General features: G+C 43.5%; 36 protein-coding genes. 25 read left to right on the forward strand and 11 right to left on the reverse strand.

Annotated features, from left to right (window positions below):
• Positions 1-126: 126 nt before the first annotated feature.
• The 3 genes from KKA81_06335 to rpmB form a co-directional block, all read right to left on the reverse strand.
• Entirely contained in the window at positions 127-2,691 is a 2,565-nt protein-coding gene (locus tag KKA81_06335; protein MBU2650533.1) for a TonB-dependent receptor, read from the reverse strand.
• Positions 2,666-3,310, reverse strand: a complete 645-nt coding sequence (locus tag KKA81_06340; GenBank protein ID MBU2650534.1) for a carboxypeptidase-like regulatory domain-containing protein — start codon at positions 3,308-3,310, stop codon at positions 2,666-2,668. Before KKA81_06340 ends, KKA81_06335 begins: the two co-directional genes overlap by 26 nt.
• Before the next feature lie 150 nt (positions 3,311-3,460).
• On the reverse strand, positions 3,461-3,700 hold the full coding sequence (gene rpmB / locus KKA81_06345) for a 50S ribosomal protein L28 (protein ID MBU2650535.1): 240 nt from the start codon (positions 3,698-3,700) through the stop codon (positions 3,461-3,463).
• 148 nt (positions 3,701-3,848) lie between these two features.
• On the opposite strand from rpmB, the gene KKA81_06350 reads away from it, so the two are divergent.
• Complete coding sequence (locus KKA81_06350; GenBank protein MBU2650536.1) at positions 3,849-5,768, forward strand: DUF362 domain-containing protein; 1,920 nt, start codon at positions 3,849-3,851, stop codon at positions 5,766-5,768.
• A 2-nt stretch (positions 5,769-5,770) separates the two neighbouring features.
• Here the strand turns inward: KKA81_06350 and KKA81_06355 are convergent, their stop codons facing one another.
• A complete protein-coding gene (locus KKA81_06355) occupies positions 5,771-7,015 on the reverse strand; it encodes a competence/damage-inducible protein A (protein MBU2650537.1) in 1,245 nt (414 codons plus the stop codon).
• Entirely contained in the window at positions 7,015-7,914 is a 900-nt protein-coding gene (locus tag KKA81_06360) for a universal stress protein (GenBank protein MBU2650538.1), read from the reverse strand. Before KKA81_06360 ends, KKA81_06355 begins: the two co-directional genes overlap by 1 nt.
• A gap of 37 nt (positions 7,915-7,951) precedes the next feature.
• Between KKA81_06360 and KKA81_06365 the strand changes: the two genes are divergently transcribed.
• Positions 7,952-8,818 carry a nucleoside phosphorylase gene (locus KKA81_06365; GenBank protein ID MBU2650539.1) on the forward strand — a complete coding sequence of 289 codons (867 nt, stop codon included), beginning with the start codon at positions 7,952-7,954 and terminating at the stop codon, positions 8,816-8,818.
• A gap of 5 nt (positions 8,819-8,823) precedes the next feature.
• Here KKA81_06365 and KKA81_06370 read toward each other — a convergent pair whose 3' ends face one another.
• Complete coding sequence (locus KKA81_06370; GenBank protein ID MBU2650540.1) at positions 8,824-9,603, reverse strand: glucosaminidase domain-containing protein; 780 nt, start codon at positions 9,601-9,603, stop codon at positions 8,824-8,826.
• A 149-nt stretch (positions 9,604-9,752) separates the two neighbouring features.
• Here KKA81_06370 and KKA81_06375 point away from each other — a divergent pair, with 149 nt between their 5' ends.
• The gene (locus KKA81_06375; GenBank protein MBU2650541.1) at positions 9,753-10,598 is read left to right on the forward strand and encodes a transglutaminase-like domain-containing protein; all 846 of its coding nucleotides are present in this window, start codon (positions 9,753-9,755) and stop codon (positions 10,596-10,598) included.
• Here KKA81_06375 and KKA81_06380 read toward each other — a convergent pair.
• The 4 genes from KKA81_06380 to KKA81_06395 are packed head-to-tail and all read right to left on the reverse strand — an operon-like array spanning position 10,595 to position 14,386.
• Positions 10,595-11,197: a sugar transferase gene (locus KKA81_06380; protein ID MBU2650542.1), complete on the reverse strand. Its 603-nt coding sequence runs from the start codon at positions 11,195-11,197 to the stop codon at positions 10,595-10,597. The two genes, KKA81_06375 and KKA81_06380, sit on opposite strands and share 4 nt — an antisense overlap.
• The gene (locus KKA81_06385) at positions 11,194-12,429 is read right to left on the reverse strand and encodes a DegT/DnrJ/EryC1/StrS family aminotransferase (protein MBU2650543.1); all 1,236 of its coding nucleotides are present in this window, start codon (positions 12,427-12,429) and stop codon (positions 11,194-11,196) included. Before KKA81_06385 ends, KKA81_06380 begins: the two co-directional genes overlap by 4 nt.
• Entirely contained in the window at positions 12,426-13,376 is a 951-nt protein-coding gene (locus KKA81_06390) for a phosphoribosylaminoimidazolesuccinocarboxamide synthase (GenBank protein MBU2650544.1), read from the reverse strand. The genes KKA81_06385 and KKA81_06390 overlap by 4 nt, the downstream gene beginning before the upstream one ends.
• Positions 13,377-13,414: 38 nt before the next feature.
• Positions 13,415-14,386: a PhoH family protein gene (locus tag KKA81_06395; protein MBU2650545.1), complete on the reverse strand. Its 972-nt coding sequence runs from the start codon at positions 14,384-14,386 to the stop codon at positions 13,415-13,417.
• Between the two features lie 449 nt (positions 14,387-14,835).
• Between KKA81_06395 and KKA81_06400 the strand changes: the two genes are divergently transcribed.
• The 14 genes from KKA81_06400 to KKA81_06465 all read left to right on the forward strand — a co-directional run bounded on the left by KKA81_06400 (position 14,836) and on the right by KKA81_06465 (position 30,140).
• On the forward strand, positions 14,836-15,576 hold the full coding sequence (locus KKA81_06400) for an SAM-dependent chlorinase/fluorinase (GenBank protein ID MBU2650546.1): 741 nt from the start codon (positions 14,836-14,838) through the stop codon (positions 15,574-15,576).
• A 25-nt stretch (positions 15,577-15,601) separates the two neighbouring features.
• Entirely contained in the window at positions 15,602-16,336 is a 735-nt protein-coding gene (gene gldF / locus KKA81_06405) for a gliding motility-associated ABC transporter permease subunit GldF (GenBank protein ID MBU2650547.1), read from the forward strand.
• Positions 16,337-16,363: 27 nt separating this feature from the next.
• The gene (gldG, locus tag KKA81_06410) at positions 16,364-18,100 is read left to right on the forward strand and encodes a gliding motility-associated ABC transporter substrate-binding protein GldG (GenBank protein MBU2650548.1); all 1,737 of its coding nucleotides are present in this window, start codon (positions 16,364-16,366) and stop codon (positions 18,098-18,100) included.
• Positions 18,101-18,212: 112 nt separating this feature from the next.
• Positions 18,213-19,298, forward strand: coding sequence for a DUF4340 domain-containing protein (locus KKA81_06415; GenBank protein MBU2650549.1), 1,086 nt, complete (start codon positions 18,213-18,215; stop codon positions 19,296-19,298).
• Positions 19,299-20,576 carry an oligosaccharide flippase family protein gene (locus KKA81_06420; GenBank protein ID MBU2650550.1) on the forward strand — a complete coding sequence of 426 codons (1,278 nt, stop codon included), beginning with the start codon at positions 19,299-19,301 and terminating at the stop codon, positions 20,574-20,576.
• A complete protein-coding gene (locus KKA81_06425; protein ID MBU2650551.1) occupies positions 20,569-21,111 on the forward strand; it encodes an acyltransferase in 543 nt (180 codons plus the stop codon). Before KKA81_06420 ends, KKA81_06425 begins: the two co-directional genes overlap by 8 nt.
• Positions 21,112-21,115: 4 nt before the next feature.
• A complete protein-coding gene (locus KKA81_06430) occupies positions 21,116-22,363 on the forward strand; it encodes a DegT/DnrJ/EryC1/StrS family aminotransferase (protein MBU2650552.1) in 1,248 nt (415 codons plus the stop codon).
• A gap of 2 nt (positions 22,364-22,365) precedes the next feature.
• A complete protein-coding gene (locus KKA81_06435; protein ID MBU2650553.1) occupies positions 22,366-23,703 on the forward strand; it encodes an O-antigen ligase family protein in 1,338 nt (445 codons plus the stop codon).
• Complete coding sequence (locus tag KKA81_06440) at positions 23,675-24,718, forward strand: glycosyltransferase family 4 protein (protein ID MBU2650554.1); 1,044 nt, start codon at positions 23,675-23,677, stop codon at positions 24,716-24,718. The genes KKA81_06435 and KKA81_06440 overlap by 29 nt, the downstream gene beginning before the upstream one ends.
• Positions 24,715-25,833, forward strand: a complete 1,119-nt coding sequence (locus KKA81_06445; GenBank protein ID MBU2650555.1) for a glycosyltransferase family 4 protein — start codon at positions 24,715-24,717, stop codon at positions 25,831-25,833. The genes KKA81_06440 and KKA81_06445 overlap by 4 nt, the downstream gene beginning before the upstream one ends.
• Positions 25,814-26,782: a GNAT family N-acetyltransferase gene (locus KKA81_06450; GenBank protein MBU2650556.1), complete on the forward strand. Its 969-nt coding sequence runs from the start codon at positions 25,814-25,816 to the stop codon at positions 26,780-26,782. Before KKA81_06445 ends, KKA81_06450 begins: the two co-directional genes overlap by 20 nt.
• Positions 26,782-27,597, forward strand: coding sequence for a hypothetical protein (locus KKA81_06455; GenBank protein MBU2650557.1), 816 nt, complete (start codon positions 26,782-26,784; stop codon positions 27,595-27,597). The genes KKA81_06450 and KKA81_06455 overlap by 1 nt, the downstream gene beginning before the upstream one ends.
• 4 nt (positions 27,598-27,601) lie before the next feature.
• Positions 27,602-28,837, forward strand: a complete 1,236-nt coding sequence (locus KKA81_06460) for a glycosyltransferase family 4 protein (protein ID MBU2650558.1) — start codon at positions 27,602-27,604, stop codon at positions 28,835-28,837.
• 49 nt (positions 28,838-28,886) lie between these two features.
• The gene (locus KKA81_06465) at positions 28,887-30,140 is read left to right on the forward strand and encodes an O-antigen ligase family protein (protein ID MBU2650559.1); all 1,254 of its coding nucleotides are present in this window, start codon (positions 28,887-28,889) and stop codon (positions 30,138-30,140) included.
• Between the two features lie 52 nt (positions 30,141-30,192).
• On the opposite strand, the gene gdhA is transcribed toward KKA81_06465, so the two are convergent.
• The gene (gene gdhA, locus KKA81_06470) at positions 30,193-31,545 is read right to left on the reverse strand and encodes an NADP-specific glutamate dehydrogenase (GenBank protein ID MBU2650560.1); all 1,353 of its coding nucleotides are present in this window, start codon (positions 31,543-31,545) and stop codon (positions 30,193-30,195) included.
• Positions 31,546-32,298: 753 nt separating this feature from the next.
• On the opposite strand from gdhA, the gene KKA81_06475 reads away from it, so the two are divergent.
• The 8 genes from KKA81_06475 to KKA81_06510 all read left to right on the forward strand — a co-directional run bounded on the left by KKA81_06475 (position 32,299) and on the right by KKA81_06510 (position 45,637).
• The gene (locus tag KKA81_06475) at positions 32,299-35,196 is read left to right on the forward strand and encodes a pyruvate, phosphate dikinase (GenBank protein ID MBU2650561.1); all 2,898 of its coding nucleotides are present in this window, start codon (positions 32,299-32,301) and stop codon (positions 35,194-35,196) included.
• Between the two features lie 175 nt (positions 35,197-35,371).
• The gene (locus tag KKA81_06480) at positions 35,372-36,235 is read left to right on the forward strand and encodes a hypothetical protein (GenBank protein ID MBU2650562.1); all 864 of its coding nucleotides are present in this window, start codon (positions 35,372-35,374) and stop codon (positions 36,233-36,235) included.
• A 16-nt stretch (positions 36,236-36,251) separates the two neighbouring features.
• On the forward strand, positions 36,252-37,076 hold the full coding sequence (locus KKA81_06485; protein ID MBU2650563.1) for a sulfide/dihydroorotate dehydrogenase-like FAD/NAD-binding protein: 825 nt from the start codon (positions 36,252-36,254) through the stop codon (positions 37,074-37,076).
• A 434-nt stretch (positions 37,077-37,510) separates the two neighbouring features.
• Positions 37,511-38,902 (forward strand): NADPH-dependent glutamate synthase, encoded by a 1,392-nt coding sequence (gltA, locus tag KKA81_06490; protein ID MBU2650564.1) that lies wholly within the window; start codon positions 37,511-37,513, stop codon positions 38,900-38,902.
• 264 nt (positions 38,903-39,166) lie between these two features.
• On the forward strand, positions 39,167-39,619 hold the full coding sequence (gene nuoE, locus KKA81_06495; GenBank protein MBU2650565.1) for an NADH-quinone oxidoreductase subunit NuoE: 453 nt from the start codon (positions 39,167-39,169) through the stop codon (positions 39,617-39,619).
• 41 nt (positions 39,620-39,660) lie between these two features.
• A complete protein-coding gene (locus KKA81_06500) occupies positions 39,661-41,439 on the forward strand; it encodes an NADH-quinone oxidoreductase subunit NuoF (protein MBU2650566.1) in 1,779 nt (592 codons plus the stop codon).
• A 25-nt stretch (positions 41,440-41,464) separates the two neighbouring features.
• A complete protein-coding gene (locus tag KKA81_06505; GenBank protein MBU2650567.1) occupies positions 41,465-45,169 on the forward strand; it encodes an FAD-dependent oxidoreductase in 3,705 nt (1,234 codons plus the stop codon).
• A gap of 12 nt (positions 45,170-45,181) precedes the next feature.
• Entirely contained in the window at positions 45,182-45,637 is a 456-nt protein-coding gene (locus tag KKA81_06510; protein ID MBU2650568.1) for a ferritin family protein, read from the forward strand.
• Positions 45,638-45,853: the final 216 nt, after the last annotated feature.

Here is a 45,853-nt window from a genome sequence, read left to right on the forward strand (position 1 = left end):
ATAATAATATCTTTTTTAATTAATCTGGTTTATAATTTAAATTCAATCTATTTAACAAGAGAGATTTTGTTTTGTTCAATGGATTTGATTTTTTCGATCCGAAGAAGGGGAGTTAGCAAAATTTCATTAGAAATCTGCTACAATTTTCAGATTTATCTGCCGTGGGGTTAGGTAATTCGGGACGGCATACTGTCTACCGCTCACATCTTTTACCCACAAATAGGATATAGTATTCCTGATCTGGAAGAGATTGAACACTTCCAGGCTAACCCATAAGGATTTGAAAAAGCGGAAAGGATTTTTGGGATTGAATTTGGTGTTTTCTCCGATGATTTGTTTGGCAAACCCAATATCTACTCTTTTGTAGGACGGGTATCTAAGCGTGTCGGAATATTTGTTATTGTTTGGAGGACCAAAGGGCAGGCCGGTTCCGAACAATAATTTGATATACATTGACCAGGAGGGATTTCTGGGCAGGTAATCCTGAAAAAACAATGCGAAATTCAGGCGTTGGTCTGTTGGTCTGGGAATATATCCTGGTTCGGTTCTCACGCTGTCGGTCACGACCTGGTCGGCAGTATAGCCCGGGATAATTTTAATTCCTTTCGCGTTGTAATATTCATAGTAGTAATCGTCTTCGATATCTTCCATAGTTTTCAGCAGGGAAAGGCTGGCCCAGGATTCCACTCCCTTGATGAATTCGCCGTTGATCTTGAAATCCAGACCATAGGCATAGCCATGGGCGTTATTTTTTGCGCTGTACCGTATTCTTACGTTATCCACTTCATAGGGGATAAGATCGTCGAGATATTTATAATATGCTTCGGCAGTGAACTTAAAAGGTCTCTGCCAGGCCAGGAAGTTTATATCCATACCTCCGACGAAGTGGATGGATTTTTGTGCTTTGATGTTGCGGTTTATATTCCCACCGGGATCGCGGAGTTCGCGATAAAAGGGCGGTTGATAGTAATAACCGCTAGCAAAGCGGAAAACGAAATCCCTTTTCCAGAATGGTTTATAAGCTATAGAGACCCTGGGGCTTGCAAGGAACTGGCGGTTCAAGTCCCAGTAATTAAAACGTAAACCTGCGGTGATAAAAAGGTTAGACTCATTGTTCAGGATGAAGTTCCAGGTATTTTGTGCAAAGCCCATATAGCGGTTTGAGGATAAGTTGATATCGTCTGACCGCAGGGCATAAAAGAGGTTAAGTTCCGGATTATAAGGATCAGGCGAGCCCACTGAAGGTGAGGGGGTAGGGATGGAGAACCCTGCCGAATCAACCATTTCCCATTCGTTAAGTTGATCGCTAACCATTTCACGCTGATATTTCAGCCCCCATTGCAGATATTTATTGTTGATTGTATAGTTCCCTTTATGTTCCAGATTAAAAACAGATGCTTCCAGATAATTTCTGGCATGATCAAGGTAGGAGCCTACTCCCTGGGCTTCAACAACATCTCCGAACTGTTCGCTCCCTGCATCGGTTTCAAGTCTTCCTATCCAGTATTGCCCTAGGATATCGTATGTTTCGCTTTCCCAGGTCTGGAAAAAGGATGTGATAAACTTTAGCTGCAGGTTTTCATTGGCTTGATAATCAGCGGCAAGGGCTCCCATCATGGTTTCAAAGCGGTCAATTTCCTGGCCCTCGAAATAGATATTCAGTCTGTAAGCTTCGTTAATAGTACCGAAGTTGGTTTCACGGTTACTGGGTACAACCTGGTAAGAGTTAATGGAATAGTTACCGAGGAGCGATAATTCCCATTTAGGGTTCAGTTTATAGCTGATCAGTGCCTGCACATCACCAAAGCGGGGTTTGTAATCGCCTTCTGTTTGCAGTCCTTTCAGGAAGTACTGGTTGGTTTGGTATCTGGCTCCGATAAGGAATCCGAGCTTTCCTCCGGCGGGAGCACCTTCGGCATGGACCTGGGCTCCCAGCATGCTTAATTGGACAGATCCGGCGTAGGACGTTGGTTTTTTATACTGTATATCTAGGACAGACGACATTTTGTCGCCATATTTAGCTTCAAAGCCACCGGCCGAAAAAAGTATGGAAGACACCAGGGCAGAATTGACAAAACTCAGGCCTTCCTGCTGTCCGGCCCGGATGAGGAATGGCCTGTAGATCTCAATGCCATTGACATAGACCAGGTTTTCATCGTAATTGCCTCCCCTCACAGAATACTGTGAGCTTAGTTCATTGGTGGAAGAAACACCGGGTAATGTTTTGATCATTTCTTCGATGCCTCCCGTCATGGTTGGGATCTTGGTGGCTATTCTCGGATCCAGCCGGATGAGGTTGGTATTCCGGATCTGCTTATCGACCACCTCCACATCGGGTAATTCCGTGGCTGTTTGTTGCATGATCACGTTGATTTCCTCGGTATGGCCTGAAGGCAGCTCAATATTGTATGAAACAGTTTTATAACCGATAAAAGAAATTACGAGGGTAAGTTTGGTGTTGGCCGGGACTGCCAGCTTAAACCTTCCTTTGGAGTCTGTTGTAGTTCCCCCTGGAAATCCCATCAGGGATATATTTGCGAATTCAACGGGATTACCCTTTTCATTGGAGATCCTGCCGGTAAGGATGGCATTTTCCTGGGAAAACAAGCTCAATCCTATTGTCATTAACAAAACCAGTGAAACAATGTATTTTCCCATCATCATCCTAATTCTTCCTTTTGAATTTCCCATCTTTCCAAGCCTTGATAAATTCCGCCCAAGCAAAGGGGTTCAGGATGGTAATGGGTTGGGTTTGACCGTTATAATAAAGCTTATCCACGTAATTGTTCAGTGTATATTTATAGGTAACACTGCCGTCGGTTCTCATATTATCCAGACGGATGTAAATATTATCTTTATCCAGGTTTTGCCTGGCTATTTCGAGGTCGTCATCCGGAATTTCGAGCGACAGGAAGGCCTCTTTGAATGCTTCCTTGGTTGGCCAGGGATAAATCACTGTTTCTGATAGGTATATAGTATCGGTGGCCATAACCTGGATAATAGAATAACGATGGTCGCTGATGGTATCCGGGATGACAAAGAACTCATCTTTAAATCCGATGGCTGAAAACTCGATGGTATCGTTTTTCCTGGCAACAAACGAGAAATATCCGTTATAATCGCTTACAGTACCCCGATAGCCACGGGTAACAATAACATGAGCAAAAGGAATGGGGTGAAGGCTGTCGGCAGTGAGGATGACCCCGGTAAATTGCACGAGATCGTGGTTTCGTTTGACTTCCTGTGAAAATGCTTCGGAAAACAAAAGGATAAAAAGTAGTAGCAAATTTATTTTTCTGATGTACGGCATCCGCAGGTAATGATTGAAACGGTAAAGTTATCCAAAGATTTTAAACGAACTCATCCCGTAATTATTTTTGGTTAATAACAGCGGTTTGCAGATAAAAAAAATGCTGTTACTTTTTGGGTAACAGCACTGAGATTATCATTAAGTACCTTATTATCTTGTAAGAAATCCTTTTTCCCTTGCTTCCTTAAGAGCGGAAGTAATCCCGACTTTATTGATGAAACGGATACCGGCAGCAGAAACTTTCAGGGTGATCCATCTGTCTTCTTCGGGGATATAAAACTTCTTTACCTGGAGATTAGGGTTGAACCTTCTCTTGGTTTTAATATTGGAATGTGAAACCTTGTTTCCTACAATGGCTTTCTTACCTGTTATTTCGCAAATCCGTGACATTTTCTTAGCTTTAAATAATTCGTCGTGAAAAATGGAGTGCAAAGAACGGTATTTTTTTTCAATTATTCAAGCACATTTCGTAATTAAATTATCATAAGACGGAGTATTATTCTTATTTTTACAAATCAACACATTTAACACAATGGCCATGTTCCCTAAATTAACTTTTCCCGGGGAACTACGATTTCAAAAAGAAAAATCATGGTTCCTTTCTAAAAAATGGCGTTACGGTTTTTTTCTGTTGGGTATTTTATCAACTATCTGGTATATTATCCGGGTAGTTCCCAAGCCCAGCCGTGCCTCCTATCCTTGTGTGCAGGCGGCTGCTCCATTTGCAGCGGCTTTCGTGACCTATGTCTCAGGGTTTCTGGCTTCCATAGGTTTGCTGGTTTCGTTCAGAAGGGGTATTCAGGAAGGGTATCCAGTGAGAAAGAACCTTTTGGTACTGGGTTTCATTTTTGCATCTTTTATATGGATTTTTCAACCATTTAACCAGATCAGTGCCGGAAAATCATATATCCGAGGGATTGAAAATCCTAATATTCCTATGGGCATTGCCCGTGGATATTATCCGGGCAGGGTAGTATGGGTATGGAATCCCATGGCTACGAATGAGAACTGCACCAATGGGCCAGGGGATTATTGGTGGCAGGACGAAAATACCAACCAGGAGGAAGTGGATATCATGCTTTCCGATGCCATACAAAAACTATCGGGAGCCCAGGATGATGGAGCGGCATTGGATTCGCTTTTCCGCTTTCACAACCGCCGGTTGGGCATCGGGGACCATGGATATACTGCCGGTGAGAAGATCATGGTAAAGGTAAATATATGCAGCGGAGGCTGGGGTTGTGTGAACACACAGTCCTATGAAAAGATAAGCGAGATCGGGATGATCGACACCTCTCCTCATTTGATCCTGAGTCTTTTGGATTTGTTGGTCAATGTAGCAGGTGTTGAGCAATCGGACATATATGTAGGAGATCCTATCCGGCTTTTCTTTGATCATTACTGGGATATGTGTCACACTGCCTTTCCTGATGTACACTATGTAGACTGGCAGGGGACGCTTGGGCGGGAGTTGATCCAGCCCACACCGGAACCGGCTATGTTTTACAGTGATGGCACTCAAACGGATATGTTGCCTCAATGCTATATTAATGCCTCATACATGATAAATATCGGTTGTTTGAAGCAGCACGATTGTGCAGGGGTGACTTTTTGTGCCAAGAACCATTTCGGATCGATTTGCCGCGACATGGCCATGCATCTGCATTACTCGTTACCCAGCCCGACTGTTAATGGTTTTGAAAACCTGGGGTACGGGAAATACAGGAACCTGGTGGACCTCATGCAGCATAAGGACTTGGGGGAGAAGACAATGTTGTTTGTGGTTGACGGTTTATGGGGTGGAGAATTTCCGGTGAGTGATCCTGCACCCTGGGAGATGGATCCTTTTCTGGGGGATTATCCCTCGTCACTGTTTGTTTCGCAGGATCATGTTGCCATAGAAAGTGTATGTCTTGATTTTGTGCAGGCGGAGTTTGATCTGTATGCCCACATGGAAGGAACGGATGATTATCTGCACCAGGCTGCCGATTCGGCCAACTGGGCAGAAGGGATACTTTACGACCCCGATGGCGATGGGATTTACATTGCAAGTATGGGCGTACATGAACATTGGAATAATCATATAGATAAGCTGTATTCAAGAAACCTGGGAACCGGAGAAGGTATCGAGCTAATAAAAAGCATATTGACATCATTGCCGGCGGCAGATGATTTAAATACTTTGATGCCCTATCCCAATCCTTTCCGTGACAAGATTTGTTTAAGAATCGAGGTAAACCATGAGCAAAACACTGAGTTATGTCTGCATGATCTCCAGGGTAAAATCATTGCATCCAAATCATCAATAAAGCTAATTCCGGGGATCCATGATATTTATTTTCAGCAAGGAAGGGATTATCCGTGTGACCTGGCAGCGGGCATTTACCTTCTAAGGATGGTGAGTGATGATGGTGACAGGAAGGAGGAAACTACCATCAGGCTTGTTCATAGTCGATAACATCAGGATTTCAGTATCTCTTTTCTCAGCATATCGAGGGCTGCCAGAGCAGCTTTTCGGATATTTCGTTCTCGGTTTTCTCCCATCAGGAAATGCCGGGATGTTTCTCCTGCAGGACCTGCCACGGCGATCCAGGTTGTCCCTACCGGTTTGGATGGGGTTCCCCCATCGGGACCTGCAATACCTGATACAGCAATGGCAAAGTCGGTGCGTAACTTTTTCCTGATATTAGAAGCCATAATTAACACTGTTTCCTGACTTACAGCTCCATAATTCAATAACACATCTTCAGGAACCCCGAGTTCTGAGGTTTTGATCTCATTGGAATAGGCTATGATTGATCCTTTAAAGTAGGCAGAGCTGCCGGGGACGCTGGTGATCAGATGGGCAATATATCCACCTGTGCAGCTTTCAGCGGATGATAGGGTGAAACCTTTCTCCTTCAATAGGTTTCCGGTAACCGATTCAAGTGTATCCTGTCCGTACCCAAAGATTATATCCGGAATAAAATGTTTAAGTTTTTCTACCTGTTCTTCAACTTCTTTTTCCAGGATGACTTTATCATCTCCGGCTGCAGATATCCTCAATCTCACTATTCCAGGCTGGGGGAGGTAGGCCAGCTTCATATGTTCCGGCAACCTGTCTTCCCAGGATACAATCTTTTCCGCGATCATTGATTCTCCCATACCCTGGGTCAGGATCGTCTTGTGGATGATCACCGAGATACCCGGTCTTTCAGCCAGGCGGGGAATAACCTGTTCGAGGACGATGGGTTTCATTTCGAAAGGAACGCCGGGCATGGAAACAAATATTTTACCATCTTTTTCGAACCACATTCCCGGTGCGGTACCATTATAATTGGGCAGAGGTATGCAATTTTCAGGGATTTCAGCCTGCTGCCTGTTACTTTCCCTGATTTTCAGGAACCTTCCGGCAAACAGGTTGACGATGTTTTGCATGGTATCTTCATGATAAACCAGACGTGTATCAAAAAACTCACAAAGCACCTTTTTGGTAATGTCGTCACGGGTAGGGCCCAATCCACCTGTGATCAGGATAATTTCGGCATTGCCGGCGGCTGCATCTTTGAGTGATTGCATGATAGCCTGATGGTTATCGGCCACAACGGTCATTTTTTCCACACGTATACCTGCCAGATTAAGTTGTTCACCCAACCAGGAAGCATTGGTATTGATCACCTGACCAATCAGGAGTTCATCACCGATGTTGATGATTTCCGAAATCATTATGAAAAGATGGAAATAAACCCGAGTTGTTGAGGGATTATCGACATAACCGGTACCTTAGAGCGGGAAATGATATCCTGGGCGGAGGAACCAATAAAATACTCGATCAAACCGGATTCCTTCTGGGTCATGATCATGATCAGGTCTATATCTCCCTGTTCTTCCGCATATTTAAGAATAACGGGTGCGGGTGAATTGGCATCGGGGGATTTTTCAACCAGTTCGGCTGTGACCGGGATATTACTATCTTCAATAAATCTTTTCACCTGGTTCATCTGAATCTCCAGGCGGTTGGTTTCTTCTTTATCGTGAGGAGATGTAAGTACTGACATTACTTTGATCCTGGAACCAAAGAGTTTAGCGAGTTCGATCGCGTTTGTCACTTTTTGTCTTGTTTCCTGGGTCAGGTCGAGGGGCAACAGGATGCTGCGGCAACCATCGAAAGTATGTTTGTTGTTAACGGTGATCACGGGGCAGGTTGCGTTCCGGATCACTTTGGAGGTGATGCTGCCGATATAATCTTTGTTGACTGCAAAAGGCTCGGCATTTAATCCCATCACGATGAATTTTGATTCGAGGAGTTTTGCGGATTTCAGTATCTTATCGTATTCTTTGCCTCTTGAGATAACCGCATTAACCGGGACTCCGCTTTTTTTTGAGGCATCTTCCGCAACCCGGATGAGTTCTGCTCTGATCTGATCTTCGTATTCCTTTTGCAGTTTCCTGGAATTATCGGATTCGAAAACAGAAAGCAATGACTGGCCGGAATCTCTTATCACATGGATCAAGGTGATCTTCAACCGGGTCAGTTTGGCCAGGTTATATGATTCTTCGAGAGCTGCCAGCGATTTTTCCGAGAAATCGGTTGCTACCAGGATGGAGTTAAAATTACGCTTCATAATGTGTAAATTTGCCTGTTTGCAAAGATATTATTTTATGCCGAAAAATTATACTGCTTCGGAATTGATTCTTAATCCTGATGGAAGTGTTTATCATTTGGGTCTTGTAAGAGATCAGGCCGCCGAAACCATTCTGCTGGTTGGTGATCCGGGACGCGTTGCCGTGGTGTCCTCTATGTTTGACAGGGTTGAAACCATAGTGGAGAAGCGTGAATTCCTGACTCATACAGGATGGATTGGAGATAAAAGGATTTCGGTAATCTCAACGGGTATAGGTACCGATAATATTGATATTGTTGTCAATGAACTGGATATTTTATTCAATGCTGACCTTTCCTCGGGTAAGAGGAGGCAGGATCCGGTTTCGCTGAAGCTGATACGTCTGGGAACCTCAGGTGGGATAGTTCCTTCAATCCCTTTAGGTACAGCTGTGATCAGCCGTTATTCCATTGGTCTCGACAATCTGATATTCTTCTATCGTGAGAATGTATCCTTAAAAGATCCTGAACTGGACAGGCTTTTTGAACATTCATTACCCAGCGTGCATCCTTATCTGGTTGAAGGTTCAGAAACCTTGATTTCATTGTTAAAACCAGCTGGAATTTTGGGTACTACAATTACTGCACCGGGTTTTTATGCTCCCCAGGGAAGAAACCTGATGATTGAACCCTACTGTAAAAATCTTCTCGAAATTCTCGGTTCCTATAGCTACAAAGGAATAAATGTTCTGAACATGGAGATGGAATCATCCGCCCTATATGCTCTGGCCGGGTTGATGGGACACGAAGCGGTGACTGTCTGCTCCGTACTGGCGAACCGAAATACAGGGGTTTATATTGAAGATCCGGAGAAAGTTATTAAACGCATGATTGAAAGCTGTCTGGGATTGTTAGAAGGATTGTAGTGGCATTAGTCGATAGGTTCAAGTAGCGAAGGTATATCCTGCGGCAGGTAATCCTGAATAATTTTGGTAATAAGACGATCGTAACTATCCCCGATTTGGGAATAACTATCCAACCCCGTCATCAGCAGGAAGGGATCCGGATTTTTGCCTTCCTTTCTCAGGTTTGCCCGGATTTTTCGCAATCCTTCATAAGCGTAACCGGTATTTAATGTACGGAAGTAGTACTGTATTGAAGCTGTTCTGGAGGGGAAAGTCATAACTTCAAACCGGTTTCCTGAGTGATTTCCGGGTTTCATACCACATCCCGGTGAGAAGCAATGGATTCCGAAATAATTATTCCCATCTTTGGCAAACCGTGAATTTCCCCAGCCCGATTCGATAATGGCCTGAGCCATTGTCAACCGGACAGGTATAATATCCACCCGGTACATCAGGCTGTCGATACGCTTAATTATTCTGGAAGTGTCGGTCAATGTATCCCAGGGAATTCTTTTCATTCTGTAATCCAGCAAGATCCTGTTAAGGTTATGTTTTTCTTTTCCTTTTAATCTTTTATTCTTTCTGATTTTTAAAAGGTAGTTTTCCACATCTTTTCTATCGAGGAGGATGAGTTCATTTTCGTAATAAATTTCCGGGAGGAAATCTGCCAGGAATGTTTTCTGGGTTTCTGTCAGGTTTTTCCTGGTAACAATTTTGGCAGGATTTATGCGGTAGCGGACAGGTTGTTTTTCAGAGTTCCAACAGGAAAACAACAAAGCCACCAGAATTATAATTGCTATAAACACTGGTTTTATGCGGCAAACAAAAGGGAGTACCCATGTGTTTATAACTTGTCCTGGTATGTTTTGAAAATAATTTTTCAGGCTGATTGTTTTATTAATTTTAGGTCATCAATCCATGCATGGTTCACGAAGATAATAAAAATAAGGAATTAATGGCTTTAATCCGTTTACTGGATGAGCCGGACACGGATATTTATTCACGTATCCGCGACAAGATATTCTGTTACGGTCTTGATGCCATTCCATTGCTTGAGGGAGCGTGGGAAAGCTCATTTGATGGTCTGATCCAGGAGAGGATTGAAGGCATCATACACACGATACAGCTTGATAATCTTTATGCAGAATTGGGTATATGGGCGCAGCAGGGAGGAAATGATCTTTTAAAGGGATATATACTTATATCAAAATTTCAGTATCCGGACCTGAATGCCGAAAACATCATGCGGCATATAGGTCGTATCAGCCAGGATGTCTGGCTGGAGTTGAACCAGAACCTTACCGCTTTGGAGAAGGTGAAAGTTATGAACCATATTCTTTACGATATCTGTGGTTTTACAGGAAACAAGCTGAACATCAATGCTCCGGAGAACTATTATCTTAATGTCATGCTGGAGTCAAAAAAAGGCAATCCGATATCTCTTGGCGCGCTTTATATTATTATTGCCCAGAGTCTTGGGATGCCTGTTTACGGAGTAGACCTGCCGCGTCATTTTGTCCTGGCATACCTTGAGGGCAACCTGAGAGAAAATAGTTTGGAAGAAGACCGTAAAGTGATATTTTATATAAATCCGTTTAACAAGGGAGCATTATTTACCAGGAATGAAATAGAGTTGTATATAAAGCAAATGACATTAAAAGACCAGGTAAGATATTATGTTGGTTGCCGCAATAAAGTAATTATCCGCCGGATGATGGAAGAATTGGCCAATCAGTATAAAAATAGCGGTAATCCTGAAAAAGCTTTAGAGCTTACAAGGTTGCTAATGGCTTTGGATTAGTCTGGTTTTGAAGATATTATTCCCCGAATGGTCTTTATAATAATTCTCAGGTCGGTTGTGAAGCTTTTTTCCCGGATATATTTCAGGTTGAGTTCAAGTTTGGCAGGCATGATTTCGTGGATATAAGCATATTCGGGGTCAGGACTGCTTCCCAGGATTTCATTTTCATTCATATACATCAACGAGGCGTAATCGGTAAGTCCGGGCCTGACTTCAAGGACTTTTTTCTGATCATCGTTATACAATTCAACATATTTTCTGACTTCCGGTCTTGGTCCAACGATGCTCATCTGACCGGCAATCACGTTTAAAAGTTGGGGGAGTTCATCCATCTTATATTTTCTGAGAATCTTCCCGGGTTTTGTGATGCGTGGATCTTCCATTCCTACGGTAAGCAATCCTTTGCTGTCGGAACCAGTATACATGGTCCTGAACTTAAGGAGTCCGAAATCCTTTCCTGATTTGCCAACCCGTTTTTGCACATAAAAGAAACCGCCATGGGAGTCGATGATAATCCATATGATAAGGAAGAGAAAAAGCGGAATAAGTAAAATAAGAGCAAGCAGGGATATTATGGTATCGAAAATCCTTTTCATCATCCATGAACGTTTTCTTCCACCGATGCGATCACTGCGTTCAGCACGGTATTAACCTGTTGGTCGTTGAGGTCATAATAAACCGGGAGGCTGATTTCGCGTGAAAAGGAATCGTAAGAGACAGGATAATCATTGATTCTATATCCGTTATTCCTGTAAAAGCTGAGCAATGGAAGGGGTATGAAATGCACATTGACAGAGACATTACGGGAGAAGATTGCCTGAATGATCTTATCTCTGGTTTCTTCTGTTATGTTTTTTATCCGCAGAAGAAAGACGTGATAAGACGATTGCCTTTCCGGGGTTTCATAGACAGGGATTTCCGCCCAGGGATACTTTGAGAGGCGGTCACGATATGCATCGAATATTTGTTTACGCCGAGGCAGCATATCGTTATCGTACCTTTCCAGTTCCACCAAACCCATGGATGCCTGGATGTCGGTCATGTTGTATTTATAGCCGGCTTCAATGATATCATACTTCCAGTTTCCTATCTGAGCTTTGGCTAATGCATCCTTTGTTTGGCCATGAAGACTTTTGATGCACAAATACTTGTATTCCTCCTCGTTATTAAAGGGTTCGGGAAGGTTCAGGCATACGGCCCCACCTTCAGCGGTGGTAAGATTTTTGACGGCATGGAAGGAATAAACGCTGATATCAGTCAGGCTTCCGGTTTTCTTTCCTTTATAAACAGCCCCAACGGAATGGGCGGCATCGGAGAGGACCAGTATTCTTCCGAGTTTTTCCTGGACCGTGTTGACCGGTGTGAAAAGTTTCCTGATAGAATTTTCCTGAACCAGGGCATTGATACCGTCGTAGTCGCATGGGAATCCTGCCAGGTCGACGGGCATAACAACCTTGGTTTGTGGGGTAATGGCCTTGCGAATATTTCCTAAGGTAATGTTAAAATCGCTTCCAATATCTGCCATCACCGGTTTTGCGCCACAATGTACCACCACGTTGGCGGTTGCGGAGTAGGTGTATGCAGGAATGATAACTTCATCCCCAGGTCCTACTCCAAACCAACGGAGCATAAGTTCCAGGCCTGCAGAAGCAGAGCTGGTACAAAGAGTGGCTTTGTGCCCTCCGTATTCTGTTAATTTTTTTTCAAAAAGCTTGGTTTTCGGACCGGTTGTGATCCATCCTGAATGAAGGGTGTCAATGATCTCATCTATGGTTTTCTGGTCAACCCTGGGTGGGCTGAAGGGGATAAACGCAGCTTGCTTGTCTGTCATGAAAAGTATTGTTTCAGGAATTCCCTTATGTTGTGTTCAACGCGTTCCGCCACATGGTTGATATCGGCCCTTACAAATGGTTCGCCGGTAATATGCTCGAACAGTTCGATATAGCGTTCTGAAACCGATTCCACGAAATCATCGGGCATAAAAGGAACCTCCATGCCTGTCTGGCCCTGGAAGCCTCTTTCCATAAGCCATTCCCTGACGAATTCCTTGGAAAGCTGTCTTTGATTTTCTCCTTTTTCAAATCTTTCCTGGTAGCCGTCTTTATAAAAATACCGGGAAGAATCGGGAGTATGGATTTCATCTATCAGGTATATTGTATTCCCGACTTTTCCGAACTCGTATTTGGTATCAACAAGGATGAGGCCATGTTTATCGGCTATTTCATTACCTTTATCAAACAGTTTCCTGGTATAGCCTTCGAGAAGAGCATATTCGCCTGGTTTTACAAGTCCCTGGCTGATAATTTCTTCCTTTGAAATATCTTCATCATGACCTTCCTTTGCTTTGGTGGTTGGCGTAACGATGGGATGATCAAAACGCTGGTGCTCTTTCATTCCATCGGGGATTGGAACGCCACATATTTCCCTGCTGCCTTTATTATAGGTTCTCCAGGAGCTACCGGTAAGATAGCCCCTTATGATCATTTCCACCGGGTAAGGTTCGCAGAAGTGTCCTGCCATAACCATTGGATCGGGAGTGGCGAGCATCCAGTTTGGTACTATGGATGAAGTAGCATCCAGGAATTTTGCTGCTATCTGGTTGAGGACTTGCCCCTTGTATGGGATACCTTTGGGCAGAACGACATCGAATGCCGAAATCCTGTCGGTGACGACCATGATGAGCAGTTCATCGTTGATGTTATATACATCCCTGACCTTTCCTTTATAAACGTTTTTTTGTTTGGGAAAGCGAAAATCTGTTCCTGTGAGTGATTTCATTTACCTATCATTTTTAAAGAAGGAACAAAAATAATGAATTATTGTTTTTCGGGATCAGCTTGTTCGAACTCATACGCTTTTATAATCAGACTTACAAGTTTATGACGAATAACATCCGATTCATCCAGGAAAATGAAGTCGATTCCGGGTTTGTTTTTCAGGATGTTTGTAGCGTGGACGAGTCCGGATTTTTGATTTCTGGGCAGGTCGACCTGAGTTACATCACCGGTGACGATGAATTTTGCAGAGCGACCCATTCGGGTGAGGAACATTTTAAGTTGCGGGACGGTGGAGTTTTGGGCTTCATCGAGGATAGCAAACGCATGATCGAGGGTTCTTCCTCTCATAAATGCGAGGGGAGCTACTTCGATGGTACCGTCTTCGAGATAGGTGAGGAGTCTTTGTGTAGGAAGCATATCGCGCAGGGCATCGTAAAGAGGTTGCAGGTAAGGGTCGAGTTTATCTTTCAGGTCTCCGGGCAAAAAGCCGAGGTTTTCTCCGGCTTCAACAGCAGGCCGGGTGAGGATGATCCTTTTTACCTGTTTGTTTTTCAGTGCTCTGACAGCGAGGGCAACGGCCGTATAGGTTTTACCGGTGCCGGCAGGGCCGATGGCAAATATAAGGTCATTTTTATCGGAGGAAACTGCCATTTTCTTTTGGTTGCGGGTTCTGGCCCTGACCAGGAGTCCGTCGCGCCCGTGGACCAGAATGTCATTATCACCGGTTTCTTCCATTGAAAATGCTTTTTCATCGTTTTCTCTGCTGTCCATGATCTGATAAAGCTCGTTTTCGGTAATCCTGCCGAATTTTTCGTAGTTCAGCAATAACCACGAGAATTTACGGGCAAACTCGTTCAACTCATTTTCATCACCCATGATTTTCAAAACATCTCCCCTGGCAATGATTTTCAGTTTGGGAAATAGTTTTTTCAGGATATTCAGATTAGAATCATTCACACCGTAAATATCCAGGGGATTATAAGCTTCCAGTGAAATGGTTTTTTCGCTCATGATTTTCTATGAATCATAGATAGTTTTGATGATTGTAAAATTATAAAAAACATGAAAGCCGGAGGCTAAAATAAATTATATGAATATCGGGAATGATTAATATCAAGTTACCTGCTCTATGTTTACAGGCTGCAGGTAGCAGGTTACAGGCTGCAGGTATCAGGTTACAGGCTGCAGGTATCAGGTTACAGGCTACAGGTAGTGTTGGTGCGGGTGATGAGGAGTGATGAGTGATGAGTTGTCGCTTGCAACCTGTAGCCTGTAGCCTGTAACCTGCAACTATTTGTTAATCTTTCCCAATACGCATATTAAAATATTACTACCTTTGAAACTCTAATTGTTCCGGTTAATACGGTTGGAGCAAGATCAGGTATAACAAATTATAAGGTCCGCAAAGGTCCGGAGAGTGGAAATATATGCCGGTTATAACTTTAACAAGCGACTGGGGGATGAAGGATCATTACCTTGCAAGCGTCAAGGGGGCGATCCTGAGGCTTTTGCCTGAGGTTAACGTGGTAGATATCTCACATGAGGTATCTCCATTTAACATAAAGGAAGCGGCGTATATTTTCCGTAATGCATGGCAATATTTTCCGGAAGGGACCGTACATATCCTGGGTGTGGATACAGAAGAATCGGATAATCAGGCTCATGTAGTGATTAAGAACAAGGGGCATTTTTTTATTGGGGCTGATAACGGGATCTTCAGTCTTATTTTCAATGAAGTCCCGGATGAATGCAGGGAGTTGCAGGTGATGCAGGATTCCGATTATTTCACTTTTCCAACCCGTGATCGTTTTGTTAAGACCGCCGTTCATCTTGTCAAAGGAGAGAGTATGGATGAACTGGGGCCTATACATGGCCGGCTTCTGGAGAGAAGCCTCTTTAATCCGGTGATTGAAACGGATGCAATCAAGGGAGTGGCAATTTATATTGACCGATACGAAAATGTTATAACCAATATAACCAGGGAAGTGTTTGAAAAGGTCAGGAAAGGCAGGAAATGCAAAATAGTGATACGCGGAGAGGTTATTCCCCAGATCAGCGAATCCTATTCCGACGTGAATTTCAGTTTCCCTGTAGCCCTTTTCGGTTCTAATGGCCATCTGGAAATTGCGCTCAACCGTGGTAATGCCGGTGGGCTCCTGGGATTGAATATAGATTCATCCGTAAGGGTGGAATTTTTCTGATCCATTAAGATTTAAGTAATAAAACATGTGGACATTATTTAAGAAAGAAGTAAGCAGTTTTTTAAGTTCGTTGACCGGCTATATAGTCATTGTAGTTTTTCTTCTGGTGAATGGATTATTTCTTTGGGTGTTCCCTCTCGACTCGAATATCCTGGTATATGGATATGCAAATATTGATGGATTATTTACCATTGCTCCCTATGTATTTCTTTTTCTAATTCCGGCTATAACGATGAGAATGATAGCAGAGGAGAAAAAAACCGGGACTATTGAGCAATTGTTTACACAACCCCTTACCGATCTTCAGATCATTTTAGCGAAGTATCTGGCCGCATTATTTCTTGTGGTGATTGCGTTGCTTCCCACTCTGATTTATTTTTTCTCGGTTTATCATCTGGGTTTTCCTCCGGGAAACCTCGACCAGGGAGGAATGTGGGGGTCATATCTTGGGCTTCTCTTTTTAGGCGCGTCATTTACAGCCATCGGACTTTTTGCTTCATCACTTACGGATAATCAAATCACAGCTTTCATAATTGCAGTTGTAATCAGTAGCTTTATCTATATTGGTTTTGAGCTTATCTGGTCACTGGATTTGTTTGGAGGTTTCGGTCTGCTTATCCGTTCGCTGGGAATGAGTTTGCACTATTCTTCCATCAGCAGGGGTGTGGTGGATTCCCGTGATGTGATTTATTTTTTAAGCATAGTGACGTTGTTTATTTTACTTACCAGATACATCCTGGCAAGCAGAAAATGGAAATAATGTGAAATTAGAAGGTAAAAAGAAACTATGCAGGATAAAAGGAAAAGTATAAGAAAAACCCATGTTTTTGAGCTTATCTCCGGTATTTTGATCATACTGATGATGAATATTGCCGGTAGTTATATTTTTTTCCGGCTTGATCTCACTTCTGAGAAAAGGTATTCTTTGTCGACAGCCACGAAGGAATTGCTCAGAGAACTTGATGATATTGTTTATTTCCAGGTTTATCTGGAGGGTGATTTCCCGGCAGGTTTTAAGCGTTTACGAAACTCGACCAAAGAGATGCTGGATGAGTTCAGGGCATACAGCGACTTTATTGAATACGATTTCATCAATCCTTCGGCCAGTGATGATCCATCAGAGCGAAATAGCACATATAACCTTTTAGTAGAAAGGGGATTGAATCCAACCGACCTGCAGGTGAGTACCGGTGACGGTATGTCGAAGCAGATCATTTTCCCCGGTGCCATTGTTTCATACCGAGGAGATGAAATGCCTGTTGAGCTTTTGAGATCCCAGTTAGGCATACCGCCGGTGGAGGTTTTAAATAATTCTATCCAGGAGCTCGAATTCAATCTTGCCAACGCGGTAAAAAATATCACTGCCACCATGAAGCCTAAGGTTGCCTTTATCACCGGCCATGGGGAACTTGGAGAACTGGAGACTGCCGATATTACGCGTGCTCTTTCCGACCAATATCAGGTGGAAAGGGTCGAGATCGATGGAAAAATCAGTGCTTTGACCGAAAGAAATTATTCTGATACAGCTGCCACAGGGTTCTACAATAAGTTCAAAGCCATAATTATTGCCCAGCCCGATTCGGCTTTCAGTGAAAAGGATAAGTTTATCATCGATCAGTATATAATGCGGGGAGGTAAAGTGTTGTGGCTTATCGATCCTATGCTTGGTTCCATGGATAGTCTGCAGAAATCCGGTGCTACGGTTTCCATTTCCAAGGACCTGAACCTTGAAGATATGCTGTTTAACTATGGAGTCAGACTGAATTATGATCTGGTGATGGATCTCAATGCCCTTCCCATTCCCCTTACTGTAGGTTCCGTGGCCGGTCAGCCCCAGATCGATTTCTTTGATTGGTATTACCTTCCTGTTATAACTCCGATGTCAGAGCATCCTGTAGTTAAAAACCTGAATGCAATAAAAACAGAATTTGTCAGCAGTATGGATACCATTGCTATTCCGGGAATCAGGAAAACAGTTTTGTTGACGACCTCACCGTATTCCAGGATAGTGAATGCGCCGGTATATATCAATCTTAATATCCTGCAGCAGGAACCTGACCCGGCGATATACAGCCATCCGCCCGTACCCCTGGCAATTTTGCTTGAGGGGAGTTTTTCATCGGTTTATGAAAACAGGATGCCTCCAACCATTCTGAACAGTAAAGAAATCGGATTCCGGGAAAAGAGTCAGCCAACCGGTATGATCGTGATCTCGGATGGAGATGTGATCAGGAACCAGTTTCATTTTTCACAGGGATATCCTCTGCCATTGGGTTATGATCAGTATACACGCCAAACATTCGGAAATAAGGAGTTGATCCTTAATGCATTAAATTACCTGACGGATGGGCCGGGGCTCATATCTATTCGTTCAAGAGAGCTTAAGTTAAGATTGCTGGATATAACCCGTGCCAACCAGAATAAACTTTTCTGGCAGTTATTTAATGTTCTGACACCTGTAGTGGTGATCGTGCTTGCCGGGATTGTATTTTATGTGGTGAGGAGGAGGAGGTATGCTGGATAATATATGGTTATATTGTTATATTGTTATTGAGTTTGTTGTGAAGTGAGTAGGGGGAGTAAGTTCCCGGCTTGCGCCGGGGCAAGCGGGAGTATTTATTAATTAATAAAATGTTATGCGTAAGGGAAAATGGATTTTTATTGTAGTTATTGTTTTAGCTGTTATTGTATTAATTCTGGTATTATCGGATAGGAACAGCACGCTTGACAGCGGTTCTGCTGTTTTTGCCGTTGAGGATACGGCAAGCGTTACCCGTATTTTCCTGGCTGATATGGAAAACAACACTGTTTTACTGGAAAGAAAAGAAAATGGGATGTGGATGTTGAATGGAAAATACAAGGCACATTCTTTTCAGGTGAACGATATGCTTCGCACCATGCGGGAATTGAAGGTCAGGACTCCGGTTCCTCGTGCAGCGCGCAACAACGTGATTTCACGTTTATCGGCGTCAGCTATTAAGGTAGAGATATACCAGATCAAGCCACTTATTGGAATCCTGGATCTTTTCCCCCGTGAAAGGCTTACCAAGGTTTATTATGTTGGGGATGCAACTCAGGATAACCTGGGGACATTCATGAATATGGAGGGTTATGACGATCCTTATGTTGTCTTCATCCCGAGTTTCCGTGGTTTTGTTGCACCCAGGTACTCGACCAATGAAGACGATTGGAGGGATCATACGGTTTTTAATACCCCTCTCAGGAGACTGCAGTCTGTTTCTCTTGAATTTATGGAAAACCCTGAAGAGTCATTTACAGTAAACCGGACCCAGGATAATGAGTTTAATCTGCATCTGTCTGATAAAGGCTTATCAGTTCCTTACGACACTCTCCGTATGCTGAATTTTCTGTCTTCATTCGGGGATTTACGTTTCGAGGCAGTACTCACGAACTCTTTAAGCGAAGATTATATCGACTCCATCCGCAATACAAGGCCTGCACATATCCTTACCATAGTAGATATTGACAATGATACCAACAGTATAATAACATACCGGAAAAAGGGATTCAGTGAAGTTTATGATGACACAGAAGGATTACAACTCGTGCCTTTCGATCTCGACAGGCTTTATGCTGTTATGAATGAGGGTCAGGATTTTGTGTTGTTGCAATATTTTGTTTTTGACAAAGCTTTAAGGTCGGCATCGTATTTACGTGGGCTTACTGACCGTAATCCCATTCCGGTCACAGAACCAAGGTAGATGGAATTGCGCCAGCTCAGATCAGAGTTTTTCAGGAATGTAATGACCCTGATGACGGGAACGGCCATAGCTCAGGCCATTCCGCTTCTTCTTTCACCCGTCCTGAGTCGCTTATATGATCCCGAAGACTTTGCCACTCTGGCCCTTTTTATGTCGGTTGCTTCGATGTTAGGTGTTGTGTCCACAGCACGTTATGAGCTGGCCATTATGTTACCGAAATCTCAGCGGGATGCAATGAACGTGTTGATGCTTTCTATCGGGATCGCTGTTTTGGTTTCGGTTTTTAGTTTGGTTCTGATTCTGATTTTCCATGATGACATACTTCGTTTGTTTAGTGCTCCGGAGTTGTCGGTATGGTTATACTTTGTTCCGTTGATGGTACTTTTTATGGGTGTTTATCAAAGTTTTAACTATTGGTCGACGCGCAATAAGACTTTTACCCGAAATTCGGTCAGCCGGATTTCACAATCCGTTGGTATGTCGGCAGTTAATCTGTCATTAGGCGCAGTCGGTGCCGGTCCTGCAGGATTGGTCAGCGGATCTTTTACAGGTCAGTTTATAGCTGCATTGGTACTTTCCTGGAATGCCATACTTCATCCCCGCGACTGGAGGAAGAATTTTTCATACGATTCCATCAGGCTCAATGCGGTTAAATATTCCAGTTTTGCCAGGATCAATACACCACATGCTTTTGTTGACACTTTGCAGGACCATGGGATAGTATTCATCATCATTTACTACTTTTCGAAGGTAGTATTGGGTTCCTATAGTTTTGCCTACAGGGTTTTAAAAGCTCCTGTAGGGCTAATAGGCAGTTCCATGTATCAGGTATTTTATCAGAAAGCCTCATCCACTTATCATGAAGGCGGGGATATAAGGCCGATGCTGGTTCGCATCTATCGCAACCTTTTCCTGTTGGGATTACCTGTTTTCCTGGTATTGTTCCTGTTTTCACCGGAGATATTCTCCTTTGTTTTTTCAGAAAAGTACCGGACAGCCGGTGAAATTGCCCAATTGCTGATGCCCTGGCTGTTCCTGAACTTCATGGTAATGCCGGTAACCTGTATTGCTATTGTGGTAAACCGTCAGCGCGGAGCATTCCTGATCTCCGTTACAGATGTAGTTTTAAAGGTTGTTGCTTTAGTTGTAGGAGGTATCACAGGCGATTATGAACTTGCTTTCGGACTGATGAGCATACTATGCAGTCTTCTGCTTATTTTTGCTATGTTTTGGTATTACAGGATTTCTGGAGTTAAATTTGTAAAATCTTATGAGTAGGAATATGCCGGATATCCTTTCGCGAATATGCACCCGCCTTTACACCCTCATTCTCCGATGCAGGGGAGCTAAGACCGGAAGAGGAAGTGTTTTACATCATAGCACCGATGTGATGAACGCATCCCGGATCATGCTGGGAGAGGATTCGACGATCTACAAGAATGTTTCCATCTATCCTGATAAATCGGGTTATTTTATTATGGGAAACCGGTCTCATGCCGCCCCGTATTGTTATTTTCTGATTGCTGACAACAGGATTGAAATTGGGAATGATGTGGCAATAGGACCATTCTGTGCATTTTTCTGTCATTCCAACAGTCCTGAAGGAGCAGGAAAAGTGTTTTCTGAAAACTATGTTGATTCCGATATCATTATAGGTTCCAATGTTTTCATAGGAGCACATTGTACTGTTTTACCGGGGACGATTATTCCGGATCGTGTTGTAATAGGCGCAAATTCACTGGTATCCGGTGAACTGGAAAGCGGATTTATATATGCAGGATCTCCGGCAAAAAAAATAAAATCCTTAAACTGAAGCCATGCAGAAGACATCCTTCGTGTGCAACTCATTAACATGGAGACATTTCGTGATGTTTTGCCTGCATATGCTTTCATTCCCCGGATCTGAGAAAAGCCGGGAAAAATTCCGGAACAGAATTGCAGAAGTATTTGGTATACAAGGGAAACAGGTTTTTCTTTTTGGTGCTGCCCGTATGGGATTGTATTCAATTCTTAAAGCCATGCGATATAATCCCGGAGATGAGGTTATTGTTGCAGGATATACTTGTGTTGTTGTAACCAATGCTATAAAATATGCCGGATTGAAAGCTGTTTATGCCGATATAGAAGTAAGCCACCTCAATATCAGTACGCAGGAAATCCTTGATAGGGTTACGGACAGGACAAGAGCCGTCATTATCACACATAACTTTGGCATTACTTATGAAGATACCGGCATAATACGGAAGGAGTTCCCTCACCTTCTTATCATAGAGGATGCAGCGCATACTATGTCATCAGTTACCCGTGAGGGTGAAAGGGTAGGGCTACTGGGGGATGCGGCTTTTTTCAGCCTGGAATATTCCAAACCCATGACCACCGGCATGGGAGGTTATATCATTGTGCAAAATGATGAGGTCCGGGATAAACTCGAAGAATTTTACAACCATGATGTATTTGATTATTCGCCTTTGGATGTGTTCAGGATTTTCATTACACTCAAGATACACTTTCTGACCTCTTACAGATTAACTCTTCGTTATAAGTGGGGTTTATTCAGGATTGCCGGATGGATGGGGCTGATATTCAGTACTCCCGAAGAAGAATTGCAGGGTGAAAGACCGGGAAAATATCCGGTTCGACTGGCCGGTTGCCTGTCGTACCTGGGTTATTTACAACTAAAAGATTTGGAACAGACCACCCGGATTAAAAGGGAGATATGCACGTCTTATGAAGCTTCGTTCGGCCAAATAGCGGGTATACAGACTTTTTACAAACCGGAATACGATTTTGTGCGTTATCCGATAGTTTTACCGGAAGACATATCGGCGGATGCCAGGCAAACTCTGCGGGAAAAACTCCGGAAAGCAGGTTATGTAATGGGAGAGTGGTTTAATGATGTTGTGCACCCTGCGGGGAGTTACCGTTACTGCTATTCTGAGGGTGTGTGTCCGACAGGGGAAGCTATTTCGAAAAGAATATTAAATTTGCCTGTGAATATTCATGCAAAGCTTAATAACCGGGATTTAACTAGGATCAGACAAATTTTCCGGGAAATTTCGGATTAAATATGCAACAATCTGTTCATGAGCTTTCCGGAGATCAGTATTTAAAAATGGATACTTACCTGTTGGGTACAGTATTGTTTTCTATTTTCCTGTTGCCATCTGCCAATCCTATTCCCGGATGGTTCGCCTTTCGACTTGAAGATCTGCTCCTGCCGCTTATCGCTTTATATTTATTTATCCGGAGAGGATTCCGTTTTCATGCATATGCCTTTTATATCCTGGCTTTTGCTGCTTATATCTTTCTTACTATTGCTATTAACGGTCGTTTGGCAGAATACCGTGATTATTTTGAGATTTTCAAGCTTATAAAATATCTTTTGTATTTCTGGTTTTTTAGTTTAGTGGCAGGTAGTCCGGGAACTATCCGAATATTACGCTGGATTTTTCCGCTTATATTTCTTTTCAACCTCTTGCATTATTTTAATTTGTTTGATTTCAACAGGATCATTGAGCCTTTTTATGCCAGCGAGGTCCGTTTGCTTTTCTTCGGGAAAAACAGCCTTGGGGAGCCGGCCACGAAAAGGATGCTTGGAACCATGGATAATCCAAACAATAATGCTATTGTATTTTTATTTTTTGCAGCCATTTTTGCCCCGGGCAACCAAATCCGGAAATATGATTATCTGGTCTTTTTATTGTCTTTCATAGGGTTGCTGCTCACACAAAGCCGGACCGGTATGCTGGCATTCGTTGCGATCATGATTGCGGACATTTACATCCGGCGCTTGAATTACAAACGGGTATTCTTTCTTTTATCCATGTTCATTATAGGTTTTGTATTGATAAACGCAATTGAATACTTCGATATTCAGAGCAAGGCATTGCCAACTATTGAAGAAAAGAATGCTTTTATTGACAAAAAGCAAAACCTCAAATTCGACGAGTTGCTCCCGGCAACGGAATACCTTACCAATGTGATAGAGAGCGACGTTTCGGAGCGTTCTGTAACAGGAAGGCTGGAAGCCTGGCAACATCTCTGGGGCATGATCAAACTAAAGCCGGTATTTGGACATGCACCTTATAAAGAGTATTTTTACAATAATTGTGTATATTCAGAAAGCGAGTACATTCTTATGACGTGGAGGTATGGTTTTATCGGTTTGCTTTTATACCTGGGATTTATCGTATTACCTGCCATTCTGCATTTCGGAAAAGGCAGTTTACTGAAATATTGTCCGGCAGTTTTATTTATTCTGGTGATTCTGATCACTGCATTTATGAACACTCCGGTTTGTGAGCCCAGAATACTGTTGTTACTTGCTTTTGCCATTGCATATTTTTATTTTTCCAGGAACCAAATATCAATAGAACATGAGGAAGTTGCTGATAGTGGGAGGTAGCACTGTGCACACTGGTAATTTCTGCCACCTGGTATCGAAGGGTTTCGATGAGATCCTTCTTATAACCGATGGTGATCACGCAACATTGGAAGATATTCCTCGTAAGCATGCCGGCTTTTCTTTACGCAATCCGCTGAGAATAGGTAAAAACATAAAAAGAATACGATCGCTTGTTGAAAGTTTCCGGCCAGACATCATTCATGTGCAGCAAGCCGGCACAGAGGCCTGGTTAGTTTTAAGGGCAGTACATGGCTTAAAAATTCCCGTCATTGTTACAGCCTGGGGCAGCGATGTGCTTGTTAGTCCGGGAAGAGGAATATTTTATCGCAGGATGTTGAACTATATCCTGGGTCATGCGGATGCTTTAACCTGTGATTCTTATCATGTAGCCGCAAAAATGCAGGAATTTGCCGGGAATCAATCCCTCGATATTACCCTGGCAAACTTCGGGATCAACATTGAGCGGATGGGTTTGCCCAAAGAGAAGCTCATTTATTCGAATCGTTTGCATAAGCCACTTTACAATCTTGATCTGATCCTGAAAGCATTTAAATCATCTCTCGACCGGGGTTATTTTTCAGGATGGAAGCTGGTAATGGCCGGGGAAGGGGAGGAAACAGGTAGTTTGAAAAGTCTGGCAAAAGAACTTGGGATAGAGGAATTGGTGGATTTTCCAGGATGGCTCAACCGGGAGACGAACTCGGCCTTCTATGAAAAAGCGAGCATTTTTGTATCCATTCCCTCATCGGATGCAACGGCCATCAGCTTATTGGAGGCCATGGCATCGGGGTGTATTCCTGTGTTGTCGAATCTTCCGGCAAATCATGAATGGGTGATCGATGGATACAATGGCATAATTGCAACAGATTTGCATAGCAATTTCCTGGAAAAGTCGCTTATGATGGACCCACAAAAGACGGCTGCAATTAATAAGGAGATTATTGAAGATAAAGGAACCCGTGATGCCAACCGAAGGAAGTTTATTGATTTGTATGAAAGGATACTCTCCCGGTGAAGAAGATATGCCATATAACCACGGTTCACAGGGCAAGTGATGAACGCATTTTCTATAAGGAATGCCTTTCGCTGGTACGGCATGGCTATGAGGTCGTTTTGATCGCCCCGGAGGGGATGCTGCCTGGCAACAATGCGTTAACCCATATCAGCCTTCCTCATTTTAATACCAGAATACGCCGGTTTTTCTCCGGTCAGAGGATGGTTTTCAGGGAAGCAATGAAACTGCATGCGGATCTGTATCATTTCCATGATCCTGAACTTATGCCTGTCGGAGTGCTTTTAAGCCTATTCGGGAAAAAGGTTGTTTACGATGTTCATGAGGATCTGCCCAAACAGGTATTGTATAAAAACTGGATCCGTGGAAGACTTTGGCGATGGATTGCATCCCGCCTCATTTTTGTTGCAGAACGTTTCAGCTCACTCTTTTTCAATGGAATTGCGGCAGCAACGGAAGATATTGCCGTGCATTTCCCGTCACGTAAAACCATAATACTACGGAATTTTCCCTCTCTTCAACTGATGGAGAGTGCCGCCAGGGTTTCATGGTTAAAAAATGGATTTACCCTGGTTTATGCCGGAGGTATTTCCAGGATCAGGGGGATATTAGAAATAATAAAAGCCCTGGAAGTCATAGGAGGGAAAGTGAAACTGCTTCTTTTGGGAGATTTTGATGATGAGACGTACCGTAAAGAATGTATGGCCGAAACAGGCTGGCAGCATGTGGATTTTCGCGGCTGGATTTCTATAAGTGAGGTATATGGGTTGATGCAGCAGGCAGATGTGGGTATAGCCACTTTGTATCCTGCACAGAACTTTTTACGAAGCCTTCCTGTAAAAGCATTTGAATATATGGCATGCGGATTGCCGATGATTATGTCGGATTTTCCATACTGGAAAGAGATTTTTGGATCCTGTGCCCTTTTTGCTGATCCCCAATCGCCCGGTGATGTTGCAGAAAAGATTGCCAGGCTTGCAGGAGATCCCGGATTGACCAGACAATTGGGTGAAGCCGGCAGAAAAGCCGTATCAGATAGTTACTCCTGGGAAAAAGAACAGGATAAACTGATGGAATTATATGGAAAAATACTGAGAGATGGAAATCAGATTACTTGATAGTCGAGGCATGGAGGATTATTTCCGCCTTGCAGAGGAACATGGCTCGGTGTTCAATACCAGGGCCTGGCTGGAAATTTATGATCAACGAAATTTAAAAGTTTTCGGCATCTTCGACAAAGGAGGTTTGTTGACAGGCGGTTTTCAGATTTATCAAGCACGACGGGCCGCTTTGAGTTTTTACCGTAACCCTCCTTTCAGTCCCCATATTGGATTATTTTATGAAAACAGGTCCGTCAATCCTGCCAAAGCGCAATCTGCAGAAAAGAACATGTTGACCGCGGTAGCTGCATTCCTGAAAAGGCTACCCTGGCAGGTGTTGTCGGTTGCTTTGCCGGTTGGTTTTATTGATGCACAGCCATTCACATGGGACAAGTTTAAGGTTGTCCCAGGATACACTTACAGGCTGGATCTCACTGTTCCGGTGGAAGAGACTTACCGTGAAATGATGCCGGAAAGGCGCAACGATATCAGCAAGGCAGTGAAAGACGGAATTGAGGTCACGGAAGTCTCCGATATGGCTGTTGTGGAAGCGTTGGTTCAGAATACTTTCGAAAGGCAGAGCAAATCGCTGGATAAGCTGCATTTGGGAAGGATTCTCCGGAATTTTCCCGGACAAGGCAACAGTTTTGCCATGGTTGCCTTCCAGGATGGAAAGCCCCTGGCTACATGCTTTTGTATCTTTGATGGTAAGACGGTGTATTACCTTTTGGGTGGGTACGATAGTCAAAACCGGCACAAAGGGGCAGGTGCCCTGGCTATCTGGAAATCCGTGGAAAAGGCGGAATCCATAAACAGACTTGTCTTCGACTTCGAGGGGTCGATGGTGCCCTGGATTGAGCGCTATTTCAGGGGTTTTGGAGGCAGGCTTACACCGTATCTCACGATCAACCGTGCCAGCATGCCGCTTGAAATCTTTTTAAAGTTTATTAAAAGGGATATCTTCTGATGCACGTTATTGTTTCACACGATATTGACCATCTTACCGTTGCAGAGCATTGCAGGGATATGATTCTTCCCAAGTTTCTGATTCGTTCGAAAGTGGAGTTGTTAAGCGGAAAGATCTCATTGGCAGAGTTTTTTTCCAGGATGGGCTATGTTTTCAGGAATAAGTGGCAGAATCTTGAGGAACTCATGGATTTCAATGGTATTCATGGTATACCCTCAACTTTCTTTGTCGGGGTGAACCAGGGCAAAGGCTTGGTTTATCCACGGGTTAAGGCTGCATACTGGATAAACCGGATCCGGGAAAGGGGGTTTCAGGCAGGTGTTCATGGAATCCGCTTTGAATCGCTTGCCGGGATACAGGAAGAATATGACGTTTTTCATGAGTTGTCGGGAATGGAGTCTTTTGGGATACGAATGCACTATCTGAGAAGAAATGAAGACACTTTATCAAATCTGGAAGCGGTGGGTTATGATTTCGACTCCTCCGAATATGCCGTTTCTGATCCATATATGATAGGCCGAATGTGGGAGTTTCCCTTGCATATTATGGACGGGTACATCATCCAGCACAACAGCCGGTTCCAGAATACAAATCTCAGAAAGGCCAAAGAGTTGACCATCAAACGGGTTGAAGAAGTAAACGCTTCCGGATGCAGGTATCTAACTGTGTTATTTCACGACAGGTATTTCAACAAAGGATTCAGTACCTGGATGGAATGGTATGTATGGTTTATGGAATGGATCATATCGCAGGGGATGGTATTCACTGATTATCCGAAGGCAATATCATCCTTAGGCATAGAAACGGGAGGGTAGGTTTATGAAATTGCTTATACTTACCCAGTATTACCCGCCCGAGGTTGGAGCCCCTCAGAACCGGCTGTCTGACCTGGCAAAACGATTGACAGCTCTGGGTGTGGAGGTTACCGTTTTAACAGCTTTGCCGAATTATCCCCAGATGAAGATTCATTCCGCCTACCGCGGGAAATGGACATTCCGTGAAAAAAATGATGGGATTGCAATTTTACGTTCCTGGATTTATGTAAGTCCGCGGCGTAATGTGTTCCACAGGCTTTTAAATTACTTCTCATTTGTGTTTTCCTCAGTGTTAACAGGGATTTTCAGGTTAGGCAGGCAAGATTATATACTTGTTGAGTCACCCCCATTATTTTTAGGGATAAGTGGTTATCTGTTGAAAGTATTCAAACGTTCGCGTCTGATCTTCAATGTGTCGGACCTATGGCCGGAGAGTGCAGAAAAGCTAAATATAGTGCGTTCCAGATTTTTCCTGGGAATATCATACCGGCTGGAGGCGTTTTTATACCGGCATTCATTTATTGTGAGCGGGCAGACTATGGGCATATGTGATAATATATCTGCACGGTTTCCTGAAGTCACTACTTATTGGCTTCCCAACGGAGTTGATCCGGAAGGTTTTGATCCCGTTTTGGATGGTTCGGATCGTCGTAAAATGCTTGGGCTGGGTAATGATGATTTTGTGGTGATGTATGCAGGGATACTGGGTTATGCCCAGGGACTGTCAACCATGATTTCTGCAGCAGCGATGCTTCAGGATGAAAAGAATATCCGGTTCCTGATCCTGGGCAGCGGGCCTGAAAAAGGAAAACTGATAGCAGAGGCATCGGAGAAGTCCCCGGTGAATGTTATTTTCCCCCCTTCCGTATCCAAAAGTGAGATCCCGGAAATGCTTGCTGCCGTTGATGCAGTGTACGTACCCCTGAAGAAACTGGACATTTTTCTTGGAGCAATACCCTCAAAAATATTCGAGGGCCTGGCGATGGCAAGACCTTTGATCCTGGGTGTTGAAGGGGAGGCAAAGCGTCTTTTTATCGATGAGGGCAAAGCGGGGATATTTGTTGAGCCGGAAAATTCTGCTCAACTTGCTATTGCAGTAAAGACATTGCTTGATAACAGAGAACTGGGCAGGCAGATGGGCAGGAACGGAAGGAAATTTGTACTTGAAAAATTCGACCGCCGTATCATAGCCGAACAATTTTTCAAGTTTATTAAAGAAAAGGAAGGCAGTCTTCTTTGAATCTTTGTTGAATAGGATTACTTTTGATAGACGAGTTAAATAAGTTTCATTGTTTAAGCAGGAATTACACAACCGGATCTATCTTATACTATTTTCAGTGCTTGCATTCAGCTTGCCACTGAACCGGATCATTTCCTCATATCTGATAGGTCTTATCATCCTGAACTGGTTTCTGGAGGGAAGGTTCAACAAAAAGTTCAGATCTGTATTCGTCTCACATCACCGATTGGATACTTTGCTTTTTGCCGGGCTGTTTCTGGCTTATCTCGCGGGCATGATTTATACTTCCGATACCCGGGAAGGGTGGACATCCGTTCAGGTTAAGTTATCCATGTTCGTGTTCCCGATGGTTTTTGCCACCCTGGATGACAGGGCACTGGAAGGGAAGAAGCGTTTGATTCCTCTTGTTTCCATGATAGCTGGCACGTTTATATCTGGATTAATTTGCCTCGGAAGGGCATTGCTGAAATATGCAGATACGGGTGACCCGGGAAGTTATTATTACATCGACCTGTCCTATTTTCATCATCCCGGATATATGGCCATGTTCATGGTTTTTTCCGTGGCATTGCTGAATTATTTTCTTCAGGTTCCGCCAGACAGAAGGAGGTATAAAATATGGGAAAAAGCAGTGATGATCACTCTGATCCTGTTTTACAGCGGATTTGTAATACTGCTCAGTTCCAAAGCAGGCATAATCACTCTAATACTGATATTTTTTCTGCACATAAGCTATGTAATATTCATTCGAAGGAAATACCTATATGGTTTAGGCCTGATCTTTGTTATTTCATTGATGTTTGCAGTCCTTTTAAAGTTGTTTCCATTTTCCATTACCCGTTTTGGAGTTACAGGGGATGCGATAGCGACGGAACAAATGACGGGTGAGGGCACAAGTGACGGAACAGAGGAGCGTATTTTGATCTGGCGTCACTCCATGGAACTTGCCAATGAGCATTTTTTCTTCGGATTAGGTACCGGAGATGTTACGGAAGCACTGGTATCATTGTATGATTCGATCGATTTTCATGACGCCCGGGATAGGAAACTGAATGCACATAATGAATATTTACAGACATTTCTTGCATTGGGGATAGGCGGGTTTCTTATATTATTATTATCATTGCTGTTACCTGGGATATACAGCATAAGGAAGAAGCAATACGTTTATTTCTCATTTCTGTTGATCATCGGGTTTAACATTCTGGTTGAATCCATGTTTCTTAGGCAGGCAGGGGTAGTATTTTATGCATTTTTCAATGCTTTTCTGTTTATGATCCCGCTGGATCCGGGGGAGAAATAAAAAAAGGCTGCCCCAACGGGGCAGCCTGTGAGTATTCCAATAGTTTTTCTGTTTATACGACGCCCTGAGCGATCATAGAGTCGGCAACTTTAACAAAACCGCCGATATTTGCTCCTTGTACGTAGTCGATATAATCACCGTCCCTGCCGTATTTTTCACAGGTAGCGTGAATATCTTTCATGATCTGATGGAGACGGGCATCGACCTCTTCGCGGGTCCAGGAGAGGCGGAGTGAGTTCTGGCTCATTTCGAGGCCTGAAACGGCAACACCACCAGCATTGGCAGCTTTACCAGGACCGTAAAGGATCTTGGCATTCTGATAGACTTCAATGGCTTCCGGAGTGGATGGCATGTTGGCTCCTTCGGAAATAACATAACAACCATTGGCGATCAGCATTTTGGCTTCTTCACCATTGACCTCATTCTGGGTAGCGCAAGGCATGGCCACATCGCATTTAACGTGCCACGGGCGTTTACCCTCAACGTATTCTGCACCGTATTTGTCGGCATATTCCTTGATCCTTCCGCGTTTAACGTTTTTGAGGTACATAATGAATTCGAGTTTTTCAGCATCAATACCCTTGGGATCGTAAATATATCCATTGGAATCGGAGAGGGTTACAACCTTTCCGCCCATCTGGGTAACCTTTTCAGTAGCGTATTGGGCTACATTTCCTGAGCCGGAGATGGCAACGATCTTGCCTTTCATGCTATCGCCACGGGTTTTCAGCATTTCCTCAGCAAAATAGGTAGCGCCGTAACCGGTTGCTTCCGGACGAATCAAAGATCCACCCCATTCTCTTCCCTTACCGGTGAGAACTCCGGTGAATTCATTTCTCAGTCTTTTGTATTGACCAAACAGGAACCCGATCTCTCTTCCGCCAACGCCGATATCGCCGGCCGGAACGTCGGTATTGGGTCCGATATGACGGAAAAGCTCTGTCATGAAGCTTTGGCAGAAATGCATCACTTCATTGTCTGATTTTCCCTTCGGGTCGAAATCTGAACCGCCTTTACCGCCACCCATAGGTAATGTGGTAAGGCTGTTCTTGAATACCTGCTCAAAAGCAAGGAATTTCAGGATGCCAAGGTTTACGGTAGGATGGAAACGCAAGCCACCCTTGTAAGGGCCAATAGCGCTGTTCATCTCAATCCTGTATCCTTTGTTGACCTGGACTTCACCTTTGTCGTCAACCCACGGTACACGGAAGAGCACTACACGTTCAGGTTCGCAAATCCTTTCAAGGATCTTTGCAGCCTTGTATTTCGGATTTTCTTCGATGAAAGGAACCAGGGTGGTGACTACCTCTTCCACGGCCTGATGGAATTCGATCTCAGCAGGATTCTTGGCGATGATTTTTGCCATGAATTCTTTAACTAAAGCTTCATAAGCACTGTTTGCCATAACTTCAATGTTTATTTAAATAATTAATTAATAAATGAATAGCCAAAACGTCGACAATATTAGCTAAAATATTTTGAAAGATGTTATATCGTTTACACTTTTTATCTGAAAAAATGTCAGAAGGAATAAATTCCGGCCTGAAATATTTATAGTAATTTTATAAATTGAATTTCAAACATTGAAAACACTGCCCGGATGAAAGAAACTAATGAACCTAACCACGCCTATCAGCGACTAAGGGCCGAGAACATTGAAAGGTTGAAGGAACTGGCTGCCATCAACCAGACAACCCAGATTTTAAAAGAAAAAAAGCCTGTTGAAGAAACGCTCCAGCAGGTATGCCAGTTACTGCCACCGGCCTGGCAGTATCCTGAGTATACTGTCGCAAGAATCCGGTTTGATGGGAAGGAATACAAGTCCAATGGTTTCCTTGAAACATCCTGGGTTATGCAGCAGATGTTCGAAACAATAGAGGGGAAAAAAGGGACTCTGGAAATCTTTTACACCAAGAAATTCCAGGATCTGGATGAAGGTCCTTTCCTGAAGGAGGAGAGACATCTGATCGATAACCTGGCAGGGCTGATAACCGGTTATTTGAACAGTGAAGCCGGATCGAGGTATATTGGTCAACGGAAGCGAAAGGATTTTTACACGGAGTTTGAGGAATCCCTTTCAGAGCAAAGTCATAGCCGCCGGTTGCTGCAACGCTTCCTGAACAAAAGCAATTACGACCGCGATATTTATCACGACCTTATGCCTTTCAAGGTAAGAGAGATACTTCTGGTGGCAAATCTTTATGATGCATACAGCATAGAAAAAGAAGGAAGGTTCTCAGAACATGTACTGGGAGAATACCATTCGCTCAATCTAACCTCCATCCCCAGGATCACCGGAGTGTCATCGATGGAAGAAGCCATGGTACACCTTAGAAACCGTCATTTCGATATGGTAATACTTATGATGGGAGCCGATAAACACACGCCCATTGGATTAAGTTGTACCATAAAAAAAGAATTTCCTTATATCCCTGTTTTTCTGCTTCTTAATAATAACAGCGACCTGGAGTATGTCAGCAATACAAAAGCCGCTACAAAACATATAGATAAGGTTTTTGTCTGGAATGGAGAATCCCAGGTGTTTTTTGCCATGATAAAACTGGTTGAAGACAAGATCAATGTGGAGAATGACACGGAAATTGGGCTTGTAAGGGTGATCTTATTGGTTGAGGATTCACCCAAATATTATTCCCGGTATCTTCCCATGCTGTATAACATCGTCCTGGAACAAACCAAAAGGATCATAGACGATGTGAGTACGGATGAATTGTATAAGGTACTTAAGCTGCGGGCAAGGCCAAAGATACTGCTTGCATCAAGTTATGAGGAGGCTGTAAGGATCATCGAAAAATATAAGGAGTATCTTCTTTGCCTCATTACCGATGTTAAGTTTGAAAAAGACGGGAAGCAATTGGAAACTGCGGGATTTGAACTGGTAAATTATGCCAGGGTAAATACCAAGGAACTACCCACGATAATCCAATCCTCCGATGAAAGTAATGCGGAAAAAGCATTCGAACTCAAGGCAACTTTCATTAACAAGAATTCCGATAATCTTTCCCAGGATTTCCGGAGTTTTATCACTCATTACCTGGGGTTTGGGAATTTTGTTTACAGGAACACACAGGGAAAACAGATAGCCATAGCCAAATCTCTGAAAGAATTTGAGAAGCAGTTACAAACCATTCCTGACGAATCACTTCTTTACCATGCCAGGAAAAACCATTTCTCTCTCTGGTTAATGGCTCGTGGGGAAATCCAGGCAGCAAAGATTCTGAATCCGCATAAGGTGACGGATTTTCCCAGTCCTCAGGAAATCCGTAACTATATGCTACAAATCATCACGAAATTCAGGAATGAACAGGATAAAGGGAAGATCGTGCCTTTCGATGCGCAGGAGATTTCTGATGAAAGCAATGTAGTGAGTTTATCGGAGGGGTTGCTTGGCGGGAAAGGCCGGGGAGTAGCATTTATAAATTCCCTGATCTACAATTATGATTTCAGCAAGTATGTTCCGGGCATTCATATCCGGTCACCAAAAACTTCTTTGATAGGGACAGAAGAGTTTGAATATTTTCTTTTCAGGAATAAATTACTGGATTTCGTGATCAACGAAAAGGATTACGATGAGATCAAGAGGGTATTCCTGAAAGCGGAGTTGACCGATACCCTGATGAAGCGTCTGAGGGTGCTTACGGAAAAAATCCGCAAACCGCTTGCAATCAGGTCATCCGGGTTGTTTGAAGACTCACTGATGCAACCCTTTGCCGGGATTTTTGAGACCTATCTTTTGCCGAACAACCATCCGGATGCCAGAGTAAGGCTGGAGCAAATTGCCAATGCCATCAAGTTGGTATATGCATCCACTTATTCCAATGTTGCAAGGGGATATGTAGAGGCCATAGATTACAGGATTGAGGAGGAGAAGATGGCGGTAGTAATTCAGGAAGTTGTGGGTTCGCAATACGGGGATTATTTTTATCCGCACATCAGCGGGGTCGCTCAATCCTTTAATTATTATCCGGTTTCTCACATGAAGCCGGAAGAAGGATTTGGTATTCTGGCCCTGGGTCTTGGGAAATATGTTGTTGAAGGGGAAAAGGCATATCGTTTTTCGCCCAAATACCCTGATCTAGAGATTAATTCACCAAAGGATACATATAAAAATTCGCAGGTTGAGTTCTTTGCTGTTGATATGAAGAAGAAAAATCCGGATTTGATGGAAGGGGATACGGCAGGATTAGCGCGAATTGATATTGATGTTGCAGAGAGGCATGGAACGCTTAAGCATTGTGCATCCGTTTACGATCCTGAGAGCAACCGCATTGTACCCGGATTGAATGCCACCGGCCCCAGAATTGTTAATTTCGCCGATGTATTAAAATATAAATACATTCCCCTGGCTGAGACCCTGGAAGTAGTATTGGATGTAGTGAAAGAAGCAATGGGCTGTCCTGTTGAAATAGAATTTGCCGTTGACCTGAACAAAGACCGGCAATACAAAGCCTCTTTCTATCTTTTACAGATAAAGCCTTTACTGGGGAATGCGCTGGATTACAACGTGAATCTTGATAAGATCCATGATGACGATATTTTGCTTTTTTCTGAAAAAGGAATGGGCAATGGAATAATTGAAGATATATCGGATGTGATCTACATTGACAGGAACCGTTTTGACAAAACCAAAACGATGGAAATGGTTGAGGAAATCAACCGCCTTAATACCAAGATGCACGCTGAAAAGAGGAAATATATCCTGATAGGACCTGGCCGCTGGGGTACGCGGGATCGCTGGATCGGAATCCCGGTTGCCTGGCCACAGATATCCTCTGCAAAAGTGATCGTGGAAACCAGCCTGGAAGACTTTCCGTTGGATGCATCCTCCGGCTCACATTTCTTTCACAATGTTACATCAATGAACGTAGGTTACTTTTCCGTTCAGCCGGAAGTGTCGAAGAGCTATGTACGTTACGAACTATTAGATAATCAGGAGCTTATTGAAGAAACAAGGTATTTTCGGCATGTTCGTTTCCGGAATCCATTGGTTGTAAGAATGGATGGAAGAAAAAGGATTTCGGTGATCACACTGAAATAATTTAAACTCACTATAAATTATTTTGTAATTCCTGTGCTATTGAATTGAATCACAAAACAATAGTATTCAGGTTGATGGCAATCGGTAAATGTGATGTTCCGGGCATATGTTTGCCTTGTTTATCCCTGTATTTTTTTTATTATTATTGTGTAATAAACTAAAAAACGACAGTACGATGTATGATTTCATTTCACTAAAACTGAAATGTCCCTTGTGTGGAACTTCCCTGATGGATTATGACCACATGGTAGACAATGAGCCCAGCATTTTTATGCATATCGATATTGGGGAAAAAAAGGGTAATATATGGCTTAGTTCTATTTATGGGAGTTATAATTATGATACGGATATTGAGATGCCCCGTGGTGAAATTGCCCGCTTCAATTGTCCGCATTGCAGTAAACACATCACATCAAAAACTGAATGCCTCACATGCGGTGCCGATATGGTTCCTCTTTACCTTGATATGGGAGGTAAGGTTTCTTTTTGCTCCAGAAGCGGGTGTAAGAATCACTTCGTTGAGTTTGAAGACCTTTCCGTAGCCATGAAACGTTTATACCAGGAGTATGGATATGCAGGGAAGCATTTCCTGGAACATTCCTATAGCGCCCCTGAGAAAAAGCCGGAAAAGCGGGATGAAGTAAAGGAAATCATAGAATCAGGAACATTTTTACATGGGTATTGTCCGATTTGCAAGAAAAGTCTCATTGAAGACGAAATGCTTAAACTAAAGATCACCAATGGAGAGGAAGGGATTTTAATGCTGAGCCCATACCTGAACGTATTTACGTCAAAATCAACGATATTTCTGCCTGAAGACAAGGTTGTTAATGACCTGAGTTGTTTCCATTGCAACACAAGCTTGATCGACACGGGGCATCGTTGTCAGAAATGTGGTTCGCCTGTTGCAAAGATATCCGTTACCGCGCGTACCAAGCTGATCGATTTTTTCATTTGTACCAAGAAAGGATGCCGGTGGCACGGGTTAAGCAAGGATGACCTATATGATATCCGGCTGGGAGACAGTATGGAATGGTAAAACTAAATCCAACATTATGTTTCAGATTGTAAGAAAACAAGAAATGGCCATGGGAACGATCATCCGTTTCGATATCATGGCCCCGAAAATAGCGGCAAAGATCAAATCCGGCCAGTTTGTCATTATAAGAGTCAATGAAACCGGTGAGCGAATCCCCCTTACAGTTGCAGATAAAGATTCCTTTGCCGGGATAATCACCATCATTTTTCAGGTCGTTGGTAAGACAACGGCCTTAATGCGTTCTCTGAAGGAAGGTGATTTTATAAAAGACGTAGTAGGACCGCTTGGAAAACCTGCAGAAGTGGAAAATGTTGGTACAGTAATAATGGTGGGCGGAGGTACCGGGGTGGCTATCCTCCATCATGTAGCCAAAGCCTTCAAGGAAGCGGGTAATTATGTAATTGGAATCATGGGTTCACGCTCAAAGGATATGCTTATCCTGGAGAATGAGATGACACAGATTTGCGATGAACTGGTTATTACAACCGATGATGGCTCCTACGGGCAGATGGGTTTTGTAACCGATCCTTTGAAGAAGTACCTCGATGAAAGATATGATATAAAGCTTGTATATGCAATCGGGCCGATTATCATGATGAAAAACGTGGTAAACCTTACCAAAAAATATACTATTCCGATAATGGTCAGCCTGAATCCTATCATGATCGATGGGACGGGCATGTGTGGGGGATGCAGGGTAAAAGTGGATGACCAGACCATGTTTTGTTGTGTCGACGGGCCTGATTTCGATGGTTATAAAGTTGATTTCGACGAACTGATGAAAAGGAATTCGCTCTACCTGAAAGATGAAAAAGATTCATTGCTTTTCTCAATCCGATAATCCAAATTTCTATGCTCGATCCGAATGTTAAATACCTGAAGTTTAAAACCTACCTTCAGACTTATTGCCCACATTGCAAAAATTCATTGAATTTTGAGAATAAGGACAAGAAGCAGATCCATTTCAAATCCATCTACAAAGGTGAACCTTTTGATTTGTATCTCAGCCCCTATCTTGATGTGTTTGAAATAGAAACCACACTCCCTATCCAGGCAGGGGAAAACGTGGATGATTTTCTTTGTCCGCATTGTGGTAAGAGCCTGATCCATACCGATATCAATTGTGCAGAATGTGGCTCTCCTGTGGCCGAAGTAACGGTTTCCGCCCTGTCAAGGTTGATCACATTTTTCCTTTGTACAAAATATGGTTGTGAATGGCATGGATTAACGAAAAGGGATGAAAGGAATATTAAATTAAAGATTCCCCGCCAGGATATGCCGGAACAGGATCAGACACTGAGGGTACATAATTTCCAGGAAGTCCCGTATGGTTATACTACAGAATTAGCTTTGCTGGAAGCAGGCCGTTGCCTTCAATGTAAAAATCCGGGATGTGTGGACGGTTGCCCCGTGAATGTGAAAATTCCTGAGTTTATTGCGCTGGTTGCCGAGGAAAAATTCGATGAAGCCGCCAAGAAAATCAAAGAAAGGAATGTGTTCCCGGCAATATGCGGAAGGGTTTGTCCGCAGGAAAGCCAGTGTGAATCAAAGTGCATTTTAGGTTATAAAGACAAACCTGTTGCTATTGGAAGGCTGGAAAGATTTGTCGCTGATTTTGAACGAAAGATGGATCTGGTAAGAGTCCCGATAGTCAAGGATAATATAGGCATGAGCATTGCGGTGATAGGATCTGGTCCGGGTGGGCTCACCGTAGCTTCGGATATGCGCCAACTGGGCTATAATGTTACTGTTTACGAGGCTCTCCATGAAACCGGAGGTGTATTGACATACGGCATCCCGGAGTTTCGTCTTCCAAAATCCATTGTGCAGTTCGAGATTAATTACCTGAAGGAAATGGGTGTTCGCTTTGAACTGAATCACGTTATCGGAAATATTCTTACCATTGAAGAACTGCTCGAGCATTTCAACGCAGTTTTCATTGGCGTTGGGGCCGGCCTTCCAAGATTTATGAATATTGAAGGGGAAAGCCTGGGGAATGTTTTTTCGGCAAATGAGTATCTTACCAGGATGAATCTGATGAAAGCCTATAAATTCCCGGAATACGATACACCCAAACCACGAGGTAATAAGGTCGTAGTTGTTGGTGGAGGTAATGTTGCCATGGATTGTGCCAGGACGGCCAAAAGGACGGGCGCCAATGAAGTGACCGTTGTTTATCGCCGGTCAAGGCATGAACTTCCTGCCCGAGCCGAAGAAGTCCATCATGCCGAAGAAGAAGGGATCCGGTTCAAACTGCTTAGCAATCCGGTCAGGTATTTAGGAACAGATAACAATGCCGTTAAAGCCATCGAATGTATCCGGATGGAACTTGGAGAACCCGATGCAACCGGAAGAAGAAGACCCGTTCCTGTGAAAGACTCCAACTTTGTGGTTGAATGCGATATGGCCGTCGTAGCTATTGGTACCGGCCCCAATCCCATTATTTTTCAATCAACTCCCAACCTTGAAGTAAATAAATGGGGTTATATCAATGTAAATCCTGAAACCAATGAAACAAGTATCCCTTATGTTTATGCAGGAGGAGATATCGTTACGGGATCTGCAACCGTGATTGAAGCTATGGGGGCCGGAAGGATTGCTGCCCGAGCTATGCACGAAAAACTGACTCAGAAAACACAGAAGAAAAAAAGTGTTAAAGCCGGGTAAACTCTTGTTTTTTAATTAACAAGTAAGTTTCAGTGAATCAGGGAGTAAACTATTTCTATTTGTTCCTGGTCTTTCTAGTTATCTCGCTCTTATTTAGTCTTTTATAAAGACTATTTAGATCATATATAAATTGATTTGCTTCATTTTTAAAGGAAGAAAGTTTATATAATTTTGTCCATCCTATAAAAACCAATAAAGATGCGAATTACACGAATCAATCCGGAACTGGAAATAAGGAAAAACGGTTCGGAGGACTTATCTCTCATGGATGATCTTATTGCGAAATACAAGGGCAAAAAGGGGAATATGATTCCTCTTCTCCAGGGGACACAGAGTATATACGGATATATACCCAGGGAAGCTTTTGAAAAGCTCGCGGCAGAAACGGGCCTTGAGTTGAGCGATATGTATGGAGTAGCCACTTTTTACGCGCAGTTTCGTCTGAATCCGGTGGGCAAACACATCATCAAGGTATGCCACGGCACTGCATGCCATGTTCAGAATGCCAAGGCTGTCACTGATTCACTCAAGGAGGCATTGAAGGTCAGTGATGGTGAGACAACGGAAGACGGATTATTTACGCTTGAATCGGTTGCCTGTCTGGGTTGTTGTTCGCTTGCACCGGTTATGATGATAGGGGAAGAAACTTACGGCAAGCTTACCGGCACCGAGGCTGTCAAGATTATCAAGAATATAAAAATCCGGGAAAGTAATTAGGATCCATGTAACCATAATCACGAAAAAATCACAGAATGTCAATGGAAAAGACTAAAGTAATCGTAGGATTGGGGAGTTGTGGGATCGCTGCAGGAGCTGCCAAGGTTTACAATAAGATCAAGGCTTTGCAGGAAGCAGAGAATCTCGACTTCGAGCTTAAAAAAACCAGTTGCATCGGGATGTGTTACAGGGAGCCCCTGGTGGAGATCCTGGATGAATCGGGGTCATATCTTTATGGTGATCTTGATGAGGAGAAGATCATAGAGGTTATTGATAAGCATATCGGGCAACATAGTCCTGTGAAGGAATACGTTGTGCATACGGATCTGTATGAGACTGTTGACACAACCTTCACCAAGGATCAGGTAAAGATTGCGTTACGTAATTGCGGATACATCGACCCGGAGAGTATTGAGGAATATGAAGCTCGCGACGGGTACCGTGCGTTGAAAAAGATTGCAGGTCAGCGCATGTCGAGGCTTGATGTGATACAATCGGTACTGTCTTCAGGATTGCGTGGCCGCGGCGGTGGCGGTTTCCCGACAGGTTTAAAATGGAAATTTGCCAACAACAATAAAGCTAACGAAAAGTATATCATTTGCAATGCTGATGAAGGAGACCCGGGAGCCTTCATGGATCGTTCCCTTCTTGAAGGTGATCCTCATGCAGTGCTGGAAGGTATGATCATTGGTGCATACGCCATTGAAGCTACCGGAGGCGTCATTTATTGCAGGGCCGAATATCCTCTGGCCATCAAGCGTTTGAATATTGCTATTGAACAGGCCAGGAAAAAAGGTTATCTCGGCAAGGGCATCCTGGGGATGGACGATTTTGATTTCGATATCTATATCAAGGAAGGAGCAGGAGCTTTTGTATGCGGTGAAGAAACCGCTCTCATTGCTTCAGTGGAAGGACAACGCGGAATGCCTCGCAAAAGGCCGCCTTTTCCGGCTGCATCCGGCTTATGGAAAAAGCCTACCAATATCAACAATGTTGAGACTTTTGCCAATATTCCCTGGATCATCCTGAACGGCGCCGAAGAATACGCCAAATACGGAACCGAAAAAAGTAAAGGCACAAAAGTGTTTGCCCTTGCCGGAAAAATCAAACGTTCAGGACTTGTGGAAGTTCCAATGGGCATGAGTATCCGCGATGTTATCTTTAAACTGGGCGGTGGGATCAAAAATGATAAGAAATTCAAGGCCGTCCAGATGGGTGGTCCTTCCGGAGGCTGTATCCCTGAGTATCTTGCCGATACTATCGTTGATTATGATTCTGTTAATGCTACCGGGGCCATCATGGGTTCGGGAGGTATGGTTGTGATGGATGAAACCACCTGCATGGTTGATGTTGCCAAGTTTTTCCTGGAATTTACCCAAAAAGAATCCTGTGGCAAATGTACTTTTTGCAGAGTAGGTACGAAAAGGATGCTGGAGATTCTGCAAAGGATCACCGAAGGCAAAGGAGAAGAAGGAGATTTAGATAAACTGGAAGAACTGTCGTACCAGATCAAAGACAATTCGCTTTGTGGATTGGGACAAACGGCGCCAAATCCGGTTCTTACCACTATCCGGTATTTCCGGGATGAATATGAAGCTCATATCCGTGATAAAAAATGCCCGGCTCTGGTTTGTACAGCATTGTTGACCTATACGGTTGATCCGGATAAATGCACCGGATGTACGGTTTGTGCAAAGAATTGTCCGGTGGATGCCATTGAAGGAGACCGGAAACAACCTCATTTTATAAAACAGGATGTTTGTATTAAATGCGGCATGTGCTACTCGAAATGTAAGTTTGATGCCATCATACTATCATAAACCAAAACAATAAGACTCTTCAAAAATGAGTGAACAAGTAAATGTCATTTTAAACGGAAAGATCATCACGGGATACAGGGGAGAATCGATTCTTGACCTGGCAGCAAGATATGGTATTGAAATACCGACACTATGCCATGATCCCCGTCTCGAACCGTATACTTCCTGTTATGTTTGTGTGGTGGAAATCGAAGGCTTAAGGGGGCTTCAACCCTCATGCTCAACAAAGATTTCCGAAGGGATGCGCATAGAGACCGATAACGACCGTATCCATAAGGCCAGAAAGACTGCCCTGGAACTGCTCTTGAGTAATCACTACGCTGATTGCCTTGGCCCCTGCACTCAGGCTTGTCCCGCCGGAGTTGATGTTCAGGGATATATATCCCATATTGAAAAAGGGCAGTATCATGAAGCAGTAGCCCTGATAAAGGAAACCAATCCTCTTCCAGCCATTTGCGGAAGGGTTTGCGTAAGGCCATGTGAGGTTGCCTGTCGCAGGAATCTTCTAAATGAAGGTGCCCCGGTTGGGATAGATTACCTCAAGAGGTTTGTTTCGGATTATGACCTTGAATCTCCCGACAAGTGGAAACCTGATGTAAAACCATCAACGGGGAAAAAAGTTGCTGTGATTGGTGCCGGTCCCGGCGGTTTGTCCTGTGGATTCTTCCTGCAGAAAGAAGGCCATCAGGTAGATATCTTCGAGGCCGGTCCAAAAGCCGGAGGCTGGCTCCGTTATGGTATTCCCGAGTACAGGTTGCCCAATGATCTGCTTCAGAAAGAAGTTGATAACATCACTGAGATGGGAGTGAAAATCTCCTATAAAAAAAGGCTTGGAGATAACCTGAAATTTAAGGATATCAAGGATAAATACGATGCATATATTCTTGCCATCGGTTCTCAGAAAGGAACCCTGATCGGTTGCGAAGGTGATGATGCCGAAAATGTATTCTCAGGGATAGACTTCCTGAAAAGCATGGAACTGAATGGTACAAAATATGATTTTTCAGGAAAAAATGTTGCTGTTGTAGGAGGCGGGAATACTGCCATGGACTGTTGCCGTACATCCCTGCGTTGCGGTGCCGGTAAAGTTTACGTTATTTACCGTCGTACGGAAAAGGAAATGCCGGCCAATCCGATCGAGATTCACGAATCGAAGCTGGAAGGTGTGGAATATCTGTTTCTTACTAACCCTACACGGGTTAACAAGGATAAGGAAGGGAAGGTAAAATCGATAACTTGTCTTAAGATGGAACTCGGCGAACCCGATGCTTCCGGAAGACGCCGTCCTGTTCCAATTCCGGATTCAGATTTTGATCTGGAGGTGGATGTCATCCTGGCTGCCATTGGTCAAAAAACTGAGATAAACTTTCTTGATGACGTAAACAGCTGTTATAAGAATGGAAGTGAGCTGAAGGCAAATCGTTGGGGAGATATTGAGGCGGATCACCATACATTACAAACGGGAATTAAAAATATGTTTGCGGCAGGTGACGGTGTAACAGGTCCTGCCACCCTTATCCAGGCCATCGGGCAGGCAAGGGTAGCATCACACAGTTGTAACCTTTATCTGAATGGGATGGAAGTTGTTCCCATGAAGAAGGAATTTATCAGTCGTAAAGAACATTTCAAGAAACAGGTTTCCGAAGACTATATCGGTCACTTTCCTGAACAAAGCAGGGAGGAAATGCCTACTTTGCCACCTGAAGACCGGAATAATTTCAAGGAGGTGGAACTGGGTTATGCCGGCGAGGATGTGGCTAAGCACGAAGCGGCACGATGTCTGGAATGTGGTTGTACCGAGATTTACACATGTGATCTTAAAAAGTATTCCACGCATTATGAAGCGAATCAGAATCATTTTGCCGGGGAATTTAAGGAGTATCGGGTGGATTTCCGGCATCCATATATAGAGATTGATAACAATAAGTGCATACTTTGTTCCCGTTGTATCAGGATTTGCCGCGATGTAGTAGGAGCCGATGCTTTAGGCCTCATCAACAGGGGATATGAAACCTATGTTGCTCCTGCCCTTGGAGATTCCCTGCAGGATACATCCTGTGAGAGCTGTGGGATGTGTATCAGCACCTGCCCTACCGGAGCCATTTCCGAAAATGTATTGTTTAAGCCAGGTCCGGTTAAAACGACTGAAGCTGATACTATTTGTAATTATTGTTCAATAGGATGCAGCATTACATATCATCACAAAAACCAGTTCGTGATGAGGGTAACAGGAAACGATGGGCTTGTCAATACGGACGGGAACATCTGCCGTTTTCCAAAATTCGGTTATCATTTCATGAACGACCGGAACCGGATTAAGAAACCTCTTTATAAGATCAACGGACGTTTCGAAGAGATAGAAATGGACGAGGCGGTGAGAATAATCCGCGAAAGGACCAGTAGCTGCCTGCCGGGAGAGAATGCCTTCTTTGCAGGCGCCAGGCTTACCAATGAGGAATTGTATCTTATTCAAAAACTTGCCCGTGCAGGTTTGAAAACCAACAATATTTCAAGTTTCCATTACCTGAACCGCGGGGATGGATATCAGATGAATTCCACGGCTAACGTTCCTTTTGATCAGATCAGGGGTGCAAGCAAGATATACCTTATTGGATCCGAAATAAATATGGATAACGCGGTTCCTGGTTTTATCATCAATAATGCCCGGATCCGGAAAGGGATACCGGTCGACCTTGTGACCATACATCCGGAAAGCCGCATGAAACATAAGGTGGATAAGGTTGTTGAGATTAAGTCCTACTATCACTTCATCAAAGCACTGAATTATTACCTCGTTGCCAACCACTTCGAAAACGGCATGTTTTTAAAAGATAACTGTACCGGCTTTGAAGAGTATAAGGAAGCCCTTCTCCAGGAGAATTTTGTTGAGCTTGTGGAAAAGTCGGGTGTTCCCTATATGGATCTTGTTGTGGAGTTTGCCAAGGAGATCAATAACCAGATGAATGCTGTTGTGGTATTCTCCGAGAAGGAATTGTCGGCCAATGCCTGCCGGGAACTGTTCAATCTTTCGCTCATCACCGGTAAACTGGGCAAGACTTCCTGCGGTATCATTTCATTAAAGGAGAAGAACAATGCCGAAGGTTTGTTCAACATGGGTATCCGGCCTTCCATCGGGATTGGCGGTGTATCTGTTACGGATGCCGATCAGCAAGCCAGAATGATGAAAAAATGGGGTGTTGATTCCTTCCCGGAAAACGGACAAAGTACTTTATTTACTTCACTTGAATCAGGAAAACTGAAGAATGTATTCATTTTTGGGGAAGACCCACTCGGATGTGCTATAAACAAAGTACAGGTTGCCGGTTGGTTATCGGTTTCGGAATTTGTAGTAGTACAGGATTATTTCATGACCGAAACGGCCCGTCATGCGGACCTCATACTACCCGCTTCGTTCCCGGTAGAGATTGGAGGCAGCTTCACGAATACTCAAAGGAGCATACAGGATTTCGAGGCAGTATTTGTTCCTCAAACTGAGGTAACCTCATTAGAGCAATTGGTTCGTTTGCTTAATGAATATGGTATCAAGCAGGAACCAGACGCGAAGGATATTTTCCAGGAAGCTGTAAGCCTGTTGCCGGTAAAGCAGGAAATGAGCTATCCCCTCATTTATACTGCAAAAGATAACGATTTCCGCATCTTTAACTACGGTTGCGATTATGTTGTAAAACGATTCGAAGAAGATTTCAATAAAGCATTTCTTGTTAAGTAAAAATTATTGACCATGAGAGAATTCAAATCAATTGACGATATTCTGGATTTTGCCATCGATGAAGAACAAAAGGCTGTCGATTTTTACACCAGCCTTGCTTCTAAAGCTACTTCCGATGATATGAGAAAAGTGTTTGAGGAGTTTGCCGGAGAAGAGGTAACACATAAGATGCGACTTGTCAAAGTCAAGGAAGAAGGTTTGTATGAGATGAAACCCGAAAAGGTAGCCGATCTTCGGATCGTAGATTTCCTGGTTAATGTAAAACCTACACCCGACATGACTTACCAGGACGCCCTGATAGTTGCCATGAACAAAGAAAAAGCAGCTTTTAAACTTTATATGACACTTTCCGATAGGGCTGAAAGTTCCCAGATGAAAGAATTATTTCTTGGACTGGCCCAGGAAGAATCTAAGCACAAACTTCGTTTTGAGCTCGAATACGACGAGTATGTTTACCGGGAAAACTGAAAAATGAAACCTGTTGCAGGTTGCAGGTTACAGGTTTCAGGTTGCATTATTTTGATTCCACCAACCGTTGCCCACATTGTCAGTGCCTGAAATATGTTGACCACTTTTTGACCATCAAAAAGTTAAGAAATGGCAACAACATCATCTTTTAAAAAGCAATTTGACCAAAGGAGACAACGTACTTTTTCAGAATCAATCAGAAAAGAAGTTGTACGC

It is taken from the genome of Bacteroidota bacterium (assembly GCA_018831055.1).
Lineage (GTDB): Bacteria > Bacteroidota > Bacteroidia > Bacteroidales > B18-G4 > M55B132.

Excerpts from the sequence above, each read along its gene's own strand:
- KKA81_06420 (MBU2650550.1), top strand. The coding sequence starts at position 19,299 with ATGGAATTGCGCCAGCTCAGATCAGAGTTTTTCAGGAATGTAATGACC.
- KKA81_06455 (MBU2650557.1), top strand. The coding sequence starts at position 26,782 with ATGCACGTTATTGTTTCACACGATATTGACCATCTTACCGTTGCAGAG.
- KKA81_06365 (MBU2650539.1), top strand. The coding sequence starts at position 7,952 with ATGCCGAAAAATTATACTGCTTCGGAATTGATTCTTAATCCTGATGGA.
- KKA81_06355 (MBU2650537.1), bottom strand. The coding sequence starts at position 7,015 with ATGATTTCGGAAATCATCAACATCGGTGATGAACTCCTGATTGGTCAG.
- nuoE (MBU2650565.1), top strand. The coding sequence starts at position 39,167 with ATGGATGATCTTATTGCGAAATACAAGGGCAAAAAGGGGAATATGATT.
- KKA81_06390 (MBU2650544.1), bottom strand. The coding sequence starts at position 13,376 with ATGAAATCACTCACAGGAACAGATTTTCGCTTTCCCAAACAAAAAAAC.
- KKA81_06435 (MBU2650553.1), top strand. The coding sequence starts at position 22,366 with ATGCAACAATCTGTTCATGAGCTTTCCGGAGATCAGTATTTAAAAATG.
- gldG (MBU2650548.1), top strand. The coding sequence starts at position 16,364 with ATGCAGGATAAAAGGAAAAGTATAAGAAAAACCCATGTTTTTGAGCTT.
- gdhA (MBU2650560.1), bottom strand. The coding sequence starts at position 31,545 with ATGGCAAACAGTGCTTATGAAGCTTTAGTTAAAGAATTCATGGCAAAA.
- KKA81_06340 (MBU2650534.1), bottom strand. The coding sequence starts at position 3,310 with ATGCCGTACATCAGAAAAATAAATTTGCTACTACTTTTTATCCTTTTG.
- rpmB (MBU2650535.1), bottom strand. The coding sequence starts at position 3,700 with ATGTCACGGATTTGCGAAATAACAGGTAAGAAAGCCATTGTAGGAAAC.
- gltA (MBU2650564.1), top strand. The coding sequence starts at position 37,511 with ATGCCGGAACAGGATCAGACACTGAGGGTACATAATTTCCAGGAAGTC.
- KKA81_06485 (MBU2650563.1), top strand. The coding sequence starts at position 36,252 with ATGTTTCAGATTGTAAGAAAACAAGAAATGGCCATGGGAACGATCATC.
- KKA81_06380 (MBU2650542.1), bottom strand. The coding sequence starts at position 11,197 with ATGATGAAAAGGATTTTCGATACCATAATATCCCTGCTTGCTCTTATT.
- KKA81_06450 (MBU2650556.1), top strand. The coding sequence starts at position 25,814 with ATGGAAATCAGATTACTTGATAGTCGAGGCATGGAGGATTATTTCCGC.
- gldF (MBU2650547.1), top strand. The coding sequence starts at position 15,602 with ATGTGGACATTATTTAAGAAAGAAGTAAGCAGTTTTTTAAGTTCGTTG.
- KKA81_06475 (MBU2650561.1), top strand. The coding sequence starts at position 32,299 with ATGCCTTTCAAGGTAAGAGAGATACTTCTGGTGGCAAATCTTTATGAT.
- KKA81_06460 (MBU2650558.1), top strand. The coding sequence starts at position 27,602 with ATGAAATTGCTTATACTTACCCAGTATTACCCGCCCGAGGTTGGAGCC.
- KKA81_06415 (MBU2650549.1), top strand. The coding sequence starts at position 18,213 with ATGCGTAAGGGAAAATGGATTTTTATTGTAGTTATTGTTTTAGCTGTT.
- KKA81_06375 (MBU2650541.1), top strand. The coding sequence starts at position 9,753 with ATGGCTTTAATCCGTTTACTGGATGAGCCGGACACGGATATTTATTCA.
- KKA81_06425 (MBU2650551.1), top strand. The coding sequence starts at position 20,569 with ATGAGTAGGAATATGCCGGATATCCTTTCGCGAATATGCACCCGCCTT.
- KKA81_06395 (MBU2650545.1), bottom strand. The coding sequence starts at position 14,386 with ATGAGCGAAAAAACCATTTCACTGGAAGCTTATAATCCCCTGGATATT.
- KKA81_06350 (MBU2650536.1), top strand. The coding sequence starts at position 3,849 with ATGTTCCCTAAATTAACTTTTCCCGGGGAACTACGATTTCAAAAAGAA.
- KKA81_06510 (MBU2650568.1), top strand. The coding sequence starts at position 45,182 with ATGAGAGAATTCAAATCAATTGACGATATTCTGGATTTTGCCATCGAT.
- KKA81_06440 (MBU2650554.1), top strand. The coding sequence starts at position 23,675 with ATGAGGAAGTTGCTGATAGTGGGAGGTAGCACTGTGCACACTGGTAAT.
- KKA81_06335 (MBU2650533.1), bottom strand. The coding sequence starts at position 2,691 with ATGGGAAATTCAAAAGGAAGAATTAGGATGATGATGGGAAAATACATT.
- KKA81_06430 (MBU2650552.1), top strand. The coding sequence starts at position 21,116 with ATGCAGAAGACATCCTTCGTGTGCAACTCATTAACATGGAGACATTTC.
- KKA81_06385 (MBU2650543.1), bottom strand. The coding sequence starts at position 12,429 with ATGACAGACAAGCAAGCTGCGTTTATCCCCTTCAGCCCACCCAGGGTT.
- KKA81_06360 (MBU2650538.1), bottom strand. The coding sequence starts at position 7,914 with ATGAAGCGTAATTTTAACTCCATCCTGGTAGCAACCGATTTCTCGGAA.
- KKA81_06505 (MBU2650567.1), top strand. The coding sequence starts at position 41,465 with ATGAGTGAACAAGTAAATGTCATTTTAAACGGAAAGATCATCACGGGA.
- KKA81_06500 (MBU2650566.1), top strand. The coding sequence starts at position 39,661 with ATGGAAAAGACTAAAGTAATCGTAGGATTGGGGAGTTGTGGGATCGCT.
- KKA81_06480 (MBU2650562.1), top strand. The coding sequence starts at position 35,372 with ATGTATGATTTCATTTCACTAAAACTGAAATGTCCCTTGTGTGGAACT.
- KKA81_06400 (MBU2650546.1), top strand. The coding sequence starts at position 14,836 with ATGAAGGATCATTACCTTGCAAGCGTCAAGGGGGCGATCCTGAGGCTT.